At 61.0% G+C, this 55,620-nt stretch carries 55 protein-coding genes, 2 tRNA genes and 1 pseudogene (2 of these 58 cut by a window edge); 32 read left to right on the top strand and 26 right to left on the bottom strand.

Annotated elements, in window-relative coordinates; genetic code table 11:
• The 3 genes from AC2CQI_RS24520 to AC2CQI_RS24510 all read right to left on the bottom strand — a co-directional run.
• Window positions 1-290: the 5' portion of a hypothetical protein gene (locus AC2CQI_RS24520; RefSeq protein WP_484578148.1), read on the bottom strand. It extends 178 nt beyond the left edge of the window; only the first 290 of its 468 coding nucleotides appear in the window; its start codon is at window positions 288-290; the stop codon falls past the left edge of the window.
• A 67-nt stretch (window positions 291-357) separates the two neighbouring features.
• Complete coding sequence (locus AC2CQI_RS24515; RefSeq protein WP_484578147.1) at window positions 358-855, bottom strand: WbuC family cupin fold metalloprotein; 498 nt, start codon at window positions 853-855, stop codon at window positions 358-360.
• A complete protein-coding gene (locus AC2CQI_RS24510; RefSeq protein WP_075801265.1) occupies window positions 836-1,393 on the bottom strand; it encodes a hypoxanthine-guanine phosphoribosyltransferase in 558 nt (185 codons plus the stop codon). The genes AC2CQI_RS24515 and AC2CQI_RS24510 overlap by 20 nt, the downstream gene beginning before the upstream one ends.
• A 165-nt stretch (window positions 1,394-1,558) precedes the next feature.
• On the opposite strand from AC2CQI_RS24510, the gene upp reads away from it, so the two are divergent.
• Window positions 1,559-2,197, top strand: coding sequence for a uracil phosphoribosyltransferase (gene upp, locus AC2CQI_RS24505; protein WP_075801266.1), 639 nt, complete (start codon window positions 1,559-1,561; stop codon window positions 2,195-2,197).
• A gap of 2 nt (window positions 2,198-2,199) precedes the next feature.
• Window positions 2,200-3,474, top strand: coding sequence for a uracil-xanthine permease family protein (locus tag AC2CQI_RS24500; protein WP_484578146.1), 1,275 nt, complete (start codon window positions 2,200-2,202; stop codon window positions 3,472-3,474).
• A gap of 68 nt (window positions 3,475-3,542) precedes the next feature.
• Here the strand turns inward: AC2CQI_RS24500 and hemH are convergent, their stop codons facing one another.
• The gene (gene hemH / locus AC2CQI_RS24495; protein WP_075801268.1) at window positions 3,543-4,556 is read right to left on the bottom strand and encodes a ferrochelatase; all 1,014 of its coding nucleotides are present in this window, start codon (window positions 4,554-4,556) and stop codon (window positions 3,543-3,545) included.
• Between the two features lie 12 nt (window positions 4,557-4,568).
• Window positions 4,569-5,471 (bottom strand): TIGR01777 family oxidoreductase, encoded by a 903-nt coding sequence (locus AC2CQI_RS24490; protein WP_484578145.1) that lies wholly within the window; start codon window positions 5,469-5,471, stop codon window positions 4,569-4,571.
• A gap of 192 nt (window positions 5,472-5,663) precedes the next feature.
• On the opposite strand from AC2CQI_RS24490, the gene AC2CQI_RS24485 reads away from it, so the two are divergent.
• The 5 genes from AC2CQI_RS24485 to AC2CQI_RS24465 all read left to right on the top strand — a co-directional run bounded on the left by AC2CQI_RS24485 (window position 5,664) and on the right by AC2CQI_RS24465 (window position 10,739).
• Complete coding sequence (locus AC2CQI_RS24485) at window positions 5,664-6,650, top strand: NAD(P)/FAD-dependent oxidoreductase (RefSeq protein WP_075801270.1); 987 nt, start codon at window positions 5,664-5,666, stop codon at window positions 6,648-6,650.
• Between the two features lie 110 nt (window positions 6,651-6,760).
• Window positions 6,761-7,717, top strand: a complete 957-nt coding sequence (locus AC2CQI_RS24480) for a YbgA family protein (RefSeq protein WP_075801271.1) — start codon at window positions 6,761-6,763, stop codon at window positions 7,715-7,717.
• Entirely contained in the window at window positions 7,707-8,618 is a 912-nt protein-coding gene (locus tag AC2CQI_RS24475; protein ID WP_484578144.1) for a MerR family transcriptional regulator, read from the top strand. The genes AC2CQI_RS24480 and AC2CQI_RS24475 overlap by 11 nt, the downstream gene beginning before the upstream one ends.
• The gene (gene phrB / locus AC2CQI_RS24470) at window positions 8,609-10,048 is read left to right on the top strand and encodes a deoxyribodipyrimidine photo-lyase (RefSeq protein ID WP_484578143.1); all 1,440 of its coding nucleotides are present in this window, start codon (window positions 8,609-8,611) and stop codon (window positions 10,046-10,048) included. The genes AC2CQI_RS24475 and phrB overlap by 10 nt, the downstream gene beginning before the upstream one ends.
• Entirely contained in the window at window positions 10,038-10,739 is a 702-nt protein-coding gene (locus tag AC2CQI_RS24465; RefSeq protein WP_484578142.1) for an SDR family NAD(P)-dependent oxidoreductase, read from the top strand. Before phrB ends, AC2CQI_RS24465 begins: the two co-directional genes overlap by 11 nt.
• Window positions 10,740-10,887: 148 nt before the next feature.
• Here the strand turns inward: AC2CQI_RS24465 and AC2CQI_RS24460 are convergent, their stop codons facing one another.
• The 6 genes from AC2CQI_RS24460 to hemA form a co-directional block, all read right to left on the bottom strand.
• Window positions 10,888-11,406 (bottom strand): acyloxyacyl hydrolase, encoded by a 519-nt coding sequence (locus AC2CQI_RS24460; RefSeq protein WP_075801275.1) that lies wholly within the window; start codon window positions 11,404-11,406, stop codon window positions 10,888-10,890.
• A gap of 122 nt (window positions 11,407-11,528) precedes the next feature.
• The gene (murI, locus tag AC2CQI_RS24455; protein ID WP_484578141.1) at window positions 11,529-12,326 is read right to left on the bottom strand and encodes a glutamate racemase; all 798 of its coding nucleotides are present in this window, start codon (window positions 12,324-12,326) and stop codon (window positions 11,529-11,531) included.
• Window positions 12,319-13,074 carry a molybdopterin-synthase adenylyltransferase MoeB gene (locus AC2CQI_RS24450; RefSeq protein ID WP_484578140.1) on the bottom strand — a complete coding sequence of 252 codons (756 nt, stop codon included), beginning with the start codon at window positions 13,072-13,074 and terminating at the stop codon, window positions 12,319-12,321. The genes murI and AC2CQI_RS24450 overlap by 8 nt, the downstream gene beginning before the upstream one ends.
• The gene (gene prmC / locus AC2CQI_RS24445) at window positions 13,068-13,898 is read right to left on the bottom strand and encodes a peptide chain release factor N(5)-glutamine methyltransferase (protein ID WP_484578139.1); all 831 of its coding nucleotides are present in this window, start codon (window positions 13,896-13,898) and stop codon (window positions 13,068-13,070) included. The genes AC2CQI_RS24450 and prmC overlap by 7 nt, the downstream gene beginning before the upstream one ends.
• Complete coding sequence (gene prfA / locus AC2CQI_RS24440) at window positions 13,899-14,981, bottom strand: peptide chain release factor 1 (RefSeq protein ID WP_484578138.1); 1,083 nt, start codon at window positions 14,979-14,981, stop codon at window positions 13,899-13,901.
• A complete protein-coding gene (gene hemA / locus AC2CQI_RS24435; protein WP_075801280.1) occupies window positions 14,978-16,255 on the bottom strand; it encodes a glutamyl-tRNA reductase in 1,278 nt (425 codons plus the stop codon). Before hemA ends, prfA begins: the two co-directional genes overlap by 4 nt.
• 303 nt (window positions 16,256-16,558) lie before the next feature.
• Here hemA and AC2CQI_RS24430 point away from each other — a divergent pair.
• The 8 genes and pseudogenes from AC2CQI_RS24430 to ychF form a co-directional block, all read left to right on the top strand.
• Window positions 16,559-18,166: pseudogene (locus AC2CQI_RS24430) on the top strand (tetratricopeptide repeat protein); the annotation flags it as partial.
• Between the two features lie 4 nt (window positions 18,167-18,170).
• Window positions 18,171-18,788 (top strand): lipoprotein insertase outer membrane protein LolB, encoded by a 618-nt coding sequence (gene lolB / locus AC2CQI_RS24425; protein WP_075801282.1) that lies wholly within the window; start codon window positions 18,171-18,173, stop codon window positions 18,786-18,788.
• A 1-nt stretch (window position 18,789) separates the two neighbouring features.
• On the top strand, window positions 18,790-19,635 hold the full coding sequence (gene ispE / locus AC2CQI_RS24420; protein ID WP_484578137.1) for a 4-(cytidine 5'-diphospho)-2-C-methyl-D-erythritol kinase: 846 nt from the start codon (window positions 18,790-18,792) through the stop codon (window positions 19,633-19,635).
• A 34-nt stretch (window positions 19,636-19,669) separates the two neighbouring features.
• A tRNA-Gln gene (locus AC2CQI_RS24415) sits at window positions 19,670-19,744 on the top strand.
• 48 nt (window positions 19,745-19,792) lie between these two features.
• Window positions 19,793-20,734, top strand: a complete 942-nt coding sequence (locus AC2CQI_RS24410) for a ribose-phosphate pyrophosphokinase (RefSeq protein WP_009405962.1) — start codon at window positions 19,793-19,795, stop codon at window positions 20,732-20,734.
• Between the two features lie 140 nt (window positions 20,735-20,874).
• Window positions 20,875-21,471, top strand: coding sequence for a 50S ribosomal protein L25/general stress protein Ctc (locus AC2CQI_RS24405; protein WP_075801284.1), 597 nt, complete (start codon window positions 20,875-20,877; stop codon window positions 21,469-21,471).
• A gap of 76 nt (window positions 21,472-21,547) precedes the next feature.
• Window positions 21,548-22,132, top strand: a complete 585-nt coding sequence (gene pth, locus AC2CQI_RS24400) for an aminoacyl-tRNA hydrolase (RefSeq protein WP_009405966.1) — start codon at window positions 21,548-21,550, stop codon at window positions 22,130-22,132.
• A gap of 21 nt (window positions 22,133-22,153) precedes the next feature.
• Window positions 22,154-23,254, top strand: coding sequence for a redox-regulated ATPase YchF (ychF, locus tag AC2CQI_RS24395; RefSeq protein WP_075801286.1), 1,101 nt, complete (start codon window positions 22,154-22,156; stop codon window positions 23,252-23,254).
• Window positions 23,255-23,311: 57 nt separating this feature from the next.
• Here the strand turns inward: ychF and AC2CQI_RS24390 are convergent, their stop codons facing one another.
• The 5 genes from AC2CQI_RS24390 to AC2CQI_RS24370 all read right to left on the bottom strand — a co-directional run bounded on the left by AC2CQI_RS24390 (window position 23,312) and on the right by AC2CQI_RS24370 (window position 29,056).
• Window positions 23,312-23,944 (bottom strand): glutathione S-transferase family protein, encoded by a 633-nt coding sequence (locus tag AC2CQI_RS24390; RefSeq protein ID WP_484578136.1) that lies wholly within the window; start codon window positions 23,942-23,944, stop codon window positions 23,312-23,314.
• Window positions 23,945-24,050: 106 nt separating this feature from the next.
• Window positions 24,051-25,394: an SPFH domain-containing protein gene (locus AC2CQI_RS24385; protein ID WP_484578135.1), complete on the bottom strand. Its 1,344-nt coding sequence runs from the start codon at window positions 25,392-25,394 to the stop codon at window positions 24,051-24,053.
• A gap of 232 nt (window positions 25,395-25,626) precedes the next feature.
• Window positions 25,627-26,529: a LysR family transcriptional regulator gene (locus AC2CQI_RS24380; RefSeq protein ID WP_484578134.1), complete on the bottom strand. Its 903-nt coding sequence runs from the start codon at window positions 26,527-26,529 to the stop codon at window positions 25,627-25,629.
• Between the two features lie 80 nt (window positions 26,530-26,609).
• Complete coding sequence (locus AC2CQI_RS24375; RefSeq protein WP_075801451.1) at window positions 26,610-27,812, bottom strand: MFS transporter; 1,203 nt, start codon at window positions 27,810-27,812, stop codon at window positions 26,610-26,612.
• A gap of 152 nt (window positions 27,813-27,964) precedes the next feature.
• Window positions 27,965-29,056 carry an NADH:flavin oxidoreductase/NADH oxidase gene (locus tag AC2CQI_RS24370; protein WP_075801452.1) on the bottom strand — a complete coding sequence of 364 codons (1,092 nt, stop codon included), beginning with the start codon at window positions 29,054-29,056 and terminating at the stop codon, window positions 27,965-27,967.
• 73 nt (window positions 29,057-29,129) lie between these two features.
• Between AC2CQI_RS24370 and AC2CQI_RS24365 the strand changes: the two genes are divergently transcribed.
• The 3 genes from AC2CQI_RS24365 (at window position 29,130) to AC2CQI_RS24355 (ending at window position 30,755) form a co-directional block, all read left to right on the top strand.
• Window positions 29,130-29,441, top strand: coding sequence for an ArsR/SmtB family transcription factor (locus AC2CQI_RS24365; protein ID WP_372239089.1), 312 nt, complete (start codon window positions 29,130-29,132; stop codon window positions 29,439-29,441).
• Window positions 29,442-29,763: 322 nt separating this feature from the next.
• Window positions 29,764-29,949 (top strand): hypothetical protein, encoded by a 186-nt coding sequence (locus tag AC2CQI_RS24360; protein WP_075801454.1) that lies wholly within the window; start codon window positions 29,764-29,766, stop codon window positions 29,947-29,949.
• A 545-nt stretch (window positions 29,950-30,494) separates the two neighbouring features.
• On the top strand, window positions 30,495-30,755 hold the full coding sequence (locus tag AC2CQI_RS24355; protein ID WP_484578133.1) for a hypothetical protein: 261 nt from the start codon (window positions 30,495-30,497) through the stop codon (window positions 30,753-30,755).
• A gap of 78 nt (window positions 30,756-30,833) precedes the next feature.
• Here the strand turns inward: AC2CQI_RS24355 and AC2CQI_RS24350 are convergent, their stop codons facing one another.
• Together AC2CQI_RS24350 and AC2CQI_RS24345 are read right to left on the bottom strand one after the other, a co-directional pair.
• The gene (locus tag AC2CQI_RS24350) at window positions 30,834-31,991 is read right to left on the bottom strand and encodes an MFS transporter (protein ID WP_484578132.1); all 1,158 of its coding nucleotides are present in this window, start codon (window positions 31,989-31,991) and stop codon (window positions 30,834-30,836) included.
• Window positions 31,992-32,093: 102 nt separating this feature from the next.
• The gene (locus AC2CQI_RS24345; RefSeq protein WP_484578131.1) at window positions 32,094-32,237 is read right to left on the bottom strand and encodes a hypothetical protein; all 144 of its coding nucleotides are present in this window, start codon (window positions 32,235-32,237) and stop codon (window positions 32,094-32,096) included.
• Window positions 32,238-32,414: 177 nt separating this feature from the next.
• Here AC2CQI_RS24345 and AC2CQI_RS24340 point away from each other — a divergent pair, with 177 nt between their 5' ends.
• From AC2CQI_RS24340 to AC2CQI_RS24330, 3 genes are all read left to right on the top strand, one after another.
• Window positions 32,415-33,188, top strand: a complete 774-nt coding sequence (locus AC2CQI_RS24340) for an NHL repeat-containing protein (protein WP_484578130.1) — start codon at window positions 32,415-32,417, stop codon at window positions 33,186-33,188.
• On the top strand, window positions 33,185-33,613 hold the full coding sequence (locus tag AC2CQI_RS24335) for a delta-60 repeat domain-containing protein (RefSeq protein WP_484578129.1): 429 nt from the start codon (window positions 33,185-33,187) through the stop codon (window positions 33,611-33,613). Before AC2CQI_RS24340 ends, AC2CQI_RS24335 begins: the two co-directional genes overlap by 4 nt.
• Before the next feature lie 138 nt (window positions 33,614-33,751).
• On the top strand, window positions 33,752-34,216 hold the full coding sequence (locus AC2CQI_RS24330; RefSeq protein ID WP_484578128.1) for an NHL repeat-containing protein: 465 nt from the start codon (window positions 33,752-33,754) through the stop codon (window positions 34,214-34,216).
• On the opposite strand, the gene AC2CQI_RS24325 is transcribed toward AC2CQI_RS24330, so the two are convergent.
• Complete coding sequence (locus AC2CQI_RS24325) at window positions 34,210-35,550, bottom strand: sensor domain-containing diguanylate cyclase (protein WP_484578127.1); 1,341 nt, start codon at window positions 35,548-35,550, stop codon at window positions 34,210-34,212. The genes AC2CQI_RS24330 and AC2CQI_RS24325 overlap by 7 nt on opposite strands.
• A gap of 208 nt (window positions 35,551-35,758) precedes the next feature.
• On the opposite strand from AC2CQI_RS24325, the gene AC2CQI_RS24320 reads away from it, so the two are divergent.
• The 3 genes from AC2CQI_RS24320 to AC2CQI_RS24310 all read left to right on the top strand — a co-directional run bounded on the left by AC2CQI_RS24320 (window position 35,759) and on the right by AC2CQI_RS24310 (window position 38,365).
• Window positions 35,759-35,835: transfer RNA gene (locus tag AC2CQI_RS24320), tRNA-Met, on the top strand.
• A 166-nt stretch (window positions 35,836-36,001) separates the two neighbouring features.
• The gene (locus tag AC2CQI_RS24315) at window positions 36,002-37,243 is read left to right on the top strand and encodes a tyrosine-type recombinase/integrase (protein WP_484578126.1); all 1,242 of its coding nucleotides are present in this window, start codon (window positions 36,002-36,004) and stop codon (window positions 37,241-37,243) included.
• 282 nt (window positions 37,244-37,525) lie between these two features.
• Complete coding sequence (locus AC2CQI_RS24310) at window positions 37,526-38,365, top strand: hypothetical protein (protein WP_484578125.1); 840 nt, start codon at window positions 37,526-37,528, stop codon at window positions 38,363-38,365.
• Between the two features lie 73 nt (window positions 38,366-38,438).
• Here the strand turns inward: AC2CQI_RS24310 and AC2CQI_RS24305 are convergent, their stop codons facing one another.
• Window positions 38,439-38,570 carry a hypothetical protein gene (locus tag AC2CQI_RS24305; RefSeq protein WP_484580687.1) on the bottom strand — a complete coding sequence of 44 codons (132 nt, stop codon included), beginning with the start codon at window positions 38,568-38,570 and terminating at the stop codon, window positions 38,439-38,441.
• On the opposite strand from AC2CQI_RS24305, the gene AC2CQI_RS24300 reads away from it, so the two are divergent.
• From AC2CQI_RS24300 to AC2CQI_RS24275, 6 genes are all read left to right on the top strand, one after another.
• On the top strand, window positions 38,542-38,739 hold the full coding sequence (locus AC2CQI_RS24300; protein WP_484580662.1) for a helix-turn-helix transcriptional regulator: 198 nt from the start codon (window positions 38,542-38,544) through the stop codon (window positions 38,737-38,739). The genes AC2CQI_RS24305 and AC2CQI_RS24300 overlap by 29 nt on opposite strands.
• Window positions 38,736-39,329, top strand: a complete 594-nt coding sequence (locus tag AC2CQI_RS24295; RefSeq protein ID WP_484578124.1) for a hypothetical protein — start codon at window positions 38,736-38,738, stop codon at window positions 39,327-39,329. The genes AC2CQI_RS24300 and AC2CQI_RS24295 overlap by 4 nt, the downstream gene beginning before the upstream one ends.
• A 547-nt stretch (window positions 39,330-39,876) precedes the next feature.
• Window positions 39,877-40,161: a hypothetical protein gene (locus tag AC2CQI_RS24290; RefSeq protein ID WP_476744334.1), complete on the top strand. Its 285-nt coding sequence runs from the start codon at window positions 39,877-39,879 to the stop codon at window positions 40,159-40,161.
• Complete coding sequence (locus AC2CQI_RS24285) at window positions 40,158-40,427, top strand: DUF3077 domain-containing protein (protein WP_484578123.1); 270 nt, start codon at window positions 40,158-40,160, stop codon at window positions 40,425-40,427. Before AC2CQI_RS24290 ends, AC2CQI_RS24285 begins: the two co-directional genes overlap by 4 nt.
• Entirely contained in the window at window positions 40,424-43,318 is a 2,895-nt protein-coding gene (locus AC2CQI_RS24280; RefSeq protein WP_484578122.1) for a DUF927 domain-containing protein, read from the top strand. The genes AC2CQI_RS24285 and AC2CQI_RS24280 overlap by 4 nt, the downstream gene beginning before the upstream one ends.
• An 81-nt stretch (window positions 43,319-43,399) precedes the next feature.
• Window positions 43,400-44,290, top strand: coding sequence for a chromosome segregation protein SMC (locus AC2CQI_RS24275; RefSeq protein WP_484578121.1), 891 nt, complete (start codon window positions 43,400-43,402; stop codon window positions 44,288-44,290).
• Between the two features lie 1,297 nt (window positions 44,291-45,587).
• Here AC2CQI_RS24275 and AC2CQI_RS24270 read toward each other — a convergent pair.
• Window positions 45,588-47,849, bottom strand: a complete 2,262-nt coding sequence (locus AC2CQI_RS24270) for a hypothetical protein (RefSeq protein ID WP_484578120.1) — start codon at window positions 47,847-47,849, stop codon at window positions 45,588-45,590.
• 2 nt (window positions 47,850-47,851) lie between these two features.
• On the bottom strand, window positions 47,852-48,565 hold the full coding sequence (locus AC2CQI_RS24265) for an NYN domain-containing protein (protein ID WP_484578119.1): 714 nt from the start codon (window positions 48,563-48,565) through the stop codon (window positions 47,852-47,854).
• Window positions 48,566-49,781: 1,216 nt separating this feature from the next.
• On the opposite strand from AC2CQI_RS24265, the gene AC2CQI_RS24260 reads away from it, so the two are divergent.
• Both AC2CQI_RS24260 and AC2CQI_RS24255 read left to right on the top strand, forming a co-directional pair.
• Entirely contained in the window at window positions 49,782-50,555 is a 774-nt protein-coding gene (locus tag AC2CQI_RS24260; RefSeq protein WP_484578118.1) for a hypothetical protein, read from the top strand.
• Window positions 50,556-50,895: 340 nt separating this feature from the next.
• On the top strand, window positions 50,896-52,371 hold the full coding sequence (locus AC2CQI_RS24255) for a methylenetetrahydrofolate reductase C-terminal domain-containing protein (protein ID WP_484578117.1): 1,476 nt from the start codon (window positions 50,896-50,898) through the stop codon (window positions 52,369-52,371).
• 4 nt (window positions 52,372-52,375) lie between these two features.
• Here the strand turns inward: AC2CQI_RS24255 and AC2CQI_RS24250 are convergent, their stop codons facing one another.
• From AC2CQI_RS24250 to AC2CQI_RS24235, 4 genes are all read right to left on the bottom strand, one after another.
• A complete protein-coding gene (locus AC2CQI_RS24250; protein ID WP_484578116.1) occupies window positions 52,376-53,677 on the bottom strand; it encodes a type II toxin-antitoxin system HipA family toxin in 1,302 nt (433 codons plus the stop codon).
• Entirely contained in the window at window positions 53,671-54,033 is a 363-nt protein-coding gene (locus AC2CQI_RS24245) for a helix-turn-helix domain-containing protein (protein ID WP_484578115.1), read from the bottom strand. Before AC2CQI_RS24245 ends, AC2CQI_RS24250 begins: the two co-directional genes overlap by 7 nt.
• 318 nt (window positions 54,034-54,351) lie before the next feature.
• Window positions 54,352-54,684 (bottom strand): DUF3325 domain-containing protein, encoded by a 333-nt coding sequence (locus tag AC2CQI_RS24240; RefSeq protein ID WP_484578114.1) that lies wholly within the window; start codon window positions 54,682-54,684, stop codon window positions 54,352-54,354.
• A gap of 1 nt (window position 54,685) precedes the next feature.
• Window positions 54,686-55,620, bottom strand: the 3' portion of a protein-coding gene (locus AC2CQI_RS24235) for a PepSY-associated TM helix domain-containing protein (RefSeq protein WP_484578113.1). 598 nt of this gene lie beyond the right edge of the window; only the last 935 of its 1,533 coding nucleotides appear in the window; its start codon lies off the right edge, out of view; it ends in the stop codon at window positions 54,686-54,688.

The raw sequence follows: 55,620 nt of genomic DNA, 5'->3' as shown, positions 1-55,620 counted from the left end.
CTCTTGCCCTCGCCATCGAAACTGATCAGCACCTGGCTGATGCTCGCGCCCTGGCTCAAGGGCTTGCCCTTGAGGCGCATGGTCAGGGTCGAGGTGATCGGCAGCGGCTGCTGGTTGGACTGGCGCTGGTTGCCCACCACCACCGAATAGTTGGTGACCTGCAGCAGTTGCTGGCTTTCCGGGGCGTCCTGGCGCACGGCCAGTTCATCCGGCGGCAGGAACTGGCTGTGCATCGGTGCGGCAGCCACGGGGAGACTGATAAACAGGAGAAGCGGGAGAATCGCACGCATGACAGGCTCCTTTGAGGCGGCCTGGCACTCTAGCATGGCAAAAGGGCCCCGACGGGGCCCTTGCGAATCAATCGAACTGCGAACGCATCCAGGCCTGGTAGGTCGCCACTTCCGGCTCGCCTTCGCGCGGCGCCCAGGACGCCATATCGCCATCGGCCACCGGCCGGTAGGGCCCGGCCTTGCACTCGAACATCGCGCTGTCAGGTTCCAGCACCACCAGACCATGGAAGGTACCAGGCGGCAGGTCGACGCCGAGGCAGTCGCCACCCAGTTCCAGCACACGCTTGTCGGTGACCGCGCCGGTCTCGTCGAAAATCAGCAGACCCAGCTTGCCCTTGAGCACGATCAGGGTTTCCGCCTTGTCCAGCGCCTGGTGACGATGCGGCGGGATGTAGGTCTCCGGCTGCAGACCGACCGCCATGCGATGGCACGGGTCGTCCATCTCGTGGAAATTGTGGTGCTGGCGGCCGCGCGGGCTCTGGGCGGCCTTCTGCGCGACGCTGGCAAACAGCGCTTGATCGAGGAACTGGGTCTTGCTCACGGTTTCAGAGTCCTTTGACGGCATAGATGCCATTGGCGTTGCGCCAATAGCCCTTGTAATCCATACCATATCCGAACACGTAGCGGTCAACGCAGCTCAGCCCGGTGAAATCGGCCTTGAGGTCCGGGCTGGCCTTGCGCTCGTGGTCCTTGTCGATCAGCACGGCGGTATAGACGTTGCGCGCACCGGCGTGGCGGCAGAAGTCGAGGATGGCGCTGAGGGTGTGACCTTCATCGAGGATGTCGTCGATGATCAGCACGTCGCGGTCGATGAACGAGACTTCCGGCTTGGCCTTCCAGAACAGGTCGCCGCCGCTGGTCTGGTTGCGGTAGCGGGTGGCGTGCAGGTACGAGGCTTCCAGCGGGAACTGCAACTGGGTCAGCAGCTTGCCGGCGAAGATCAGGCCGCCGTTCATCACGCAGAACACCACCGGGTTGCTCTCGGCGAGCTTTTCGCTGATTTCCACGCCGACGCGGACAATCGCCGCCTCGACTTCGGCTTCGCTGTGCAGGCAGTCGGCTTCTCGCATGACTTGGCGGATGTGCTCGAGATCAGCGGACATGATGCTCTCCAGGTGGTCAGGTTTTGGAAAAGCGGGCAAAGGTACGCATCCACACGCACCAGATCAAGCATTTATGGACTAACGTCCTGTATGCCTATAGGACCGCGCGAACGAATAGATTAATCTAGCGCGGTTTTTTTGCCCGCATTCCGGAGCCCTCCCCCTATGCCCATCCGTGAGATCCGCCATCCGCTGATCCGTCACAAGCTCGGCCTGATGCGCCGCGCCGATATCAGCACCAAGAATTTTCGCGAACTCGCCCAGGAAGTCGGCGCGCTCCTGACCTATGAGGCCACCCAGGACCTCCCGCTGGAAAACTACGAAATCGACGGCTGGTGCGGGAAAGTCCAGGTCGAGAAGATCGCCGGCAAGAAGATCACCGTGGTGCCGATCCTGCGCGCCGGTATCGGCATGCTCGACGGCGTCCTCAGCCTGATCCCGGGCGCCAAGGTCAGCGCCGTGGGCGTGGCGCGCAACGAGGAAACCCTCGAAGCGCACACCTACCTGGAAAAGCTCGCCCCGGAAATCGACCAGCGCCTGGCCCTGATCATCGACCCGATGCTGGCCACCGGCGGCTCCATGGTCGCCACCATCGACCTGCTCAAGCGTGCCGGCTGCAAGGACATCCGCGCGATGGTCCTGGTCGCCGCGCCGGAAGGCATCGCCGTGGTGGAAAAAGCCCACCCCGACGTACAGCTCTTCACCGCGTCGATCGACCAGCGCCTGAACGAAGACGGCTACATCATCCCTGGCCTGGGCGATGCCGGCGACAAGATCTTCGGCACCAAGCAGAAGGACGCCTGAGCATGCAGGACGAGTTCAACGACCCGCTCTGGCGGCAGATCGTCTCTGGCGCACAGATGCTCTTCGTGGCCTTCGGCGCCCTGGTGCTGATGCCGTTGATCACCGGCCTGGACCCTAACGTCGCGCTGTTCACCGCAGGCCTGGGGACCATCCTGTTCCAGATCGTCACCGGCCGTCAGGTCCCGGTGTTCCTGGCCTCCAGCTTCGCCTTCATCACCCCGATCATCCTCGCCAAGGGCCAGTTCGGCCTGGCCGAGACCATGGGCGGCGTGATGGCCGCAGGCTTCGTCTACACCTTCCTGGGCCTGGCGGTGAAGATCAAGGGCACCGGCTTCATCGACCGCCTGCTGCCACCCGTGGTGATCGGCCCGGTGATCATCGCCATCGGCCTGGCCATGGCGCCGATCGCCGCCAACATGGCCATGGGCAAGGGCGGTGACGGCACGGTCCTGATGCCGTACAGCACGGCCATGATGATCTCCATGCCGGCGCTGCTGACCACCCTGATCGTCGCCGTGTTCGGCAAGGGCATCTTCCGCCTGGTGCCGATCATCGCCGGCGTGCTGGTGGGCTTCGGCCTGTCGTTCGCCTTTGGCGTGGTCGACGTGGCCAAGATCGCCGCGGCGCCGTGGCTGGAGCTGCCGAAGTTCACCGCCCCGGCGTTCAACTGGCAGGCCATCCTGTTCATCGTTCCGGTGGCCCTGGCCCCGGCCATCGAACACATCGGCGGGGTGATCGCGGTGGGCAGCGTGACCGGTCGCGACTACCTGAAGAAACCCGGCCTGCACCGTACCCTGCTGGGTGACGGTATCGCCACCACCACCGCCGGCCTGTTCGGCGGCCCGCCCAACACCACCTACGCCGAAGTGACCGGCGCGGTGATGCTGACCAAGAACTACAACCCGAAGATCATGACCTGGGCGGCGATCTTCGCCATCGTCCTGGCCTTCATCGGCAAGTTCGGCGCGCTGCTGCAAAGCATCCCGGTCCCGGTGATGGGCGGCATTCTCTGCCTGCTGTTCGGCTCGATCGCGGCGGTTGGCATGAACACCCTGATCCGCCACAAGATCGACCTGAGCGAAGCGCGCAACCTGGTGATCGTCTCGGTGACCCTGGTGTTCGGTATCGGCGGCGTGCTGGTCGGTAGCGGTGACGGCCCGGATGACTGGGGCCTGAAGGGCATCGCCCTGTGCGCCATCGTCGCCATCGGCCTGAACCTGCTGCTGCCGGGCAACGACGGCTGGAAAAACAAAGTGATGGACGATCACCTGCCGTAAGGCCGGCGATCCTGCGTTGCAATGAAGAAGGGGCTGCGTTTGCAGCCCCTTCTTCATTTCTGGTCAGATCAGGCCCGCTCGCAGAGCGTGGTCAGGGCCTTGGTCCACTCCGGGTGATCGTTGAGACACGGCACCAGGGTCAGCTCCTCGCCACCCGCCTCGATGAACTGCTCGCGACCACGATCACCGATCTCTTCCAGGGTCTCGATGCAGTCGGCGACGAAGGCCGGGCACATCACCAGCAGCTTCTTCACCCCGGCCTTGGCCAGCTCATCCAGGCGTGCCTCGGTGTAAGGCTCGATCCACTTGGCCTTGCCCAGGCGCGACTGGAATGACACCGACCATTTGCCTTCCGGCAGGCCCATCTGCCTGGCAAACGCCTGGGCGGTGCGCAGGCATTGGCCGCGGTAGCAGACCGCAAGCATCTCGGCGGAGGCGTCGCGGCAGCAGTCGGCTGCCTGGAAGTTGTGCTTGCCGGTCGGGTCGAGCTTTTTCAGATGACGCTCCGGCAGACCGTGGAAGCTCAGCAGCAGGTGATCGAAATCCTGCTCCAGCCAGGGCTTGGCGCTGGCCACCAGGGCGTCGATGTACTCGGGCTGGTCATAGAACGGACGCAGCACGCGCATGTCCAGCGGCAGCTTGTGCTCGGCGATGGTCGCCTTCGCCTGCTCCACCACCGTGGTCACCGTGCTATCGGCAAACTGTGGATACAGCGGCGCCAGGGTCACCTTGCGCACGCCCTGGGCGGCGAGACGCTGCAACACGGCGGGCAGCGCCGGCTCGCCGTAGCGCATGGCGATTTCCACCGGGCCATGGGTCCAGTGCGGGCGCATGGCCTCCTGCAGGCGCCGGGTCAGCACCACCAGCGGCGAGCCTTCCGGCCACCAGATCGAGGCGTAGGCATGGGCCGACTGCTCAGGGCGCTTGATCAGGATCAGCGACACCAGCAGCCGCCGCACCGGCCACGGCAGGTCGATGACATAGGGGTCCATCAGGAACTGATTGAGATAACGGCGCACGTCGGCGACGGAAGTGGACGCCGGCGAACCCAGGTTGACCAGCAGCAGAGCATGATCGGTCATGCAACATCCTTTTCAGAGGCGCGGGGACAAGGCATCCAGCGCCGATTGCACATCGTTGAAACGGAAGGTGAAGCCTGCCGCCAGGGCCCGTACGGGCCGGGCGCGCTGGCCACCGAGCAGCAGCGTCGACAGCTCGCCCAGGCCGGCCTTGAGCACCAGCGCCGGCAGCGGCATGAACGCCGGGCGATGCAGGGCACGACCCAGGCGCCGGGCGAACTCGCGGTTGCGCACCGGCTCCGGCGCGCAGGCATTATAAGGACCGCTGGCCTCGTCGCGCTGCAAGAGAAAATCGATCAGGGCGATTTCGTCCTCGATATGGATCCACGGCATCCACTGCCGACCATCGCCGATAGGCCCGCCCAGCCCGAGCTTGAACGGCAGGCGCAGGCGCGACAAAAAGCCGCCCTCGGCGGACAGCACCAGACCGGTACGTACCAGGACCACGCGGACGCCCAACTGCTCGGCACGCAACGCGGTTTCCTCCCAGGCAATACACAACTGGCTGGCGAAATCTTCCTTTACCGGGCGCGAGGCCTCGGTCAGCTCACGCTCGCCGCCGTCGCCGTACCAGCCCACCGCAGAGCCGGAGATCAGTACCGACGGGCGCTGCTGGCGCTGCTCCAGCCAGGTCAGCAGGTGTTCGGTCAGGGTGATCCGGCTTCCCCACAACTGCGCCCGGCGCGAAGCGGTCCAGGGTCGATCGGCAATCGGCGCGCCAGCCAGGTTGACCACGGCGTCCAGCGGGCCGTCACCGTAGTCCTGCAACTGCGCAATAGCGCGAACTCCTGCGCCGCAGAGCTTTCCAACCTGTTCGGGACGCCGGCTCCAGACCGTCAGGCTGTGCCCCTGGTCCAACCAATGGCGACACAGTTGCTGTCCGATAAGACCTGTACCGCCGGTCAGCAATATATTCATGGCCGTGTCCTCTCAGTGGCGTGGGCTGGTCTATTTTTAAGAGCAAGGCACTTTTTTGACCGTTCACTCTGGGATAAACAGTAGGCCAACCCGTTGTAACGAGCCGAACAATCTTATACAGAACATCAGAGTTGTACAGGTTTGTCGACAGCCAAGGCTGTCTGTACCGCATAAAGGTTCAAAGAGGCCATCATGACCGTACCTATCGCCATCATCGGTGCCGGCATCGCCGGACTCTCCGCCGCCCAGGCATTGCAAAAGGAAGGCTTGCCCGTCCACCTGTTCGACAAGGGCCACGGCAGTGGCGGCCGCATGGCCAGCAAGCGCAGCGATGCCGGCGCGCTTGACCTCGGCGCGCAGTACTTCACCGCCCGCGACCGGCGCTTCGTCGAGCAGGTCCAGCAGTGGGAGGACAAGGGCTGGGTCGCCGAATGGAAACCCCAGTTGTACAACTACCGCGAAGGCCAGTTGACCCCGTCGCCGGACGAGCAGACCCGCTGGGTCGGCACGCCGCGCATGAGCGCGATCACCCGTGGCCTGCTCAAGGATGTCACGGTGAATTTCAGCTGCCGCATCAGTGAAGTATTCCGCGGCAAGCAGTACTGGCACCTGCAGGACACCGACGGCTGCACCCACGGCCCGTTCAGCCGGGTCATCGTTGCCGTACCCGCGCCGCAGGCCACGCCGTTGCTGGCCGCCACCCCGAAACTCGCCGCCGCCGCCGCCGGCGTACAGATGGAGCCGACCTGGGCCATCGCCCTCGGTTTCGACACCCCGCTCGACACCCCCATGCAAGGCTGCTTCGTCCAGGGCTGTGCCCTCGACTGGCTGGCGCGCAACCGCAGCAAGCCGGGCCGCGACGAGCAGCTCGACACCTGGGTGCTGCATGCCACCTCGGCCTGGAGCAAGCAGCACATCGACCTGCAGAAGGAAGCGGTGATCGAGCAACTGCTGGGCGACTTCGCCGAACTGGTGGGCTGCGCCGTACCTGCGCCAAGCTTTACCCTCGCCCACCGCTGGCTTTACGCCCGCCCCGCCGGCAGCCACGAATGGGGCGTGCTCGCCGATGCCGACCTGGGCCTGTATGCCTGCGGCGACTGGTGCCTGTCGGGCCGGGTCGAAGGTGCCTGGCTCAGCGGCCAGGAGGCAGCTCGTCGGCTGATCGAACACCTGGAGTAACCCCTGCGGACACTGCGGCCTCTACAGGGATATTGACTTGTACAACCTTGAGCCTATGCTGAGCAAAGTTGTACAGGTTTTTGTCTTTGTACAAGAAAGGTTGCCGCCGCATGTCCGATACCAAGCCGAAAATCGCCCTCAGCGCCTGTCTTGCCGGTGAAGAAGTCCGCTTCAATGGCGGCCACAAACAGTCCCGTTTGTGCACCGACGTCCTGGCCGAACACTTCGAACTGGTGCCCGTCTGTCCGGAAGTGGCCATTGGCCTGGGCACACCGCGACCCGCCATCCACTTGACCGGTGATCCGCAGAATCCCCGCGCCACCGGCAGCCGCGATCCATCCCTGGACGTTTCCGACGCCCTGCGCGCCTACGCCGAGCACACGGCTGTCGAGCTCGATGACATCTGCGGCTACATCTTCATGCAGAAATCCCCGTCCTGCGGGCTGGAGCGGATCAAGGTCTACCAGGCCAACGGCTATCCTGCCCAGGAGCGCGCCAGTGGCCTTTATGCCGCACGCTTCCGCGACCTGCGCCCGGACCTGCCGATGGAAGAGGAAGGCCGCCTGTGTGACCCGGTCCTGCGGGAAAACTTCATCACCCGGGTGCTCGCCTATGCCGACTGGCAGCGCCTGCGCAGCGAGGGCCTGAGCCGGCATGCGCTGATCGCCTTCCACTCGCGCTACAAGTACCAGCTGATGGCGCACAACCCCGAGCAGTACAAGGTGCTGGGCAAACTGCTCGGCAGCATGAGCCGCCAGGACGATCCCGAGGCGCTGGGTACGCGCTACTTCAGCCAGTTGATGAGCGCCCTGTCGCGCTGCGCCAGCCGGGGCACCCACGGCAATGTGCTGATGCACCTCAGCGGCTATCTGCGGCGCTTCCTCGGCCCGCAGGACAAGCAGGAAATCCGCCAGTTGATCGACCAGTACGTGGCCGGCGTGGTGCCGCTGGTAGTGCCGCTGACCCTGCTCAAGCACCACCTGCGCCATCACCCCGATCCCTACCTGCTGGCCCAGGTCTACCTGCAGCCACACCCGGAAAACCTGAGCCTGCGCAATGCCATCTGAACCCCTGCTGCCGATCCGCGAGATTGCCCGGCTGACCGGCGTCAATCCGGTCACCTTGCGCGCCTGGGAGCGCCGTTACGGCCTGGTGGTGCCACAGCGCACCAGCAAGGGTCACCGGCTGTACAGCAGCGACCAGGTGCAGCGGATCCAGGCGATCGTGTCCTGGCTTAACCGTGGCGTGGCGGTCAGCCAGGTCCTGCCGCTGCTGGACAGCGATCCTTCGCCCGCCACGCAGAACAGCGGCGATGACTGGAATGTGCTGTCTACCCAACTGACCAACAGCATCGCCCACCTCGGCGAGCGCCAACTCGACCAGCAATTCAACCAAGCCATGGCGCTGTACCCGGCCTCGACCCTTTGCGAGCAATTGCTGCTGCCGTTGTTCGCACAGCTGGAGGTGCGCTGGCAGGTCCACCCGTGTGCAGCGGTGGAGCGGGCGTTTTTCCACAGCTGGCTGCGCAGCAAGCTGGGCTTGCGGGTGTATCACAACAACCGCCAGCTCAGTGGCGTGCCGGCCTTGTTGCTGAGCGCCGGCAACCAGCCTTTCGATCCTCACCTGTGGCTATGCGCCTGGCTGGTCAGCGACGGCGGTTGCCCGGTGGAAGTCTTCGACCTGCCCCTGCACGGCCGCGACCTCGCACTGGCGGTGGATCGGCTCAAGGCCGGGGCCCTGCTCCTTAGCCTCAACAAGGTCGCGGACAGCGAACAGCTGCAACGCGACCTGAATCCGCTCAAGGTGCCGAAACTCCTGTTCGGCGCCGCGGTCACCTTACATAAGCAAGCATTGGGGATGGATCCCGGCTGGCACCTGCTCGACTCGCCACTGGCCGCCCAGCGCTGCCTCCAGGGACTGGGAACGCTTGCCCCGCACCCTCCTGACGGAACGACTTCATGCAACTGATCTGGCTGCGCAACGACCTGCGCATTCACGACAACACCGCGCTCGCCGCCGCCAGCGAGCGCGGGCCGACCCTGGCCCTGTGGCTGGTCAGCCCCGGCCAATGGCAAGACCATGACGATGCCGCCTGCAAGGTGGACTTCTGGCTGCGCAACCTGCGCGAACTGAAGGAGGCCCTGGCCCACTACAACATTCCCCTGTTGATCCGCCATGCCGAGCACTGGAAAAGCGCACCCCGGGTGCTGCACCAGGTCTGCCAGGAACACGGCGTGCAGAACGTGCATGTCAACGAGGAGTACGGCATCAACGAGGAACATCGGGATCGCCAGGTCGGCGAACTGCTGCAGCGCCACGATATCCGCCTGCACAGCTACCTCGATCAGTTGCTGTTCAAGCCCGGCACGGTGCTGACCAAGAGCGACGGCTACTTCAAGGTCTTCACCCAGTTCCGCAAGGTTTGCTACCAGCGCCTGCACCACGCCCTGCCCGCCTTGCAGCGGCTGCCGCGCAAGCAGGACAGGCTGGACATCGCCAGCGATGACATTCCCGACACCATCAAGGGCTTCGCCGCACCGCCAGACGCGCTGCGCGAGCACTGGCCCGCCGGCGAGAGCCACGCCCGCAAGCGTCTCAAGGACTTCGCCGACGACGCCATGGCCGAATATCCCGAACAACGTGACATCCCCTCGGTGGACGGCACCAGCCAGCTCTCGCCCTACCTTGCGGCGGGGGTGATCTCGGTGCGCCAGTGCCTGCATGCTGCACTGGCCAGCAACCACGGCGAGTTCGAAAGCGGCAACCCCGGCGCAGTCACCTGGATCAACGAGCTGCTCTGGCGCGAGTTCTACAAGCATGTGCTGACGGGTTATCCCCGTGTTTCCCGGCACCGCGCCTTCCGCCCGGCCACCGAGGCGGTGAAATGGCGTGACGCGCCGCAGGATCTCAAGGCCTGGCAGCAAGGCCGCACCGGCATCCCCATCGTCGATGCCGCCATGCGCCAGTTGCTCGCCACCGGCTGGATGCATAACCGTTTGCGTATGGTGGTGGCCATGTTCCTCAGCAAGAACCTGCTGATCGACTGGCGCGAGGGCGAAGCGTTTTTCATGCGTCACCTGATCGACGGCGACCTCGCCGCAAACAACGGTGGCTGGCAGTGGAGCGCCTCCACCGGAACCGATTCCGTACCCTATTTCAGGGTGTTCAACCCGGTCAGCCAGTCGGAACGCTTCGACAAGAAGGGACGCTTCCTGCGACACTGGCTGCCGGAGCTGAAAGACCTCGACGATAGGGAAATCCACAGCCCCGGCGGCCTGTTTTCGGTGAACGGTTATCCACAACCCATTGTCGATCTGGGCATGAGCCGCCGCAGAGCCATCGAGGCATTCAAACAACTCCCCAAAGAACAAGACGTCGAGCAAGACCGTGACTATTGAGCATACGAAACGAATCTGGGTCACCGGCGCCAGCAATGGTCTCGGTCATGCATTGGCCTTGCACCTGCTCAGCCTCGGTCATCATGTGGCGATCAGTGGGCGGGCGCCCTTCGATGCCCTGCCGGACAACCTGATGGCGCGCTGCCTGGTACTGGATGGCGATCTCAGCGTGACGGCGGATGCCGAGGCCATGAGCCAGCGCATCCAGGACAGCTGGGGCGCGCTGGACCTGCTGATCCTCAACGCCGGCTCCTGCGATTACCTCGATGAGCATTCCACCGGCACGGCGATGTTCGAAGCACTGATCACCAGCAATGTGGCGGCCAGTTCGTCTTGCCTGGGCAGCGCCCTGCCCCTGTTGCTGGCAGGCAAGAAAGCGCAGGTGGTGGGCATTCTCAGCAGCATCACCGCGCTGCAGCAGCATGAAAGCAGCCGATGGCCGGACGCACAGAACAGCCTGGCGCACTGGTTCAGCGAGACCCGCAGCGTGCTTTCGCCGCAGGAAATCGACCTGACCCTGATCGCGCCGCAAACCTTGAAGAAGCCGGTGACCCTGAGCATCGCCCTGCCGCAGCAGTGGACGGCGGAGACGGCGGCGCTGGCGATCATCGATCGGTTGCCGCAGAGGATGCCGGAGATGGTGTTGGAGGCGTTGTCGGTGAGCAGCCTGTGGCCTTTGCGGCGCCCCTGAGGGCCCTATCGCTGGCAAGCCAGCTCCCACAGGTCCGGCGGTGCACGCGGCCCCTGTGGGAGCTGGCTTGCCAGCGATGAGGCCCGAAAGAACAACACAAAAAGAAACCCCGCCATCTCCGGCGGGGTTTCCTTTAATCCGTCAAACCTCAGAGCGCCATGCGGTAATGCAGGGCATAACTCTCGGCGCCATCGTTCGGCTGGCTGATCCCGGCGTTGGAATAATGGATCGCCCGAACCCCGATCTCATGCCCACCGGCGAAGCGCAGGCCGAAACCGATGCGGTCCTCGAACTGGAAAGACCCACCCAGGTTGTTGCTTTCCAGCTTGGTGTGGGCGAACGCCGCGACACCGATCCCCGCCTCGATATAGGGTTTGACCGAACCGCCACCGAATTCATAAACGAACACCGGGGCGAACGACAGGCTGTGGTTGCTCGACGTCTCGTCGCCATCCCAATAGGTGTAGCCGGCGTCCCAGTAACCGGTCAGCCGGCCCACGCTGGTTTGCCACCAACTGGCATCCCAATCGGATTCCAGGCCGAGACGGTAGGTCATGGTGGAGTCGCTGGTCTGGCCGACTGCAAAGGTCAAGCCGGCAGCCTGCGCGGTAAATGCTTGCCCCAGGGTTGCAACTGCAAGTGCAGCTGCGCAAATCAGTTTCTTCATGAGAAACGTCCTTTAAAGGAAATCCTGTTGTTGGTTTTTTGTCTCATCAGACAACGTAGTAGAAATCTGCGCTTACAAAGGAGTTCACTGGATCTTCGACTTTTTGTGAAAATTTTGTCGAATCACCGGCTGAAGCTTCTCACAAGGTCAGAATTATTCCACAACAAAGGCAGGATTTTTCTCAGATGTTCTGGATCCGCGCTGGTCCAGAACTGCGCAGGAAGGGCCGGGCCGGGCGCCAGCAGGTCGCGCTCGGCCAGCAGGCGCTGGAGTTGCCGGGCCACGGCGGCGCCGGTATCGATGATCGCCACGGTCGCCGGAACCATCTGGCTCAACAGCGGACGCAGGAAGGGATAGTGGGTGCAGCCGAGGATGATGGTGTCGCAACCGGCGGCCAGCAGCGGTTCGACATAGCCCTGAAGCAGTTGGCGCAGGGCCGGGCTGTCCAGGTCACCCGACTCGATCAGTTCCACCAGGCCAGGACAGGGCTGGGTCACCACTCGTACATCAGTGGCGAAGCGATCGAGCAAGGCCGCGAACTTGGCACTCTGCAAGGTGCCGGTGGTAGCGAGCACGCCGACCACACCACTGCGCGTCGCAGCGGCCGCCGGCTTGACCGCCGGCTCCATGCCCACCAGCGGCCATTGCGGAAACTGCTCGCGCAGGTCGGCAGCAGCGGCCACGGTGGCAGTGTTGCAAGCCAGGACCACGGCCTTCACGCCCTGCTCCTGGAAGAACCCGGCAACGCTGCGGCAGCGCTGGCGAATGAATTCGGGGGATTTTTCGCCGTAGGGGATATTGCCGCAGTCAGCCACATAGAGCAGCGACTCGTTGGGCAGCAGGCGAGAAATCTCGGCCAGTACCGACAGGCCGCCGACACCGGAGTCGAACACGCCGACCGGCGCCGACGCCTCAGCCATGGGTGCGCCCGCACACCGCGCAGCCCGGGTCGCGCTTGACCCGCAGCTCGCGGAAGCGCGTGCCCAGGGCATCCACCAGCAGCAGGCGCCCCACCAGCGGTTCACCGAAGCCGGCCAGCAGCTTCAGGGCTTCCAGCGCTTGCAGGCTACCGACCAGACCGACCAAAGGCCCGACCACGCCGGCCTCGCTGCAGGTCAGTTCGGCCTCGCTGCCGTGACCATACAGGCAGTGGTAGCAAGGACTCTCCGCGCGCCGCGGATCGAACACCGACAACTGCCCTTCCAGGCGAATCGCCGCGCCGCTCACCAGCGGCTTGCCGGCCTTGACGCAGGCTGCGTTGACCGCCTCGCGGGTACCGAAGTTGTCCGAGCAATCCAGCACCAGGTCAACCGCATCGACGGCGGCAGCGAGGGAGTCCTCGTCCAGCGCACGACGATGGGCGACCAGCTGGATATCCGGGTTCAGCGCCCGCAGCCGCGCCAGCGCCGAGTCAACCTTGGGCTGCCCGACGCTGCTGCCGTCATGGATGATCTGCCGCTGCAGATTGGTCAGGTCGACCGTGTCGAAGTCCGCCAGATGCAGGGTGCCAACACCCGCCGCCGCCAGGTACAGCGCGACCGGCGACCCCAAGCCGCCAAGCCCGACGATCAGCGCGCTGGCGTTCTTCAGGCGCAACTGGCCGTCGATATCGATCTGCGCCAGCAGGATCTGCCGGCTGTAACGCAGCAGCTCCTCGTCGGTCAGCACGGCAGGCGTCCCAGGGTGATGCGTTCGTGGGCATTCAGGTCGAGGCGGCTTTCGATCTGCTCGAAGCCGTGGCGCGCGAGCAGTTCACGCACTGCCGCCGCCTGGTCGTAACCGTGCTCCAGCAGCAGCCAGCCACCTTCGACCAGGTGCGCAGGGGCGTCGGCGATGATCTGGCGCAGGTCGTCCAGGCCATCGGCACCGGCCACCAGGGCGCTGCTCGGCTCGAAGCGCACGTCGCCAGCGACCAGGTGCGGATCTTCGGCAGCGATATACGGCGGGTTGCTGATGATCAGCTCGAAACGCTGGCCTTCCAGGGCACTGAACCAGTGGCTTTGCAGGACCGTGACATTGTCCAGTTGCAGGCGCTCTCGGTTGCGGTTTGCCAGGGCCACGGCCTCGGCCACCCGGTCCACGGCGGTGACCTGCCATTCGCGGCGCTCGCTGGCCAGGGCCAGGGCGATGGCGCCGGTGCCGGTGCCGAGGTCGAGCACCCGCGCCGTGGCGGTGGGCTGCACGGCCATGGCGGTTTCCACCAGCAGCTCGGTTTCCGGACGCGGGATCAGGGTGTGCGGGGCAACCTCCAGATCGAGATTCCAGAAGCCTTGCTGGCCAAGAATGTAGGCCACCGGTTCACCGGCACGGCGCCGCTGCACATACTCGGCGAAGGTCTGCGCGGCCTCGCTGCTGACGATGCGCTCCGGCCAGGTGTGCAGGTAGCTGCGGCTCTTGCCGATGGCCGCGGCCAGGAGCAGTTCGATGTCCAGGCGCGCGGTCGGCGAGTCGGGAAGCTCCGCGCCGCGGAGCAGGCTGGCGATAATGGTCATTCAGTCACCCAATGCGGCCAGTTGATCGGCCTGGTATTCCGCCAGCAGCGGTTCGATTACGGCGTCCACGCCACCCGCCAGCACTTCGTCCAGCGAATACAGGGTCAGGTTGATGCGGTGATCGGTGACCCGGCCCTGTGGATAGTTATAGGTGCGAATCCGCTCGGAGCGGTCGCCCGAACCCACCAGCAGCTTGCGCTCGGAGGCCATGGCGTTCTGCGCAGCGCTGGTCTGCATGTCGTTGAGCTTGGCCGACAGCCAGGACAGCGCCCGGGCGCGGTTCTTGTGCTGGGAGCGCTCTTCCTGGCACTCGACCACGATGCCGGTGGGCAAGTGGGTGATCCGCACTGCCGAGTCGGTCTTGTTGATGTGCTGACCGCCCGCGCCGGAAGCGCGGTAGGTATCGACCCGCAGATCGGCCGGGTTGATCTCGATCGCCACCTGCTCGTCCGGCTCCGGCAACACCGCCACGGTGCAGGCGGACGTATGGATACGGCCCTGGGACTCGGTCTCGGGGACGCGCTGCACACGGTGCGCGCCGGACTCGAACTTGAGCTTGGCGTAGACGTTCTCGCCTTCGATGCGGGCGATGATTTCCTTGTAGCCGCCGTGCTCACCCTCGTTTTCCGAGAGGATTTCCAGGCGCCAGCCACGCCGCTCGGCGTAGCGCGAGTACATGCGGAACAGGTCGCCGGAGAAGATCGCCGCCTCGTCGCCGCCGGTGCCGGCGCGGATTTCCAGGAACACGTTGCGGCCGTCGTTGGGGTCCTTCGGCAGCAGCAGGCGTTGCAACTGGTCTTCAAGCGCCAGCAACTGCTCCTTGGCTTCGCGGACTTCCTCCACGGCCATCTCGCGCAGGTCAGGGTCGCTGTCCTTGAGCAGGGCCTGGGCCCCTTCGAGGTCATCCTGCAACTTGCGCCACTGCACATAGCCGGCGGCCACCGGCTCCACTTCGGCGTATTCGCGGGAATAGGCGCGGAAGCGGGTCTGGTCGGAAATGACCTCGGCATCACCGAGCAGGGCGGTCAGTTCCTCGAAGCGATCCTGGAGAATCTCCAGTTTTTTCAGCAGCGACGCTTTCATTGCGGGGATTTATCCGTGGAGCCCTCGTTGAGGGCAAAGAGTTCCTGGGCCATGGCCAGCGCATCGACGCGGCCTTCGGCGGAGAGCTTTTTCAGTTGCACGCTGGGCGCGTGCAGCAACTTGTTGGTCAGGCCGCGGGCCAGTTGCACCAGCACGTCCTCGGCGCTGGCGCCGTTGGCCAGCAGGCGCTGGGCCTTTTGCAGTTCTTCGTCACGCAGCCGTTCGCTTTGCTGGCGGTAGGCGCGCAGCACATCAACGGCTGCCAGGCCGCGCAGGCGCGACATGAAGTCTTCGACGCCGACGGTCACCAGCTCTTCGGCGGCCTGGGCAGCACCCTGGCGGCTCTTGAGGTTTTCCGCGACCACGTCGTGCAGGTCGTCGACGGTATAGAGGTAGACGTCGTCCAGCTCACCGACTTCCGGCTCGATATCCCGCGGTACGGCGATATCGACCATGAAGATCGGCTTGTGCCGGCGCAGCTTCAGCGCGCTTTCCACTGCACCCTTGCCGAGGATCGGCAACTGGCTGGCGGTGGAGCTGATGACGATATCGCTGTTGACCAGTTCCTGCGGGATATCCGCCAGCAGCACCGCACGCGCACCGAACTGCTCGGCCAGGGTGCTGGCCCGCTCCAGGGTGCGGTTGGCGACCACGATACGGCGCACACCCTGCTCGTGCAGGTGACGGGCAACCAGGGTGATGGTCTCGCCGGCACCGATCAGCAGCGCCTGGCTGCGCCCGAGGTCACTGAAGATCTGCCGGGCCAGGCTTACCGCGGCGAACGCCACCGACACCGGGTTCTCGCCGATGGCGGTATCGGTGCGCACCTGCTTGGCCGCGCTGAAGGTGGCCTGGAACAGCCGACCGAGCAGCGGACCGATGGTCCCGGCCTCGCGGGCCACGGCGTAGGCGGACTTCATCTGCCCGAGGATCTGCGGCTCTCCGAGCACCAGCGAGTCGAGCCCGGAGGCGACCCGCATCATGTGCCGGACCGCGTCGTGCTCCTCGTGGATGTAGGCGCTCGCCCGCAGCTCGTCGATGCTAAGGTGGTGATAATCGGCCAGCCAGCGCAGGACGCTGTCCGCCGCCAGGTGGTCCTGCTCGATGTACAGTTCACTGCGGTTGCAGGTCGAAAGGATCGCGGCTTCGCGGCTGGCGGTCAGTCGGCAGAGCTGCTGCAAGGCTTCGACCAGCTGCTCAGGGGTAAACGCCACGCGCTCGCGTACGTCTACCGAGGCAGTCTTATGGTTGATACCGAGGGCAAGGAAGGCCATTCAAAGTCGCTGGTTGTGACGTGAAGCCGATAATTGTCCTACTTCGCTGGATCGAGAACAACCACCGCTCGCGATTGTCCCTATAGTCTGTATCCATAACGCCATCGTGAAGTGGGTTTGCCCTGATGCTTGTGTCATGATGGCCCGACCGCAGGTTAGTCGCTCAAAATCCTCATTATGAATAGATCTTCCGCGTTGCTGCTCGCTCTCGCCCTGCTCCAGGGCTGCCAGGTCATGCCGGGTTCCGGGGAGGCCTCGGCGCCTGCCGTCGGACAATCCGTCGCACCGGCGGCCAAGCCGGAGCCGACGGTCTACGGCTCGTTCACCCAGGACACCCTGTATAGCCTGCTGGTCGCGGAATTGGCCGGGCAGCGCAACCGCTTCGACATCGCCCTGGACAACTACATGATCCAGGCCGAGAAGACCCGGGACGCGGCGGTTTCCGAGCGGGCCTACCGCATCGCCGAGTACCTCGGTGCCGACCAGTCGACGCTGGAGGCCTCGCTGCTGTGGGCACAGAACGACCCGGAAAACATCGACGCCCAGCGCGCTGCGGCCATCCAGTTGGCCCGGGCCGGACGCTACGACGATTCCATGGTCTATATGGAGAAGGTTCTCCAGGGCCAGGGCGATACCCATTTCGACTTCCTCGCCCTGTCCGCTGCGGAAACCGACCAGGACACCCGCGACGGCCTGCTGAAAAGTTTCGACCGCCTGCTGCAGAAGTACCCCGACAACAGCCAGCTGGTGTTCGGCAAGGCCTTGCTCCTGCAACAGGACGGCAAGTCCGAAGAAGCCCTGGCCCTGCTCGAAGCCCACCCGCCGCAGCAGGACAGCGAAATCGCCCCGATCCTCCTGCGGGCACGCCTGCTGCAAAGCCTCGACCGTGGCGACGAAGCCCTGCCGCTGCTGCGCAAGAGCATCGCCCGTAACCCGGACGACAAGCGCCTGCGCCTGACCTACGCGCGCATGCTGGTGGAGCAGGACCGCATCGACGACGCCAAGATCGAGTTCGCCAGCCTGCTCCAGCAATACCCGGACGATGACGAACTGCGCTATTCCCTGGCCCTGGTCAGCCTCGAAGCCAAGGCCTACGACGAGGCTGCCGGTTACCTGCAGGACCTGATCGACCGCGACAGCCATGTCGACGCCGCACATCTCAACCTCGGGCGCATCCGCGAAGAGCGCAACGACCTTGAAGGCGCCCTCTCCGAGTACGCCCAGGTCGGCGCCGGCAACGACTACCTGGCCGCGCAATTGCGCCAGGCCGATATCCTCATTGCCAATGGCCGTACCGACGAAGCCGTGCGCCGCCTCGACCAGGCCCGCGACAGCCAGCCCGACTACGCCATCCAGCTGTACCTGATCGAAGCCGAGACCCTCGGCAACAACGGCAAGGAAGAACAGGCCCAGCGCGTCCTCGACAACGCCATCAAGCAGTACCCGGACGACCTCAACCTGCTCTACACCCGGGCCATGCTGGCCGAGAAGCGCAACAACCTGGTGCAGATGGAAACCGACCTGCGTGCCATCATTACCCGCGAGCCGGAAAACGCCATGGCCCTCAACGCCCTGGGCTACACCCTTGCCGACCGCACCACGCGCTATGCCGAAGCCAAGCAACTGATCGAAAAAGCCCACCAGCTGACCCCGGACGACCCTGCCGTGCTAGACAGCCTTGGCTGGGTCAACTACCGCCTGGGCAACCTGGACGAGGCCGAACGCCTGCTGCGCCAGGCCCTGGCGCGCTTCCCCGACCATGAAGTTGCCGCCCACCTGGGCGAAGTGCTGTGGGCCAACGGCAAGCAGCGCGAAGCCCGCCAGGTCTGGGCCAAGGCCTTCGAAGGCCAGCCCGACAGCCCCATCCTGCGCAAGACCGTCCTGCGCCTGACCGGATCCGAGACCCTTTAAGCCTATGTTCCTGCGCCACGTCATCACCTTCAGCCTGATCGCCCTGCTCGCCGGTTGTGCCGGCTTCGGCCCCAAAGAAGCCGTCCAGGGCCAGGGCAGCCCGCAACTGTGGAAAGAACACAAGGCTCAGTTGAGTACCCTCGACGGCTGGCAGATCAACGGCAAGGTCGGTATCCGTGCACCGAAGGACTCCGGCAGCGGCACGCTGTTCTGGCTGCAACGCCAGGATTACTACGACATTCGCCTGTCCGGCCCGCTGGGTCGTGGCGCTGCACGCCTGACCGGTCGCCCGGGCCAGGTCACGCTGGAAGTCGCCAACCAGGGCCGCTTCGAAGCGCCGACCCCGGAAACCCTGCTGGCCGAGCAACTGGGCTGGGAGTTGCCGGTGTCGCACCTGGTCTGGTGGGTCCGCGGCCTGCCCGCCCCGGACAGCAAGAGCAAGCTGACCCTCGACGGCGACAGCCGCCTGGCCAGCCTGGAGCAGGACGGCTGGCAGGTGGAATACACCAGCTACACCGAGCAGAACGGCTACTGGCTGCCCGAGCGAATCAAGATGCACGGCCAGAACCTGGACGTGACCGTGGTCCTCAAGGAATGGCAACCGCGCCAGTTGGGGCATTGAGATGAGCGAGCGCCTGACCCTGCCGGCCCCGGCCAAGCTCAACCTGATGCTGCATATCCTCGGCCGCCGCGCCGATGGCTATCACGAGCTGCAGACCCTGTTTCAATTCCTCGATCATGGCGACGAACTGAGCTTCGCCCTGCGTGAAGACGGTGAAATCCGCCTGAACACCGAGATCGCCGACGTACCCCACGACAGCAACCTGATCGTCCGCGCCGCGCGCAAGCTGCAACAACTGACCGGCACCCAACTGGGCGCCGACATCTGGCTGAACAAGGTACTGCCCATGGGCGGCGGCATCGGCGGCGGCAGCTCGGATGCCGCAACCACCCTGCTCGCCCTCGACCACCTGTGGAAAACCGCCTGCAGCGAAGACCAGCTCGCCGAACTGGGCCTGGGCCTGGGCGCCGACGTGCCGGTGTTCGTCCGTGGCCACGCGGCGTTCGCCGAGGGTGTGGGCGAGAAGCTCACCCCGGTCGACCCGCACGAGCCCTGGTACGTCGTGCTGGTCCCGCAAGTGTCTGTAAGTACGGCGGAAATTTTTTCGCATCCTTTGTTGACACGTAATTCAAAGCCCATTAAAGTGCGCCCCGTTCCCGAGGGAAACAGTCGAAATGACTGTCAAGCGGTAGTTGAGCAATGTTACCCGGATGTACGTAACGCCTTGAATTTGTTAAACAAATTCACTGAAGCAAGACTCACCGGAACTGGAAGTTGTGTGTTTGGGGCCTTCCCAGACAAAGCTGAAGCTGATAGAGTTTTGGCCCTTCTTGCAGAGACCCAGTCAGGGTTCGTGGCTAAGGGAAGCAACGTTTCGATGTTGCATCGCAAGCTACGAGGTCTGTAGGAACCGAGTATCAGGTACTCGCAGCAGCAGATACAGGGGCGTCGCCAAGCGGTAAGGCAGCAGGTTTTGATCCTGCCATGCGTTGGTTCGAATCCAGCCGCCCCTGCCATTTTCCTTATACTCATCCAGGTATACCCTCAGCCTTCAGGTACTGCGCGTGTCCAAGATGATGGTCTTTACGGGGAACGCCAACCCCGATCTGGCTCGGCGTGTCGTACGTCAGCTGCATATCCCACTGGGTGATGTTTCTGTCGGCAAGTTCTCCGACGGCGAAATCAGCACTGAGATTAATGAAAACGTCCGCGGTAAGGACGTCTTTATCATTCAGCCGACTTGCGCGCCAACCAACGATAACCTGATGGAACTGGTAGTGATGGCCGACGCCTTCCGCCGCTCCTCAGCGTCCCGAATCACCGCTGTGATTCCTTACTTCGGATATGCCCGCCAGGATCGCCGTCCGCGTTCGGCGCGTGTTGCCATCAGCGCCAAAGTCGTCGCTGACATGCTCACCGTCGTCGGTATCGACCGTGTTCTCACCGTCGATCTGCACGCAGACCAGATTCAAGGCTTCTTCGATATTCCGGTAGATAACATCTACGGCTCCCCTGTATTGGTGGATGACATCGAAGACCAGCGTTTCGAGAATCTCATGATCGTTTCCCCGGACATCGGTGGTGTCGTGCGTGCACGTGCCGTCGCCAAGTCCCTGGGTGTCGACCTCGGGATCATCGACAAACGCCGCGAAAAGGCCAACCACTCGGAAGTAATGCACATCATCGGTGACGTCGAAGGACGTACGTGCATTCTGGTCGACGACATGGTCGATACCGCCGGCACCCTGTGCCACGCGGCCAAGGCCCTGAAAGAACACGGCGCTGCCAAGGTTTACGCCTACTGCACGCACCCTGTACTCTCCGGTCGCGCGATCGAGAACATCGAGAATTCCGTGCTCGACGAGCTGGTGGTGACCAACACCATCCCGCTGTCTGCCGCAGCACAAGCCTGTGACCGTATCCGTCAACTGGATATCGCACCGGTCGTCGCCGAAGCGGTTCGCCGCATCAGCAACGAAGAATCGATCAGCGCGATGTTCCGCTAAGGCATCTGCCTGGCGAACATCCGTTGACGTAAAGCGCCCCGCCCCAACACCCGTTGTTGGGGCGGGGCTTTTTTGCCCTCTCCGCTTTGGTGCTGGTCGCAAGCACCACCCGGAGCCGAGGCTAATTTTGGAGATACAAAATGACTGATTTCATCCTGAACGCCCAAGCGCGTACTGACCTGGGGAAAGGTGCGAGCCGCCGCCTGCGTCACGCCGCCAGCATCCCAGCCGTTGTCTACGGTGGTAACAAGGACGCCGAGTCCGTAACCATCCTGGCCAAGGAAATCGCCAAGCTGTTCGAAAACGAAGCTGCCTTCAGCCACGTTATCGAACTGAACGTCGATGGCAAAAAGCAGAACGTCATTGTCAAGGCAATGCAACGTCACCCAGCCAAGCAGTTCATCATGCACGCCGACTTCGTTCGCGTCGTTGCTGGCCAGAAACTGACCGCCAAGGTTCCGGTTCACTTCATCAACGAAGAAGCTCCGGTCAAGAAAGGCGGCGAGATCTCCCACGTAGAAAACGAGATCGAAGTTTCCTGCGAAGCCAAGGACCTGCCTGAGTTCATCAACGTTGACCTGGCCAACGCTGAAATCGGCACCATCATCCACCTGTCGGACCTGAAAGCTCCGAAAGGCGTAGAGTTCGTCGCTCTGGCCCACGGTGATGACAAAGCTGTTGCCAACGTTCACGCTCCGCGCGTTGCTCCGGAAGCTGAAGAAGGCGCTGCCGAGTAATCCACTCGGTTCGCCGGTGTTGCCCGGGTTGCGGCGCTGACGCCGCAACCCCCAACTCCAAGGAAGAGCCCCTGACGTGACCGCCATCCAGTTGATCGTCGGCCTGGGAAACCCAGGCCCCGAATACGAACAGACCCGGCATAACGCAGGGGCTCTTTTCGTTGAACGCATCGCCAGCGCCCAGCGTGTCAACCTGACCGCTGACCGCAAGTATTTCGGCCTGACGGCAAAATTCAGCCATCAGGGCCACGACGTTCGTCTGTTGATCCCCACCACCTACATGAACCGCAGCGGCCAGTCCGTTGCTGCTCTGGCCAATTTCTTCCGCATCGAGCCAGATGCCATCCTGGTGGCCCACGACGAACTCGACCTGCCCCCCGGCGTCGCCAAGCTCAAGAAGGGCGGCGGCCATGGCGGGCACAACGGCCTGCGCGACATCATCGCGCAGCTCGGCAACAAGAACGACTTTCACCGTCTGCGGCTTGGCATCGGCCACCCGGGTGATGCCAAGCTGGTGTCCAACTTCGTCCTCGGCAAGGCGCCCCGCGCCGAACAGGACAAGCTCGACGCCAGTATCGATTTTGCCCTCGGCGTGCTGCCGGACATCCTCGCCGGCGAATGGGCGCGTGCGATGAGAGAGCTGCACAGCCAGAAGGCCTGACTTCACGAAGAGGGATTCACCATGGGATTCAATTGCGGCATCGTCGGCCTGCCCAACGTCGGCAAGTCCACCCTGTTCAACGCCTTGACCAAATCCGGTATCGCGGCGGAGAACTTCCCCTTCTGCACCATCGAGCCGAACAGCGGCATCGTGCCGATGCCGGACGCCCGCCTGGACGCCCTGGCGGCCATCGTCAAGCCGCAGCGCATCCTGCCGACCACCATGGAATTCGTCGACATCGCCGGCCTGGTAGCGGGCGCGTCCAAAGGTGAAGGCCTGGGCAACAAGTTCCTCGCCAACATCCGCGAGACCGACGCCATCGCCCACGTGGTGCGCTGCTTCGAAGACGAGAACGTGATCCACGTCTCCAACAGCGTCGACCCCAAGCGTGACATCGAGATCATCGACCTGGAACTGATCTTCGCCGACCTCGACAGCTGCGAGAAGCAACTGCAGAAGGTCGCGCGCAACGCCAAGGGCGGCGACAAGGAAGCCCTGGCGCAGAAAGCCATCCTCGAAAAACTCATCCCGCACTTCACCGAAGGCAAGCCGGCGCGCAGCCTGATGAAGAACATGGGTGACGACGAGAAGGCGGTGATCCGCGGCTTCCACCTGCTGACCAGCAAGCCGGTGATGTACATCGCCAACGTCGCCGAAGACGGCTTCGACAACAACCCGCACCTGGACGTGGTGCGTGCCATTGCCGAAGAAGAAGGCGCGGTCGTGGTGCCGGTGTGCAACAAGATCGAAGCGGAAATCGCCGAGCTCGACGAAGGTGAAGAGAAGGACATGTTCCTCGAGGCCCTGGGCCTGGAAGAGCCTGGCCTGAACCGAGTGATCCGTGCTGGCTACGCCCTGCTCAACCTGCAGACCTACTTCACTGCCGGCGTGCAGGAAGTCCGGGCCTGGACCGTCCGCGTCGGCGCCACCGCGCCACAGGCGGCCGGGGTGATCCATACCGACTTCGAAAAAGGCTTCATCCGCGCCGAAGTGGTCGCCTATGACGACTTCATCCAGTACAAGGGTGAAGGCGGTGCCAAGGAAGCCGGCAAATGGCGCCTGGAAGGCAAGGACTACATCGTCAAGGACGGTGACGTGATGCACTTCCGTTTCAACGTCTGATTCCGCGCTGAAACAAAAAGCCCCCTGTGAGCCTCGGCTCCAGGGGGCTTTTTGTTTTCAGGCCTGCAGTTCCCGGCCTGGCATCAGCGCGTAGGGTGATTTCCAGCCTTGCAGGTCGCGGATCCGGTCTTTCCACGCCTCGATATGACGGTATGCGGCGAGGTCCATGCCGGTATCTTCCGGCATGAAGACGTAGCCGGCCAGGGAGAAGTCGGCGATGGTCAGGCGTTCACCGAGCATGAACGGGCGATTGGCCAGGTGCCCATCGACGATCTCGTAGGCCGCCTTCGCGCGCTCGCGCAGGAAGGTGGTAACCGGCGTCTCGCCGCTGTTCTTCAGCCCGTAGATGAAGCGCAGGGTGGCGTAGTAGGAGGTGAACTTGTGGTTGTCGAAGAGCATCCAGCGCCAGATCTCGCGGCGCTCCTCTTCGTTGCGCGGTCCGAACTGACCGCTGTGCCCGGCCAGGTACTCGAGGATCAGGGCTGATTGGGTCAGCGTCTGCCCGGCATGTTCCAGCACCGGCACCTCGCCCTGCTCGTTGACCTCGCCGCGCCAATCGGCCTGGCGCGTCTGCCCATGAAAGAAATCGACGAACACCGGCTCCCAGTCCAGACCACTCAGCTCGAGCATCAGTGCAGCCTTGTAGGCGTTCCCGGACTCGGCAAAACAATGCAACTTGAACTCTGACATGACGCTCCTTCCTTGCCCTGTAAGACCGAGGCGGTCAGTTCCTGCACTGACCGCGTACGGAGCAAAGCATTTCTGCACGGGAAGGGTCAATTGCCAGTGCCGAGACTTACTCGGTTCGCAGGTCCACCGCCAGATCCCGCGCCGCCTTGGTCGCCAGCACGCTCATCAGCTTGCCCATCTCGTCCTGGCGTCCGGCACCGCCCTCCGTGGCCCCCATCATCACCGAAGGTACCGGTGCCTGGGCGGCGGCGGCGGCCCAGGCCCGGTTGATCTGCACCAGCGCATCGAGCTTCGCCTGCAACGCACCGTCCGCCTTGATCGCCGCAGCCCGCGCATAGGCCTCGGCATCGGCGGTGATCTTGGTCGCTTCACCGGTGACCCGGGCCTTGTCCCGCAGCAGTTCGGCGGTCTTCTTCTCGATCTCGGCGCGGCGCTGCTCACGTTCGGCATTGATCAGGGTGAGCTGTTTCTCGGTCTCGGCCTGGGTGGTGCGCTCGATCTGCTGGCGCAGGCTTTCCTGGCGCTTGGCTTCGACATCCTTGGCACCACGGGCGGAAACCAGTTGCTTCTCCTCCTCTTCCTTCAGGCGGTTCTGCCGGGCCACGGCCAGTTCGGCCAGGGCCTGCTGCACGCGAACCATGCGCTCCTGGTACTGCGGGTTGGGGTCGATATGGGTGACCCGGGCATCGTCCACGTCCACGCCAAACAGGCGGAACTGCTGTTGCTTGCGGATTTCCACGCCGTGCTCGTCACGCAGCTTCTCGATGACGAAGCGTGTGGAAATGCTGTCGCCGTATTGCCCCTGCTCGGTGCCGGCCTGGAGGATCGCCGTCTGCGCAGGCTGATGCTCACGCTGGACGCGCACCTCCTTGCGCTTGGTCAGGTACAGCCCGTCACGCAACTGGTTCTCGAACTCGGCGCCGAACTGGTTGCGGTCACCGGCGTAGTAGTCATCGGCGCTCATCAGCGAGGCGGTGGCCTGCAGGGTTTCCTTGACCGCCGGGAGCAGTGCGCGCTGCAGGAAGTTTTCCGGGGTGCGGTACTCATGGGCGATGGTCAGGAAGGTTTCGCCGGTTGGCATGCGGAACTGGGTGCTGAACTCGGCCTTGGCATCGACGTTGCCGAGGAACACGATCGGCAGGGTGCCAACCGTCACGGTCGGGTTGCCGCTGGCATGGGTATCGCCCTGCAACGCCGATTGAACGCCGATGGTGCGTTTCCATACGGTGGTGCGCCCGAACCACTGGGTGGCGTAGCCGACGTCCTCGACCACTTTCTCCTCGCCGAAGATCGTGCGCACATGAGCCATCTGGCCGGCTTCGTTGTAGAAGAACACCTGGTTGAACAAAGCGGCGCAGGCACCGATGGCGATCAGGGGGATGGCGACCAGGGCGACGGTCTTGCGGCTGACGCGGGGTAGATCGACGTTTGGCAGTGAGAGATTGGACATGGACGTCTCCTTGAATGAGGGACGTGCATGCTCTGTGGGGGGCATTTCCCCGGCAATGAGGGGATTCTGCTTGAGTCGTAGGAAGCGTCTGACTTAAACAAGCGATAAATGGCCGAACGCGGACCCTGTGGGAGCTGGCTTGCCAGCGATTGCTGTAGTGAATTCACCATCGCTATCGCTGGCAAGCCAGCTCCCACAGGGTCCGCGTTCGGCATTCAGGGTTCTTCTCGGCTCAAGCTGTTGCGAGGATCTCCTCCAGAAACCCCACAAACGCCCGAATCCGGCTCGAATCCCGATGACTCGGCAGATACAGCGCATTGATCGCACAACTGGCACTCCCCGGACTCGCCTCGAACCCTTCCAGCACCCGCAGCAACCTGCCCTGCCGCACATCCTCGGCCACCAGCCAGTCCGCCAGCAGCGCCAACCCGCCATCGGCAATCGCCGCCTCGCGCAGCACATCGGCGTTATTGCTGCGCAAGCGCCCCTGCACATTGATCGGAATACTGTCGCCTCCTTCGCGGAACACCCAGTTCTGCAGCGCCGGCCCGTAGTCGAACACCAGGCACTGGTGCTCCAGCAGGTCCAGCGGATGCCGCGGGATACTGGCCCGCTGCAGATACCCGGGACTCGCCAGCAGCCAGCGCTCGAAGCGGCCGATGGGCTTGCTGATCACGTCCTCGCTGTTCAGCGTCGAACCCAGGCGCACGCAGAGGTCGACCCGCTCGGTCAGCAGGTCGGTCATCTGGTCGCTGAGGGTCAGGCTGATATCCAGTTCCGGATGCCGCGCCAGCAGGCGCCCGAGATGCGGCGCGATCACCCGCCGGCCAAACTCCACCGGCACATTCACCCGCAACCGCCCGCGTGCTTCGCTGCCACGGTCGAACACCGCACCATCGGCCTCGGCCAACGCTTCGAGAATGGCCACGGCCTTGTCGTAGTAGTCCTGGCCGACCACCGTCGGGCTGCTGTGGCGAGTGGTGCGGTTGAGCAGCGTGGTGCCCAGTTCGGCTTCGAGGGCGGCGACCTGGCGGGTCACCGAAGAGGTTGCCACGCCGAGCTTGCGGGCGGCGGCCGAGTAGCCACCGCAGCGCACGGTTTCGACGAACATGCCCAACGCCTGCAATTTGTCCACGGCCCGGCTCCTGGCTTCGGCTGAGGTCTCTGGCCGGGCAGTGTGCAGCAAAGCGTCGCGCTGCGCTTGCATGAGCGTGCTCAGCCGCGCGGACGGAGGATGAACAGGATCAGCGCAGCCAGTGGGGGCAGCGCCGCCATGCAGGCGAACATTGGCCAGCCAACATGCTCGTAGAGCGGACTGGCGATCAGCGAACCGAGGGCGCCGCCGACGAAGATGCTGGTCATGTACACCGCATTGAGCCGCGCCCGACTGTGCGGATCGAGGGCGTACACCTCGCGCTGGCCAAGGACCATGTTCAGTTGCACGGCAAAGTCCAGGGCCACGGCCGTGACCACCATCCACAACCACCCTGCCCCCGAGAGCGCACCGGCGACCAGCGACAACGGCGCCAGCAGCAAGGCCGCCAGGGTGCCGCGCACACCGTGTCCGGCATCGGCGAGGCGCCCGGCGATCGGCGCGGCAACCGCGCCCACCGCACCGACCAGGGCGAAGATCGCCACCTCGGTCTGGCTGAAACCGTAGTGCCGCACCAGTTCGATCGGGGCGATGGTCCAGAAACTGCTGAACGCGGCGAACAGCAAACCCTGGTACAGCGAACGCTCGCGCAGCACCGCATAGCGCCGGGCCAGGGTGAACACCGAGCCGATCAGTTGTGCATAACTGGCCTTGTGCGCCGGCACCCGGCGCGGCAGCAACAAGCCCATGACCACGGCCATGAACGCCATCAGCCCGGCCGCGCCGAAGAACACCCCGCGCCAGCCGAAGGCTTCGGCCAGGGTGCTGGAGATCGGCCGCGACAGCAGGATGCCCAGCAACAGGCCACTCATGATGTTGCCCACCACCCGTCCGCGAGAGGCTTCCGGCGCCATATGCGCGGCCAGCGGCACAAGGATCTGCACCGCCACCGAGGTCAGGCCGATCAACAGCGAACTGACCAGGAACAGCGACGGCGTGCTGCTCAGCGCTGCGGCCGCCAGGCACACCGCCGCCGCCAGGGTGAAGCCCACCAGCAGGCGGCGGTTTTCCAGAAGGTCGGCCAGGGGCACGAGGAACAGCAGGCCAATCGCATAGCCGAACTGGGTCAGCGACACGATCAGGCTGGCATTGGCGCTGGACAGGCCGATGGACGGCGCGATCAGCTCGACGATGGGTTGCGCGTAATAAAGGTTGGCAACCACTGCACCGCAGCAGATCGCCAGGAAAATCACCAGCGAACTGGAGAGTACGGGAGTGGCATGGGCCGCCGCAGGCTGCGCGGTCGCGGAATTGCCAAGGGACATGATGAAACCTCATGGGCTGGGTAAATCGGATGACGCCAGACTAGAGAAGCCAGCGCCGTCACGGAATCCATCCGCAAGGCAATACAGCGATGCGTATTGCGCAAAAGCGAAACGGGCCGCGCAAGGCGGCCCGTTTCCGGTTGCAGTCGAACTCAGCGATAGCGTTCCAGCCAGTGCGCATACGGCGCAGGCAAGGTCCACGACGCTTTGTCCACACCCAGTTCCTTGGCCGCGAAATACGCCCAGTGCGGATCCGCCAGATGCGCACGCCCCACCGAAACGATATCCAGCTGCCGCGAGCTGACCGCTTCTTCCGCCAGTTGCGGCGTGCCGAAGCCCCAGGCCGAGGTCACCGGGATACCGGCTTCGTCACGCACGCGGCGCGAGACTTCACCGAGGAAGGCCGGGCCCCACGGGATATTGGTTTCGGCAATGGTGAAGCCGACGCTGACGCTCAGCAGGTCCAGGCCCCCGGCCTTGAAGCGGCGGGCCAGCTCGATGGATTCGGCGAGGGTCTGCTCGTCGCGGCCGTCGTACTCGATCACGCCGAAACGGGCGGTCAGCGGCAGGTGCTCAGGCCAGACTTCACGCACGGCGGCCAGGGTTTCCAGGAGGAAACGGCTGCGGTTGTCGAAGCTGCCACCGTAGGCGTCGGTACGCTGGTTGGAGTGCTCGGAGAAGAAGCTCTGGGCCAGGTAGCCATGGGCGAAGTGCAGCTCGATCCACTCGAAGCCGGCGTCGCGGGCACGGCGTGCGGCATCGACGAAGTCCTGGCGGACCCGGGCGATATCGTCGAGGGTCATTTCACGCGGGGTTTTCGGCAGATGATGACCAAAGGGAATGGCGGACGGGGCGATGGTCTGCCAGCCACGGGCGTCGGATTCGGCAATATGGTCATCGCCTTCCCACGGACGGTTGGCGCTGGCCTTGCGCCCGGCGTGGGCGATCTGGATGCCCGGTACCGAACCTGCGGCCTTGATCGCCTTGACCACCGGCACGAAGGCCTGGGCGTGGGCATCGCTCCAGATCCCGGCGCAGGCCGGGGTGATACGACCTTCAGGGGCAACCGCGGTGGCTTCCACCACCACCAGGCCAGCGCCGCCACGGGCCATGCTGGCGTAATGCACCTGGTGCCAATCGTTGATGACACCGTCCTCGGCCATGTACTGGCACATCGGCGGAATGGCGATGCGGTTGCGCAGGGTGACGTCCTTGAGGGTGAACGGCTGGAACAGTGCGGTCATGGAAAACTCCAGGGAGGGCTAGATACGATTGTTCGATAGTATTCGAACTTTGGCATTTAGTGAAGCCTCCGGTATGATTCGGCCCATGCGTGCCTACAAACACCCCGAACCTCAAGACTTCGTCCTCGAACGCGTGCTCTATGCGCTGAGCGACCCTGTGCGCATGGAAATCGTCCGCACCCTGGCCAACTGCCCCGAAGCCAGTTGCGGCGACCTGGACGGCGGGCGGCCGAAGTCGAGCATGTCCCATCACTTCCGCGTACTGCGCGATGCGGGGCTGGTGCAGACGCGGGCGATGGGCACGACCCATATGAACTCGCTGCGCATCGAGGCGCTGGACGGGCGGTTCCCAGGGTTGATCGGGGCGATTCTGCAGCACGTCTGAGCGTCGGGATTTGTGTTGGCTGAACGGGCCTCATCGCTGGCAAGCCAGCTCCCACAGTGTCTGCGGCGCTGCAAAACCCTGTGGGAGCTGGCTTGCCAGCGATGAGGCCCTCAAGATCAACCACCCAACCGCCTGAATCCCCACCCGCCCACCAGCACCAGAACACTCCAGGTCATGCCCTTGCTCAAGCGCTGCTCCGCTACCCGACGCTCGACCTGATATTTCTGCTAGTAGACATTCCTCACCATGAGCTCACCATGGAGACCTGACCGCACCACCAACTTCACCCGGTCAGCCGGTGTTCCAGAGCAAGGAGAACGAGATGACAACGTTCAAGTTCGCGGTTGAACCACTACTACTGAAAGACCGCAAACCTTTCGCTCCTCCTAACATAGTGGAGGTGGAAGCGGACAGCTTCGAAGAGGCTGCTGCGAAGGTCGTGGCCATGTATGACGACCAGGAAGTGTCGATCAGCCCAATCTTCTCATCCAGCTTAAAGCTGGATTGAGCTGCGCGTCTTCCGCCGCCTCGTAGGCGTTATCGATGGTTCTGTAAAGATGCTGGCGAGCGAGGTACAACGCCTCGTCGAGGGACAGTCCTTCGCGGATGCAGAGGACAGGGTGGCAACTGTGCGCGGGTTGACAGACCAGGGACTAAGAACCCGGCGCACCAATAAGGTGCCCGCACGCACAGCCGCCATAAGGACAACCAGCGTCTTAGATCCGCAGGGCCTGTCAAAGCCCATCGTCACTTTCGCAACGACCGCCGAAGACTAGGCAGTGATTTCCAAGAGCACAACGGCCAATCAGGCGCGGAAGTATGCTTGGGAAATTACCTACACAAAAGACGGAAATGTCCGGTTTTTCGTAGCTGAATACGACACCTTTCGTTCAAACAAAGCGGCGTTCGCCAGACAATCCCCAACGCACCGCCGGACGTCCAACTCGATATTTCTGCCAGTAGACAGCACGGCGCATGCGCTCATCATGGAAGCGTCGCGACAAGCTCCGAATGGACGCGATCAATACACTCACGGATGCAAGGAGAATCAAAATGCCTGAATACACTTTTTCTGCACGCGCAGAGAACACCGGACAACAGAAACATGGCACCTTTGCCGCTGCCAACGAGGAAGAGATGAGGAAGCTGATCAAAGCCAAGTTTCCTGCTGGCAGTGGTGAAATCACCATAATTGATCTCAAAATATATGACCCCGACGCAATGTATTCTGGAGGAACTGCAGCGCAGGGTAGACTTCAAGATACTGACTTTGCAGCCGAAACAGCCCAGATCGACAAGTCCTCGAAATCCTGATCTGGGGGTTTCCTTAATGGGATATCAGTCCCCATCTGCCAAGCAGTGTCCAAGCCGCTGATCCCGCCGTCCAGCGGCTCACTCCACCGCCGAAACCCGCCACACCCTCCGGCTCGCCGACTGCGCAAAGCACACGAACAACGCCGCCATCACCGCCAGTGCCATCGGCAGACCTTCCGGCGCTACGTCCATCGCCGCGCCACTGACCAGCGGCCCGACAAGGCTGCCCACGCCCCACAACAAGCCGACACTGGCATTGGCCGTGACCAGGTCCTGCCCCTTGAACTGCTGCCCAATCAGCACCAGCGCCAGGGTATACACCCCGCCCGCCACCGCGCCGAGCAGCACCAGCGCCGGCCAGAGCAGCCATTGCACCTGGATCAGCCACGGCAGGGCCAGGCCGATCAGCATCGCCAGCACGCCACACACCAGGTGCACCGTGGTTCGCTCGCAGCGGTCGGCGAGCCAGCCGATGGGCAGCTGGAAGAGCATGTCGCCGGTGAGGATCACCGTGACCATCAGCGCCGCGACGCCGACCGCGTAGGCGTGGTGGGTGGCGTAGACCGGCAGCAGCGAGAGGATTACCGCGTCGAAGAAAGAGAAGAACAGCACGCCCATGCACAACGCCGGCGCCACCCGGAAGAAGCCGGCCAGGGAGAAGCTCTTTGCGCCATCCTCGCCGTGTTCGACATGATCGTTCGGCACCGTCCAGAGGATGCAGGCCAGCGCCAGCACGTAACCCACCGAGACCATCACGATCAGCCACGGCCCCTGCGCACCCAGCAAGGACAGCATGGCCGGGCCGAGCATCTGGCAGCCGGTGAACGCGGTGGCGTACAGGGCCATGATCTTGCCGCGGTTGTGCTCTTCGCTCAGTTCGTTGACCCAGGACTCGCCAAGGATGATCGCCACGCCCATGCCCAGCCCAAGGGCTAGGCGCAAGCCGGCCAGCAGGTAGATCGAGGAGAACGCCCATTCGATCAGGCCAACGCTGAGGGCACAGAGGCTGAAGCTGAGCAGGTAGATATTACGGCGGGTCAGGTGCCGGCAGCAGGCGTCGACGAGAAAGGCCGAGAGCATCATCCCGGCCGCGGGCATGGCCGAGAGAATGCCGATCTGCAGACTGCTGGCACCGGCCTGCAGCAGGCGCAGGGAAACCAGGGGCAAGGTCGCGCCCAGGCTGAAACCGACCACGGAAACGACGAACAGCACACCGACGAGAAAACGCTTGTTCACAACTCACTCCACCACCGCCGACGCGCAGGCTCGATGCCTTGCGCGCGGGCGCACAGACGCTGAAATCGAAAGCAGACGGACGAGCCCGAAGGCCCGCAGGGGTCAGGCGAACAGGCGGTGTGGCGAGAAGGTGAAGGCGAACAGCACGCTGCGCCGGCGCTTGAGCACGGTGTCCTGCGGCCAGGCACGGCGAAGGGCCCGGAAAAGGGGCAGCCTGGCAGTGACGGGACGGACAACGGCGTTCATGTTCGGCAATAGCAAGGACGGAAAAGAGGGACGGCACTCTAGGCCATGGCTGACACACCCGTCAATCGCCCTCCCCAGCGCGGCAATCACCGGGTACCTGATATTTCTGTCAGTAGCTGGCGCTGCAAGCTGAGCGTAGAAACTGGATTTCAATCCACCTCTACCGAGGAAGCGCTTATGAACGTCCCCCAGAACACCCGCAAACCTGGTGATCTCGATCTGCATTTCGGCACCCAGGGCCAGCTGTTCTTCCCGCTGGACACGGACAACGGCCAGTCGAAGCGGCTCAGCGACGGCAGGATCCTCAGCGTCTGCAATGGCCTCGAAGCCGATCTCATCACTGTGCTGCGCTACCTGCAGGACGGGGCGCCTGACACGTCGTTCGGCGATGAGGGCGTCGTGCGGATCCGCCTGCAGGAATGGGACATGTTCGAGCTGCTGCAATTGCGCGTGCTGCCTGATGACAGTGCGCTTGTCTACGGCGCGCTAGGCGTGCTGGGCACCCACAACACCTTCGTGTGCAAGTTGCTGCCCAACGGGGAACTGGACCGGAGTTTCGGCGTGAACGGGTTCAACATCTTCGGCCTGGGCGACCGCAGCAACCTCATCACCGCGCTGGAGCCACTGGATAACGGCAAGGTCATCGCCTGCGTGGTGTCGGAACGCAACGACCCGTACTTCTATGGCACCTACCTCGCCCTGCTGGATAACGGGATCCTGGACCCCGAGTTCGGGGACAATGGCCTGGGCTACGTCGAGGCCAGCAGCCATCCGCTGCGTCAACTGGCCGTGACCGCCAACGGCGGCTACCTGCTGGCTGGCCATTCGGCGGACTTCAGCAAGGCGGTGGTTCGTCAATACCACGCCGACGGCAACCCCGACCTCGCTTTCGGACAAAACGGCGAAGCCGCCCTGCCCTCCCGCCTGGCCAGGCGGAAATCTTCCAGGTGAAGGTTCGTGCGGACGGCAAGATCATCGGCGTCGGCGGCGCAAGCGTTGGCCTGGGCGCACATACCCTGGTCGCCCGCCTGAATGCCGATGGCAGCCTGGACAGCACCTTCAACAACGGCGAGCCGAAGATCATGGTCTTCCAGGGGCACGAAACCCTTGCGACCTGCGCCGCCCTGCTGCCTGACGACAAACTCCTGGTGGCTGGCCTCACCTACGATCAAAGCGACGTGATCCTGATGCGCATGGAAGCCAACGGCAATCTGGACATGGACTTCGGCATCCGCGGCCAGGTCGTCAGCAACCTTGGCGGCCAGGACAGATGCGAGGTCGTGGAGTTGCAGGACGACGGCAAGATCCTGGCCTCCGGGCAGCGCAACCGGGAAACGCCAACCAAGCAGATGTTCCTTGCCCGGTACCTGGGCTGACGGGATGCAGTCGCCGGTTATCCATCTGCGCTTGCAGCGATGGATAACCGGCAACACCTGATATTTTTGCCAGTAGACGGCCATCACCGCCAAGGCTTAAAAAACAGTCTCCGTCTCCCTCGTTCCGCAGGCCCGACCATGGCAACCCAATACAACAACCAAGCCGCGTTCGCTTCCGCCGATTTCCTGCCGCTGCCGTCCACCACGCACTGGGAGCAGTCGGTGCTGCTGCCGGACGGCAAGATCCTCATGGCCGGCATCGACCGCGACGCCGGGGCCTTCGTGCTGGCTCGCCATCTGAAGAATGGCGCATTGGACGAGACCTTCGGCGACGCCGGTATCCAGCGCATCGCTGCCGAGGTCGCCAGCGATGTGACCCGCCTGGCGCTGGAACTGGAAGCCGACGGCCGCCTGATGCTCGAAGGCACCCTGGGCGACCGCTTCAGCGCCCGTAACGGCTCGTGCCTGCTGTGGGTGCGGCCGACGACGGCCGCCTGGGTGCAACTGGGGGTGGATGCCTTCCTGAGCATTTCCCGCTCGCCATTGGCCAGCGAGTTGCTGGTACGCGCCAGCACGGACTGCCCGGCCGCGATGACTCAGTGAGACGCCGCGGGCTCTTCCTGCCCGCCCTGCACCAGCCGGTTGCGTCCGCCCTGCTTGGCCCGGTACAGGGCCAGGTCGGCGACGCGCAGCAAGGCGCCGAGGGCGATGCTGTCGTCGGAGCGGTCGGGGTCGTGGCTGGCACTGCCGATGCTCAGGGTCACCCGCTGCAGCGGGCTCGCCACATGCGGCAGATGGGCGTCGAAGACCTGCCGGCAGAGATCGCGGGCGACGCTGCGGGCACCGTGGACATCGGTGTCCGGGAGGATCACCGCGAACTCCTCGCCGCCATAGCGACAGACCTGGTCCCCGGGCCGTTGCAGGGACTGGGCGAGCAGCATGGCGATACGCCGCAGACACTCGTCACCCGCCTGGTGGCCGTAGTGATCGTTGAACACCTTGAAGTGATCCACATCCACCATCAGCAGCGACAGCGGCCGGCCTTCGCGGCGGGCGCGGGCCTTTTCCTGCAATAGCGCTTCGTCGAAACGGCGGCGGTTGGGCAGGCCGGTCAGGAAGTCTTCACTGGCCAGGGCCTGCAAGCGCGCATTGGCCTCGGCCAGTTGCGCATTGCTCTGCGCCAGGGCTTCACGCATCAGGCGCTGCTCGGTGATATCGCTGAAGGCCAGGGTCATGCCGAGGATTTCGTGGTCAAGATCCCGCACCGCGCCGATGCGCAGCAGGTAGGTTCGCGCGCACCAGTCCAGCTCGCGGTCGGCCACGGCCTGCTCCTGTTCCAGCTCGGCAAGGCAGCGGGCCAGGTCGAGGCCGGGCAGCGCCAATGGGCGTCCGACCAACTGGGTGGCATCGCCACCAAGCAACTGGCCGAGGGCATGGTTGACGTTGACCAGCACACCCTGGCGATCCACCAGGCCCAGCGCCACCGAGGCGGCGGCGTACAGCGCTTCGAGCTGCACTTCACGGCGGTCCAGCGGGCCGATGGCCGGGGTCACGTCGCGGTCGATGCCGCGATAGCCGCAGAAGGTGCCCTGCCCGTCGAAGATCGGCACGCCGCTGGTCTCCAGCACGACCAGGCGGCCATCGGAGCGCAGGTTGCGGTTGATCAGGCCGGCGAAAGGCCGCTGCTCGGCGACGATCCCGGCGAAGATCGCCCCGACCCGCGCCGCTTCCTCGGCCGGCATGAAATCGAAGGGGGTCTTGCCCAGCACTTCGTCAGGCGCGAAACCGAGCATCTGCCGGCTGTGCTCGGAACAGAAGGTGTAGCGGCCCTGGCTGTCGACTTCCCAGAGCCAGTCGGAGTTGTGCGCGATGATTTCCCGCAGGCGAAGGACTTCCTGTCCCTCGGGGAGCGGCTCGGGTTCGGAGGCGTTGGGCATGGGAGCGACTTTGGCGAACGACCAGGCGATTGCAAAGCGCCACGTTACTGGATAGGGACCCTTGCGGGCAAATCCGGCGTGGCCTGGCTGAACTGCCTTGTTCAAGGCTGCAAAAGCGTGAATCCGGCTAAGCGGTTGAAAGCGCGTAAAATTTTTTGAAAAAGATTGTTGACAGATATCCGTTTCGAGCGAATAATGCGCGCCACTTGGCTACATAGCTCAGTTGGTTAGAGCATAGCATTCATAATGCTGGGGTCCGGGGTTCAAGTCCCTGTGTAGCCACCAAGTACCGATCCATAGATGTCTACAGCGGTCTATGAATCACCTCAAGAAGCCCGCCTAGTGCGGGCTTTCTTGTTTCTGGCTGTCCCTCTCTGTCCATCCCTATCCTTCCCCACCGTGTATGCCCACGTGTATGCTCCAGAAGTAATTGAACTGGAGGCATACAAGGATGAAGCGCTCAGATATCAAGCGACGCCCGCTCGCTGATACTACCCTTTCCAGCCTAGAGGCCGAGGCCGGGGCATACCGCGAACTAGACAGTCCGGGGCTGTATTTCAGGGTCAAGCCAAACGGCCAAAAGTCCTGGGAGTTGCGCTACAAGAAGCCGGACGGCAAGTGGTCATGGCTTGGGCTCGGCGGCTACCCAGAAGTGAGCGGCGCCTTTGCTCGGCAGAAAGCAGCCGATCTACGCGCGGACGCCTCGGAAGGGAAAAACCCGATCATTTCCAAGAAGGCCCGCCAAGCTGCAGATATCGACGCCGCCAACGACACCTTTGAAGCCCTGGCAAGGGAATGGCACACGTCTCGCCTGACGGGTTGGGATGCGGGCACCGCCAAGCGAATTCTTGGGGCGCTCGAACGCCATGTGTTCCCGACGCTCGGTAAACGCCCCTATACCTCGATCATGTCCATGGAGTGGATGGATCTGTTGCGGGGACTTGAGCGCCAGGGGATTTTGGAGCAGATGAGTCGAGTGAGGGCTTACTGCAAAGATATCTATGACCTGGCTCGCGTAACTGGCAGAGCCGTCAACAACCCCCTGGAGGGAGTGCACAAATTCCTGTCATCGGGCAAGGCGGAGAACTATGCCCATGTATCTCCTGACGAGCTTCCCGGGTTGCTCCGTGCAATACGGTCCTACCCACATGCCAAAGATGTTCAGCTTGGCCTTCGGCTGTTGACCCTGATGGCCGTCCGCCCCAGTGAACTCCGAGAAGCACATTGGGCAGAGTTCGATTTCGACAAGAAGCTATGGACCGTTCCCGTTGAGCGCAAGGGACGTAAAAAAGGTCGTGAACACCTGGTGCCGCTATGCACTCAAGCCGTACAAGCCCTGGTAGAACTCCGGCAACTTACCGGTGCATATCCCCTTCTGTTTCCAGGTCGGAGCGACCGCACCAAACCTAGAAGTGACACCGTATTCCTGATGGCCCTCCGACGTCTTGGTTACGAAGGCCGCCAGACAGGCCATGGCTTCCGCCACATCGCCAGCACAATCCTCAACGAGCATGGGTTTTCTGCTGACCATATCGAGGCCCAGCTTAGTCACAAAGCGCAAGGCGTCAGAGGGATCTACAACAAGGCTCAATATCTAGAGCAGCGCTCGGTGATGATGCAATGGTACGCAGATCACCTCGATGCCCTAGAGGCCGGCAATGTGGTCCAAGGCCAGTTTGGAAAAGCAGTATGAGAGCACATACCCTGCCTCTCTCTGGAGTCGGTGAAACGGGTGTTACTCGTGTAACGACTTTAGCCAATCACTTGGTTTTATTGGCTTTCTCGCCAGTTACATGCTTAAGCGCCATGGCATATATCCGGTGTAACGTGGCGCTTGCATGTAACACTGAGCCCAGCACTCGGCTGCTGCGGGCAACCGTTCCACGCCGGTACTGGCAACTTGATGGTCGCGGGCTTCACGCTCCCGTCATAGGGCGTGGGACGGGCCGAAACATCATGCCAGAGGCATTGGGCGATGATTGATCGTCAGGGTGTTTTGCAATCCGCGTTAGGCGGCGACCTGCTCAAGTATCTCTTGGCACAACCACTCTACGAGCTTTGCTGCGAACAAATCGAAGACGCGTGCCATTTGATCGACCAATGCTGCCTTCGCATTCACCTAGACGCTATCGATAGCGATCTCCGCAGCCTGCTTACCCGCACGACGAGGAGCGAAGAGACCATTTTTCAATACGCCTCCACAGACAGCGAAGTTCCGCTGGCAGATTGGGTTCGTATGTACAGCAACTGCGATTCAGCATCTGATCGCGAGGCTCACACCGCCTACATACTGGCATGTGCTGTGAAGGCGCTGGAGGTACTCGCCGAATGGATGCAGGCAACCGAGCAAAAAGCTCAAGCTCTTGCCGTTAACGCCTCGACTAGTTGGCCGCGTGATGTCTACTGCGAATTCGTAAAAATGCAGGTCGATAAGTATGAGTGCATTGAAGCAATCGATCAGTACGCCCTCTATCTGGACCCCATCACATCCCTCCCATGCTTAGCTGATGACGAACTTAGACCCGCCGCCAACCAAGCGCTTAAGCATGCCATCCGCAGAAAAGGCGGCATCCTGAGTGGCATTGACCGTAACGAGGAGAGCAGCGCTCGGGACACAGCGATAGTTAAACTTGGACACCAATATCGGGCAGTAGGAATGCCTCCGCGACACATCGCAACGGCGGTCCATGCTTGGCTGGAGCGGGAAATCGCCAAACCGACCAATGAACGCCTTGAGTGGATCGCGCTCGACACCGATAAGGCTCTCACGCGCAAAAGTGTGGAAGCCATTCTCAAGCGCGGTCACGTCCTGTAAACCTGAGATTTCAATTGGAAGTGAACTGCTCACCGCCGATCCATTTCTAGAACATTCCTCTCGCCTGTCCAAATCAAGCGAGAGCAATACCTATGAAAACCGCTGCGACCGTTTCCTCGCGCAAGACATCTAGCTCCTCCCCATCGCTTTTTGATGCTTCTTCGACCTTGATCCGCATGCGCGAGGTAGAAAGCATCGTCGGCATGAAGCGCTCCACCATCTACAAGCTCATGCAGCGTCCCAACTCCGCTTTTCCCCAGCCGGTCAAATTGAGCAACAGCGTCGCACGTGGAGCCCCCGTCGCGTGGGTTCTATCGGAAGTTCAAGCATGGGCACTCAGCCGAATTCAGGCACGTGATCGGGTGGCTGTATGAGCGTGCGCCGCCACCATTTCGCCGGCCCATTCCACGATCCGTATGGCGCAGCGTTCTGTTTGTACAAGAAGGACGAAATCAACTGGCGTCACCGAATCATTGCCGGTGTGAGCTGGAACGGCCAAACCCAAGAGGCGTTCTTTTTCAATCCAGATGGACTGACCATTCCGCTCCGTGCGAACCCATGGGAAATGCCCGACTTCGTGCGCAAGCACGGCATTCGCCGCGAGTTCTCCACCATTCACGGCGACGGCCCGTTTGCCATGGAGAAGCAGCGGCGCTTGGCGTTGACGCCGAACCAGATAGCCGAGTGGGTCACCTACTGGTTCGTCGATGAAAGTTGCACCTACTCCAACGACCCAGAAGTCTGGGACACCTGGGTAGCGAAAGACCTGGAAGCGGAGCGAGCCACCAGTGAACAGAGCCACGCATTTGGACGGGAAAAGGTCGAGCTGGAAATCTTCGTCGCAGAGTGCGTGGCGGATCGAGAGACATGGCTCGCAGAAGAGTACCGGCGCCGTTGTCGTGAAGACGCACGGATCTATGCCTGGCTGAAAGGCGAGCCTCACCCGCCGGAGTCCGGCAACTGACCCTCTCAGCTGTTTCTACAAATGAAAACGCCCTAGGCGGCTACCAAGGGCGTTTGGGTGAATCTGTATGCACGCTCAATCTATTTCGCTTCGGATTAATCCGCAAGCCCTCGTTACAGTTGCGCTTTCAGAAGAGCACAGTTACTCTCATCCCGTCGCTGCAAATTCAGCGACCGGGCGTAGGAACCCGGAAACTAGTAGGCGCATCAGCGCCCAGATCACAACTGTTGGCGTTTTTTTACGTCCGCAGTTTCGTGTTATGGCGGCTGTGTGTGGGCAGGCTTCGGCCTGGCCGGGTGCCTACTATCCCGGTATTCCTACCCTGCACACAGCTGCCACCCAATCCCGTAGGAAGGACGGTGGCGGCTCCAGCCAAAGTAGGAGCTACGCCGATGCACGCCCTCAGTCCGTCCAAAATTCGCGCCGCTGCACACCGTGCAATGGCTCTCGCCGCTCTACACGCCAACTCCAGCCTCGCTACACGTCTCTCCCGCTACAACGCCCACATGGCAAAAGCTCGCGCCCTGGAAACCACCGGGGGTGTCCTATGAGCACCCTGCACGGATCCGACCTGCCTGAGCAGTTGCTCACCGTCGGTAATCAAGCCGAAGCCGGCATACCTATCGATGCGATCACCTGCGCGATCAACCGCGCTGACTCCGTGCTGACCTTGCTTGAGTACCACTTCGAGAATGATCAACCCTGCCTCTCCGGCGATGTCATCGCATCAATCATTTGGGATGTTCGTGGCACCCTGGGTCTGATCAAAACACTTGCGCTCCATGGTGATGCGACCTCTGTTCCTGTTGAGCAGAAAGGCGGTGCCCAATGACCGCTCCAACTACGCTGGGCCGGGCATCTTTCCTTGAAAGCCCAAATGGGGAGCGCCTGTTTCGAGTGAACGCCGGAGCGTCAATCTCTGATGCTCTCGAAACGGTTTCCCTTCTGCAGTTCTACGCAAATCAACTGACCCTCGAAGCCGCAATGAACGATGGCAGCGAGCGCTTCAGTTGGCCGGCCTTCTACCTCGGCCAGATGGCCAAGGCCCTCCTTGATGACGTGAGCGATTCAATGTTTGCGGCGAGGGCAGAGCCATGACTCAGAGCACTGGCAGCACTCAAAAACGACCAAGCTTCGCTGACGTGAAAAGCGCCGCCCTGCAGAACATTGATCGTGTGCTGGAGCATTGGCTGCCACACGGCAAGCGTGTCGATGGCGGCAAGGAATACACGGCCCCCAACCCAACCCGTACAGACAAGCACGCGGGCTCGCTCAAGGTGAGTTTGAGCAAGGGCACCTGGGCGGACTTCGCCACCGGTGACAAAGGCGGGGATCTGATTGACCTCGTGCGCTACCTCGATGGAGGCACTGACGTTGAAGCCTGCAACAAGCTGGCGGACCTGCTTGGAGTTTCTGCCGGCACAACCCAAGCCAAGAGCTCGCCTGCAAAAAGTAAGGCACCTGAATGGATCGCTGTTCAGCCGATCCCTGTCGAGGCCATGAGCAAGTGTCCGGCCAAACATCGGCAGCACGGCGAGCCATCCAAGGTATGGATCTACCGGGACGCCCAGGGTGAACCTGTCATGGTCCTGTATCGCTTCGATCTTGGACCGGACGAGGGCGGCAAGCCAAAGAAAGTGTTTGCACCGTTGACCTGGTGTAACCGGTCTGACGGTCAAGCCACTCAGTGGCGTTGGCAAGGGCTATCCGAGCCACGCCCACTGCTGCGATTGAATGAGCTGGCCCAGCGAGCCGATGCACCGGTAGTCCTGTGCGAAGGTGAAAAGGCTGCTGACGCTGCGGCTCAGTTGATGCCAGAGCATGTGGGGACCTGCTGGCCGAATGGCTCGAACTCCTGGCATAAGGCGGACCTCTCTCCACTCAAGGAGCGCGACGTGTTGCTCTGGCCGGACAACGACGCCAGTGGAAAAGCTTGCATGGATGCCGTCGAGTCGAAGTTGCTTGAGCTCGGCGCGAAATCAGTCCAGCGACTGACGCTTGAGGTGTTCAAGCGTAAGCCCACCAGCAAAAGCGGAAAGCCCGCATTTGCCAAAGGCGGTAAGTGGGAAGACGGCGATGACGCTGCCGACGCGCTGGCGAAAGGCTGGACAGCTGACCACGTCGCGGAGCTGATGCGAACTGGCGAACTTCTTTCGTCCGCGGCCGGCAAGAAACCTGAAGAGCCTGCACCGGCAAAGCCAGTGGCCAAACGGTCTGCAAAATCAAAAAACGATCTGATGCCCGGGGGCTTTCGGTTGACCCCCGACGGGGTCTTCTACGCCGGCGATGATGGCGAGGCGCGTCCGGTGTGTTCGCCCTTGGAAATCATTGCCCGAACTCGCGATGAGAAGGGCCACAACTGGGGCTTGCTGGTCGAGTTCGACGACCCGGACGGCGTGAAAAAACGCTGGAACATTCCGGCGCGGACCATGACCGGGGACTTCGGCAAGGACGTGTTAGGCCCTCTGGTGGATATGGGGTTACGACTTGCCGGGAGCCGCTCCGGACGCAATGCCCGAAACGACCTCCAGAGCTATCTGGGTGGGTTCGATAGTGCGCAGCGAGCCCGACTGGTTACGCGCCTGGGCTGGCACGGTAATGCCTTTCTCCTACCAGAGCAGCAGATCGGATCAAACGACGAGCATCTGTACTTCTACGAGGCTGGGGCGCAACTGCCTCCCATCAGCGAGGCTGGTTCCCTGGAGCAGTGGCAACAGCAGATCGGCGCGCTGTGCATAGGCAACCACCGTTTGGCATTTGTCGTCAGCGTGGCCTTTGCGGGGCCCTTGTTGAATCTGTTGGGCCATGAATCCGGTGGTTTCCACTTCTACGGCGATAGTTCGGGCGGCAAGACCACACACCTGCAGGTGGCCGCATCCGTCTATGGTGGTCCCCGCCTGGTGCGTTCGTGGCGGTCGACGGATAACGCCTTGGAGTCCATCGCCGCCGCGCATTCGGATGGACTCCTGGTACTGGATGAAATCGGCATGTGCGATGCCCGCATCATCGGTGAGACGGTGTACATGCTCGGCAACGGGACCGGTAAGGCCAGGGCCAATGATCGAGGTCAAGCAGGCCGACAGGTGCAGGAGTGGCGTCTGCTGTTCCTCTCGACCGGCGAGAAAACATTGGCGCAGCACATGGCCGATGCCAACAAGGATCTGAAGGCCGGTATGGAAGTGCGAATGCTTGCCGTGCCGGCAGACGCGAGCAAGGGCCTCGGCATGTTCGATGCGCTCAACGGTTTTGAGGACGCCGCTGCGCTCTCTGACGCCCTCAAGGCGCGGGTAGCCAAGTATTACGGCACGCCGCTCACTTCCTTTCTGAGGGCTCTGAGTGAGCCTGGCGACATGCTGCGGTGGTCGGTGATCGTGCGGCGTACCGTGGAGCAGTTCATTGCCCAGAACCTTCCTGCCACGGCCAGCGGCCAGGCCCAGCGGGCGGCGTTGCGTTTTGCCTTGGCAGCAGCGGCGGGAGAGCTGGCAACCGCCTTTGGTGTGACGGGCTGGCCGGATGGAACGGCCACGACCGCAGCCCGGGTTTGTCTGCATGGATGGCTGGCGGAGCGTGGCGGCGCAGGCAACCTGGAAGGCGAAGCGATCATGACTCGATTGCGCCAGGTGATTGAGCGCTTCGGCGAGAGTCGGTTCACACGCTGGGAATCCACCGCCGCCAAGATCGATGAGCACGGACCGCGAACCATTGATCGACTGGGCTTCCGAAAAACCATGGAGCACGGTGTAGGCGACAACCTGCATACCACCATCACCTATTACGTGCTGCCCGAGGCCTGGCGCTTTGAAGTGTTTGGAGGTTTTAACCTCACCGCCGTCAATCGGGAGCTTGTCCTGCGGGGGGTACTGCAGCCAGGTAAAGACGGAAAAGCGTCTAGCTCGGTACGCCTTCCTGGCATGGGTGTGCAGCGCTGCTATGTGGTCTTGAGCGAGCCAGGGGCAGAGGTGGCATTGGCGGAAACGGAAGCGGCTTAACGGCAGCTCATCACGACGAGATCTAGCCGGGCGCTTCCGGCCTCGCCAGCCATCCAACCCCAACGACTTTAAGGAAACCCTATGAGAACTTTCGACGCATTATCTGTAGAACGCGCAAGCCTTGAATCTGAAATCCAGCAGCACCAGGAGGACGTAGCGAGGCATGAAGCTCTGCTACGCGAGCCTGCAACAGAGCATTCGGGAGAAAGAGGCAGCATCGAAACAGAGCTGAATATCAGCCAGGGTCGTATCAGTAGCCTTCAGCACAGAATTGAAATGATCGATCGCGACATCGACTGGCACCAGCGCAAACAAAATACCCCGAGCCTGATGGCCGACTATCACGAACACTTGCGTTCCTGGGCGGCGGATAAGTCGGAACTGTTGGAGAAACGCAAAGCGCTGACCACTCGCCTCGGAGAAATGAAAACCCAGACGGGCAAGCAAACCTCAGAGGCGCGTGCTGCCGAAGAGGAAGCAGCACGAAACTATGCGCAAGCCGTGGCGTGGGGGGATATCGATGCTGAAAAAACTGCATCAGCCGCAGCTCAGAACGCGGCCAAAGCTCTGGAAACTGCTCAGGAGCATGAACGCCGTCAGGGCCTGATCGTCACCGCATTGGAACGAGAGATTCAGGTTGTCGATGAGCATATAGAGGAGGCTGACCGAGAGTATTCAAAGCTTGAACGGAATGCGGTTGTGCTTGCCACTGAACGTCTGGAGGAAGAGTGGGATGTTGCAGCCCAGGCGCTGATCGATCTCGGGGGTAAGCTCTACGCCGGCATGCAGTACCTGGGGCGCGAGCAAATGGCTTTTCATGAGCTCAGGATCCCGAGTCGCATGGACCTGTATCGCCAATGGAGTCAGAGCAGCTTGATGGTTGGGGCCAGGCAGTTCCGTCCTCAGGAGATCATCGGGTTGAGTGACGATACAGAGAATCAGGCTGAAGTCGCGGCTGAGGACCTTGATTGAACCCTAGCCTCAATGAGCCTAGGGAGCGAGCAGTCTGCAACAGCAGACTGCTATGCCTTTGAACCGCAGACAGAGAAAGGACCATGTTTGGATTAACGGAAAACTCGCCCTCTATTCGCGATGCGCTAACAGAGCGCAGGATTTACCTGTTGAGCCTGGTGAAGCTAATCAAGGATAATCATCAAGGACTCACTCTCGTTGAAAGGAAGTCGGTAGATGTCATACACGCGGCAGTGAAGCTAATCGACAATCGTCTTCGGTCTTTACAGAAAGATCAACCTTGAGAAAGCCTGAAAAACAAATTAGAGGGCGAGGGCCCTCTCTTGCCGGCTGTGGCTCGCTATATTTTTAATTAATTAAACTTTAGAGTTGAAGTGGGGTATGACCCTCGGCTATAAAGCTTCAGCGGGACACTTTCGAGTGGGATTAATGAGCTAGTCCGATAGCTTACCCATTTCGATGTTTTCGGGTTCGCGCTGCCAAGCCAAAGTTCTAATTAGGGCGCAGTTGAATAGAGCCCGTGCCTCAGAGGGCGGGGCGGCGTGGTCTTGGTTGATCCGAAGTGCTGCAACCATCTCCTCCCGCTTCTGCCTCACCACCACCAGTGGTGTTGAAGTTGAGACGACTTGCGCAACTCCAGCCGCGAGTTCCTAAAGTGGCGACAACTTCCCTTCGAGGGTGACGAGGCCCGAGCCGCGCACGGCGGCGACCGGATCAGTCGGCGCCGCCTCGGTGGGGTTTCTTAAGAGCTCCTATAAGTCGCTAACGCCTACTTTCGAAGCGCTCGTGCGCCTAAGGTCGCTGCTTGAATGCCGATCACTCCAGAATTAAAGCATTTGAAACCTTGAATGGTCCTGCTGGACCGCATCCGAAATTGCGTGGCGGAGAATGGCTTTTACTCACCCGTTGGTGGTGTGGGTGAAGTTTGAGCGTCTGGCCGAGTAGCAGACGAGCAATTATCGCTCGATGATCATCGCTGCTTCGAGCCATACATTCTCACCAAGGTTATGCTCCAGTCTTACAAGTCTAAGTGCAAGCGTGGCTTAAGCTATTGCTTCTCCTGCGCGGTCGGTGAGCCAAATGTTCACGAGACGCGGATCGTTCGGAATCACGTGTATTGAATACTCGAACGCGGCTTGTGTAATGGCACGAGCGTCATCAGTTGTTAGAACTGATCGGCGACTGCCAATTTTTCTGGTGGAGCTAATATCGCTGATAGGGCCGTAAGGCCCCACCAGACGCTGTGAGAAATAAACTATCAAAGATGTAGGTGTGGGTGCGACTGTAAAAGTCTCTGCTAATTGAATTTGCTTAAAAAACTATCGTAAGACCCTTGTGCTGCTGCGAGGTGCATGCTCAGAGTCTGCAGAGGCTTGTTTAACCGAAATCGTCGTTGGTTCCCTGAGCCGCGATTGTCGATCTCCTCTAAGATTTCGCTACCAATTAGATCTGGTAGGACATAGTCGATAAAGTGTTGCCCACGGTCGCCTAATTTGATTTTGATCACGGACTCGCTGATGTGCGTGCTGCGCATAAAGTAACGCAAAAGTTTTTCTACGAGTCCAAGTTTTTCATCAAACACAATAGGCGTTTCATCTGGGATTTGTTCAGGTTCGTGCTCGAATTCGCAGCCATGTTTAATTAGGCGGACTTCAATTTGAGACGGCTCCCAGATTTCAATGCCAGCTTGCTCAAGGCGTAATGAATCAAAGGAACAGTTTTCGAAGTGGACGCCGTCGAATTCCGTTGATTCGTGAATTACAATTTTTCCGAAATTGCAACTTTCAAAATTGCATTGGAAGATCTTTGTGTTTTCGTAACTTCCAGGCGCGAAGTAGCAATCTTTGAATTGAATGTTATGGAGCTTGCAGTCACGAAGACAATCGATGCCGAAAGAGATTTCCTCAAGTAAAAGTCCGTTCGCCAAGATGCCACTTAGCAGGCGAGAGATAAGGTTGCCACAGTTTTCTCTCGTATATGAAGCTTGCCCATCCATCTTGCTGATTCTTGAAAGGAGAGCGGCAGCAGAAAGTCTCGACTCAGCACCATGGCGAGTAATAGACCGTACGAGCGCGATCTGAGTGTGCTCTGGCAAAATTCCTCGACGAAGAATGTTCAGCGTTTCTGACGCGGATGTTTTATTGTCGGGGCTCATTATTGCGCCCAAGCCATCGCCCAAAAAGAATTGTCTGAACTCGTCATGGTCGAATTCTACAGAGCGGTTGTTGTCGGGTGAAGAAACTAAAAGTGCGTGTCCCTTTATCCGGTCTCGAATTTGCTGGAACTGAAGTGACGACTTTTTCTTGGATTCGCAGAAGTACTCTGCGACCATGTCCAAATGGTCTTGCTTTAGGTAATCGGTTCGCGCTTCCCACATACCAACAGCAATTAGCGAAAGAAGTTCGCAGTGCTCTTCTACGGTAAGCAAGTTAGAGCCGATGTCTCCTGAGCGGTCAATCCACTTCTCCATGGCTTCGCGCTCAATGATACTTTTTACAAAGACTGAGAAAAAATCGGACCCCGATGACTGAATTTTATCAAGAAACTCTTCTAGGGGGTGTGCCTCTGCAATATCTACTAGCCGGCGCACGAGTACAGGCCTCGTAATCAAAGAGTGATCCACACCCAAGCGCTCAGATACCTTCTCATAAATACTATGGGAGTTTTCAATTGACCGGTTCTGGCAGTATTGTAGGAACTGCTTTTTGCTCCATCTGTTGATCTCTATTTTTGAAAATCCGACAGAGTAATTAGAGATTGTGTCGTAGAGTCTTTCCTGTGATTTTAAATTTTCAAACTCAAAGTATGCTTTTCGTGCTGCAACAACTACAGAGCCGGTTGAGTTCAAAGCCCCTACCAAAATACCCATTGCAGAAAGAGCTTCGCCCGAGCTGTTTTCTACAAACATTTCCTCGAAACCGTCAAATGCCGGAACAATTACACCCATTCTAACTAGAGCGAGAAAAGAGTTATAGTAGAGAAAGGGAAATCTGTACTTGTTCTGTAAGGCGCCTACAGTAATGTCATCAAAACGAAGAAAGTGTCTGCCCCCTAACACAATAGGTACTAAAAGCCAATCTGACTTACCAGACGAGAAATTCTTGGCTTGCTCACGAGCTGCGCGATTAATGAGAGATGTTTTACCCTCTCCCGCATCGCTCGTAATATAGAGAACATTTGTCTCAAAGGGTGAGCGTTCATTTAGCGCGTCGAGAGTTGCCTTCAACGCATCGTCTACTTTGGTCGTAGCTTCATCAGGCTGCGACTCAAGGGAAGGAAGAAAATCCGCAGCGGGGGATACGAAATTTTTATGTTCCTGAATTTGCTCCAGAATTCGATTGCAAAGTAGTGGGAGATTAGCAAGCCTTTGGACGATCCATTTACTTGCAGGCAATCGGAGACCTGATTCTTCAATATAAATATCTCCCGAATCGGATACAATTATTGCGTCAACCAAGTTCCCATTCATCGAGAAAATAATTCTTTGCTTGTCGTAAAGAACCTCTTCTCCCGGATCGGCAAAGGTCTTAATAATTGATTTGAAAGTATCGATCTGCATTTTTATAGTACCATTTCTAAAAGTGTCTTGCCCGCCGCGATGATCGGCTGATTGGCCGCACTCTGCTTTGGATGCATACGGATTACTTTAGATCCGCGTAATAGTAGCGTCCTCAAGGGAGGTAAGAAATCATCATCCGCACTTATGAGGATCACGTGGTGATAACCCTGAGTACCCAAGTACATGAGATCGCAAGCGAGCATTGTGTCCACAATTTTTTGCTCGTGCCTGTAGACTAAGGAGTTATCTTCAGTACTACATCCTGCTGCAGGGCAGCTACCCTTCTGCAAAAGTCTTCGAGCTAACGGGAGTAGACACGTTTCCGATTTACATCCTGCGTCATCTTTGGATGTAACCCGTATATTACTTGGCCTGCCTTTTTTTCTGTAAGTATTGAAAAGATAGTGCGCGGGCTCTTCTAATAGGGAGAAAGCAAGCTCGGCGGTGGTGACGATTTTACATACTTCTCCGTTCCTTAGAGTGGCGCCGATTATCGCGGGGAAATTAGCATCAATATTAGCTGCCAAATCTTCAGATAGTTTGCTTCGAGACTCTCCCTCATACCATCCACCATAGATACGAATCTCGCAATTGCGAATGGGTGAGTCGATTTGCTCTGCTAACTTCATTAAGGTTTTGGTGGCAACGGAAAGGATACCTTCCACCTTATGTGTTTTTTCAAGATTGTCGTAATCGATGCAGATTGCAATCTTCATTGTTTTGATGCTCTAAGTTCTTCCTGGTCGAAAGCTTCGTGAAAAAGTGATGCGTTAACTGTGGGTGCTTTTGAATTTCCTAAAGGTCCATCCATAGGTGTGCATCCATCAAAATTGGTAATGTATTTAAATATTAGATTTATTTTTAGTTTGTTTTTTCTGCATGTGATTATTTTTTCGATAATTATGTAAGGCGTTAATTTCTTCCATGTCAACCTCCAGAGCTGTTAATGGCAGCATAGTCTATCTCGGAGGTCTAGGGCTGATTTCGAGAGGCTGTCTGATAGGGGAACGATGCTACTGTCCATCCTTGGATCAGTCTAGATGTATCCCTTTTCTATTCCTTATCCTAAAGCTCAGGGGCTTTCAGAGCCGGAACAGAACTTTCACTTTCATGTGACGCCATTGACTGAATCCATGCTCTCCGTGCGATAGGGGGGCTCGACAGAGGGGCGCCTAGCTCCGTCAGTACTTCCAGCCCCGTGATACTGGTTGACCATAGCAGAAGCGGCTTCAAGGTTTCTGGTGGGCAGGTGAGGAGCCATAGTGCCCGGGTCTCAAATGGATGTCGATCTGTCGAGCCGCCTAGTCCATTTGATGGGAAAAGCGAAATCTGCCCTCTATCATTTTGGTCTGCTAAGCAGAGTGCAATGCGCCGACATCAGAAGGAAATGTAACACTGTTACACGAAATAGCCGTCGTTACACTAAGATTGAGATCGCCTTTTTCTGTGAATTTACTAATTAAATCAATAGGTTGAATTAATTGTTGCACGCGAAACACGCGAAACACGACGAATGCGCACATACCCTCGCCCAGTTCTCTGCATAGCCTACAGCGGCGACGGTCGCTCAGCAGTCTGTGAGCGACGTATGTGGAAGCCGAGCGGGGGACCCTAGAGAAAGTCATGAGATACGGGGTGGGGAACCCGCGGCTCTTTGTTAGCGGCAGGGCGCCCAGCTTAGTGAACTGGTGAATCAGGTGAACCGGGGTGAATTGTGCAGCTTCTTGAACACCGAGCCTTATCCTTACCGCACTGGCAAGAATCAGCTCTTCATGCAGCCGTTCGATAGATTTCAATGACTGAAATTTCAGTAACCTGGTGGCCAGCCCGCTAGCGCGATGGCGCGGGTTTCCGCCCCCGTACCGTGAGCAAAACGTCAGGGTCCCTAGCTATCCTCGCGAATGCCCTAGCTGCCACCATGGCGCTGAATGTATGTTCGTTGCCTCATGGATCTCGCAGGGAAGCGAAATGTTCTGGAACAGAGATAAAACTGTCAAAGTGAAACTGGTGACGCCTGTGACCTTTGATGTTCAGCAGCCCCCCAGCCAACCATCCACAGCTCAAGACACCGCCGTATCTCAAGGCTCAACAACCAATACGGATTTGGCGCTCAAGCTGCTGGCTTTAGGGGGCATAGCACTGCCACCTGCTCTGGTGGCCTATGGGTATTCTCGTATGGTGGGGTACTACGAGCAATTTGGCATAGACATCAATGAAATTACCCTCAACACGCCTACTCTGCTGCTGTGGGGCTACGTCAACATACTGGATAGCGTACTCGGAGCAGCAACCTCCTATCCCATCATAGTCCCAAGCCTGACGGCTCTTTTGTTCGTCATCCTCGCAGCAGCTTTCATGAAAGTGATCAACAATCGACTGAAGACAAACGTCATCGTCGGGGCCGCCACCTGGATCGGGATGTCGATGTTCTTAGCCTTCGTCATCCCAGCGATTAGCCTGAATAGCGGCGCAGATGCAGGCCGAAGAGACTTCAAAAAATTTACCTCTGTGGATGCGTCCTATGGCTTGGATAGCGTCCAGACCGTCATTACTGAAAAAGGCCTAAGTCTCACCGGCCATCTCATCCTCGCCGACAGCAATAGCACCTTTCTCTTGGTCGATCAGACTGTATTTAAGATCGACGATAAATCGGGGCGGATTATTCGCCAAGCGGCCCTGCAAACGAGAAAACGGCCCAATAAGTAGACCTAGGTCCCAAGCTCGGGAGCTGACAACAGGATTGCTGATGTATGCCAGCGTGTATGCCACAATTAATAGATCCAAATAAAATCTATAAAAATCAATAGATTGAATCTCAGGTTCAAATGACTGTGTACCACCATACCCCGCCTGAGAGTCTTCGGACTTGATGGCAAACAGAAAAGCCCGCCTAGCGCGGGCTTTTTTGTGCCTGTCGTTTGGCCATTTCGTCACCACGGACACGGCCATGTCTTTTTCAAGGCATTTTCGTGCGCTGGCGGACATGAGCGGCCCGGCGCCCTCGTCCAGAATCGACGGATCCAGGACCCGAGCCCATGGCGCAATCATGAATCTGTTGAAACAGGCGCTCCACGACCGCCAGTTCGTCTGCGTGATGGAGTTCGTCCCCAAGCCGCAACGTCTTGCGGGCTTCGAGCAATTGATGCAGCGCGGTCACTTGAGTGGCTGGCCGATGCTGGCCGGTATCGCCGACCGGGTGGGCAGCAATCTGGATACGTCGCCGCTGGATACCTTCGCCAGCCTGTCCACGCCCGTGCCGGTGATCCCGCATTTCTCCGGCAAGGACCGCGAACGCCAGGACCTGCTGGCACAGCTCGAACGCATGGATTCACTCGGCCTCGAACAACTCCTGCTGCTCACCGGCGATCGCCTGCACGGCCATGAGCCGGGGCAGCGACCGGTGCGCTACCTGGAATCGGTGGCCGCCCTCGGCATCGTCCGCCAGGCCCGCCCGGACTGGCTGCTCGGCGCCGCACTCAATCCTTTCAAATACTGCGAGGAAGAAGGCGGCGCGCAGTACTTCAAGGCGCAGAAAAAGCTCAAGGCCGGGGCGGACTTCCTGATCCTGCAGCTCGGCTTCGACATGACCAAGTACCGCGAGGCCATGGACTGGATGCAGCGCCAGCCAACACCGCGGCCGATGCTCGCCTGCATCATGGGCCTGACCCATGGCCGGGCGAAAATGCTGGAGCATGTCGCGGGCGTCACGGTATCGCCGTCGATGAAGGCGCTGGTGGCGGCAGAAGAGGCCGTGTCGAAAGCCCATGCCCAGGCGCGCAGCGTGAGCCGCCTGGCCTTGCAGGTGATCGGCCTGCAACTGATGGGCTATGCCGGGATCAACCTGTCCGGCGTGCACGAGATGGAACAGTTGCTGGCCCTGGAGCGAGCGCTGGACGAGTGGCAGGGCAAGATCCGCACCGAGGAAGAATGGGCCCTGGCCTGGGCCGAGAGCTGGCGCATGCCGGGAGTGCCGGCGGTGACCTTCCATCCGCCAGGTTCGGACTGGGAAGCCGGGGAGTCACGGGTCGAAGCCACGACCCGGGAGAGGCTGCGCTATCACCTGCTGTCTACCTTCCACTCGGCGCTGTTCAGCCGCAGCAATGCGTTGAGCAAGGCGTTCGGCTGGGCGGTTCGCCGGCCCTTGTGGTCGACGGCGCCCGGCGCGCGCTTGCTGCATCGCCTGGAACGCGGGGTGAAACGGCCCTTGGTAGGCTGCGATACCTGCGGCAGTTGCCGCCTTGAAGACACCCTCTACATCTGCCCGGAAACCTGCCCCAAGGGTCTGGCCAACGGCCCCTGCGGCGGCACCCGGCTGAACCGCTGCGAGTTCGGCGACCGCGAATGTATCCACAGCATCAAGTACCGCACCGCGAAGTCGGTGGGGCAGACGGCGGTGCTGACGGAGCGGTTGATTCCGTGTGTGGAGGTGGGAGGACGACAGAGGAGTTCGTGGCCGGGGTGGTTTGATGTCGGGGCGAAGGAAAAGACCTCGGAGCAAGTCGGCAGCGCGGCGCTGCCATAAACCTTCACCCCGCCAGATACAAGCGATGGGAGCGCGCTATCGCTTCGACCGTCGCCTCCGCTACCCCGACACTCCGTGCCAGTTCAGGCCAGCGCGCCACAGCGTCCGCAACCTCGCGCACTATCTGTTGCGCATCCATGCCCCTGACCTGAGCGCCGACCGCAAGCAGATCGTCCAGGCTGAAACCGTCGCGCTTGCCGTTGATCGTCATCTGATGGCTGTCCACCCAGAAGTTGCCAGGCAGATACGACCAGGTCACATCGTAGGCCGGCGACAGGTACCAGGTGCCATCAGTGTCCATCAGGAAGCCGATGTTCTTGGTGTGGTCGTCCTGATTGCGCGCAATGACGTTGAAGACCATCCGCCGGAAGAACTGCACGGCTTCGTCACGCCCGAGCCTGAGCATGCGCATCACCGCGAACGCCTCGGCATAGGAGTAGTCACCCGGCTTCTTGTAGTCGGCATGATCGAGGGCACACAAGGTCGCCATATGGATCTTCTCGCCGGCATCGTTGCGATCGAAGCGCCGGGTCATGAAGTGCGCACGCCCTCCCTCCTCCAGGAGCCGGCATTCGCTCATCTGCACCCCTGCGGCCCTGGCCATCAGGTAGTAGGCGTATTCGATGCGTCCGTAGCCCTGGCTGTCGGCCAACAGATCGGTGTGCTTGGCGACGTCGAACTTCAGCAACCAATAGCTGTAGCCAGGAGGCGCCTGGATCTGACCGGAGCGGATATCCCCGGCATCATTGATGGCGATGATCGCCTTGGCCCGCGCCCCGCCCGCACTGGTGCCTACCTGGATCAGGCGTTGCAGCGCCGACTCGTCGACGCTGGGGTCATTGGCCGTCAGCCGGTCCTCGAGACTGGCGCGGTTGGATAACACCTCGCTGGCCAACTGGACCAATGCGTGGATCTCGATACGCTGCGCCTGATCCATTTCAGCGTTCAGCGCCGGGTGGTACTCCAGTGCACCCATCCCACGGTTGCCCTGGTACAGCAATCTCTCGACCGGCGAAAAGCCTTGTCGATCACGCCCGCGCTGGGCCAGCCAAGCGTTGATCAGGGCATTGCCGAAATCGTCGGGCAGGGAGTCGGCGAAGATCGCCGGCAAGGCACGGAAGGTTTCCCGGTTCAGCCCCGGGAACACATAGGTGTAGTCGGCGCACAGCGGCATATGGATCGGTGAGATCTCCAGCCCGGCACGCACGAACTCGGCAGCGTATTCGAATTCACCGGTCTGGCTGGCCTCATCCCAGTTCAGGGCCCCAACGTACAGATCCCACAGGTAGATTTTCGCGATCACCATTCAGTGTCCTTTGTTCCTGCCGGCGCCAGCAATGGTTTTCTGCCGCTGGCCGGCATGGGCTCGTTATCCCTTTTCCGGGGGCTGGAGGCGCGAACCCTTTGCTTGCCCGCCATCCTTGCCATCTGGATCGGACTGGGGCGCACCTCTTCGGTCAGAGAGCCTAGTCGGTCCAGTTCATCGATCACCCGCAGCACTGCGATCAGGTTCAGAAGCGTTCCCTTGCCGTTGAGCAGATTTCTTAGGGTCTGACGGGAAATGCCTGCCTCATGGGCAACCAGCTCCAGATGGATGTTCTTCTTGAGCCTGAGGGCTTCGACACGGGACCCGATCAGTTCGGCAATGGCCTGATCGCTCATAGAGAGCATTCTCATAACGGACTGTTTCCTGATCACAAAGACGCCTTTTGGCTTCTATTGATCAGAATACTAGCCGCAATAAAAGAATCAGCAACAGAATAAATAATGGATGACTATTTAGCCGTAAATCGCTAAAAACACGAAATACGGCTATATTTTTAGCCATTAAATGATATCTCAGGATGTTCTCTCTTCCGGAGTTGGCAAGCCATCGAGTCGCACAACCTCCTCGGCAGAATCCTGTTCCGTCAGGTAGCAGTCTTCAGAGGTGCACTAGAAAAAGCCTTCTACCCAACCAGAACACCTCTGACGCTCAACTCATAACATCCCTACCACACCAATCACCAACCATCCGGCCAGTGCCAGCACCACCGCCCCCTTTGCCCGATACGGCAACAACATCACCAACCCCAGCCCCGCCAGCGAAAGCAGCCCGAGCCAGCCAATCGGCCCCATCGCCCAGCCCCAGCAGGCAACACTTGCGGCAAAGCTGGCCCCCAGTGCCAGCCATCCACCCAGACGCAACCCGCGGCGCATCCAGGGCCCCGGCACCCGCTGCCAGACCTGCTTGTAATGCCGCTCCAGCCCAAGGCACAACCCAAGCATCCCGCTGTACGCCAGCAACAGCCCTGTGGATAACATCACGCCCATCTCAACTGACCTCCACGACGGCTGCAGCCCCGCGCCGCGCCGGACGCTCCTTCGGCGGCTGGCCGACCTTCCAGCAACACCAGCCCAGCAGGAGGCCGATCGATACGCTGGTGATTTCCAGAGAGATGAACTCCCCCCGGTTGACGGTGAATACATTGAACAGCGGCAACAGCAGGCACATGAGCGCCGCCAGCCCCAGTTGCTCGCGCCAGGCCTTCAACCGCGGGCGAACAAGGGCATGGCCGAGGGTCGCCAGCCAGACCAGGAAGAACACCCGCACCTCCCAGCCACCACGTTGCGCCAGCTCCACCGGTAACAAGCGGTTGGCCCACAACAGCCCGATGCAAGCCACCGACAACCCGGCGACCACCGTGACATTCAGCCGCTCCGCCACGTGGTACAGCAGCGCACCAAGTGCCCCTTCGCCATCGTGCCGACGCCGCCGCTTGACGGTGAACAGCACCAGCCCGGTGGCGATCATCGCGCAGCTGGCCAGCCCGCAGAGGAAGTACAGCCAGCGCATCGGATAGCCGCCGAACTGGGCGAAGTGCATGCCCGCCATGACCCGCTGGGTCAGCAGGCTCGGGCGGCTTTCGGCCGGTGCACGCAGCACCCGGCCACTGGCGCCATCGAAGACCATGCTCTGGCCCTTGGTCAGTTCGATGCGATTGCCCAGTACCGGGCGTACTTCGATTCGCGCGTTGCTGCTGCCCGGGTTCTGGATCGACAGACCGGACAACGGCCCCATGGCCTGCTCCGCCGCCGCCAGTACCGGCCCGAGATCGGTCAGGCGTGCCGACTCGACCGGTTCGCCCCTCGCCTGCCCATGCTGTTGCATCGGCGCGCCGCGCATGGCCCGGTTCAGCGCATCGCGGTCGCCATCGAACAGCGCATCAGACGCCGCCGGCATATAGATCAGGTAGAAAATCACCAGCC

This window comes from Pseudomonas sp. P2S-1 (genome assembly GCF_057197725.1).
Note: the sequence above shows the minus strand (reverse complement) of the source record. Positions and strands in the feature narration are given on the sequence as shown.

Coding starts and splice junctions, on each gene's coding strand:
- AC2CQI_RS24375 (WP_075801451.1), bottom strand. CDS start 27,812: ATGTCCCTTGGCAATTCCGCGACCGCGCAGCCTGCGGCGGCCCATGCC.
- AC2CQI_RS24290 (WP_476744334.1), top strand. CDS start 39,877: ATGAGCACCCTGCACGGATCCGACCTGCCTGAGCAGTTGCTCACCGTC.
- hemH (WP_075801268.1), bottom strand. CDS start 4,556: ATGACCGATCATGCTCTGCTGCTGGTCAACCTGGGTTCGCCGGCGTCC.
- lolB (WP_075801282.1), top strand. CDS start 18,171: ATGTTCCTGCGCCACGTCATCACCTTCAGCCTGATCGCCCTGCTCGCC.
- AC2CQI_RS24305 (WP_484580687.1), bottom strand. CDS start 38,570: ATGCCGACGATGCTTTCTACCTCGCGCATGCGGATCAAGGTCGAAGAA.
- AC2CQI_RS24345 (WP_484578131.1), bottom strand. CDS start 32,237: ATGAACGCCGTTGTCCGTCCCGTCACTGCCAGGCTGCCCCTTTTCCGG.
- AC2CQI_RS24365 (WP_372239089.1), top strand. CDS start 29,130: ATGATTCGGCCCATGCGTGCCTACAAACACCCCGAACCTCAAGACTTC.
- AC2CQI_RS24475 (WP_484578144.1), top strand. CDS start 7,707: ATGCCATCTGAACCCCTGCTGCCGATCCGCGAGATTGCCCGGCTGACC.
- AC2CQI_RS24385 (WP_484578135.1), bottom strand. CDS start 25,394: ATGTCCAATCTCTCACTGCCAAACGTCGATCTACCCCGCGTCAGCCGC.
- AC2CQI_RS24405 (WP_075801284.1), top strand. CDS start 20,875: ATGACTGATTTCATCCTGAACGCCCAAGCGCGTACTGACCTGGGGAAA.
- AC2CQI_RS24240 (WP_484578114.1), bottom strand. CDS start 54,684: ATGGGCGTGATGTTATCCACAGGGCTGTTGCTGGCGTACAGCGGGATG.
- AC2CQI_RS24480 (WP_075801271.1), top strand. CDS start 6,761: ATGTCCGATACCAAGCCGAAAATCGCCCTCAGCGCCTGTCTTGCCGGT.
- ychF (WP_075801286.1), top strand. CDS start 22,154: ATGGGATTCAATTGCGGCATCGTCGGCCTGCCCAACGTCGGCAAGTCC.
- AC2CQI_RS24370 (WP_075801452.1), bottom strand. CDS start 29,056: ATGACCGCACTGTTCCAGCCGTTCACCCTCAAGGACGTCACCCTGCGC.
- AC2CQI_RS24355 (WP_484578133.1), top strand. CDS start 30,495: ATGCCTGAATACACTTTTTCTGCACGCGCAGAGAACACCGGACAACAG.
- AC2CQI_RS24310 (WP_484578125.1), top strand. CDS start 37,526: ATGATTGATCGTCAGGGTGTTTTGCAATCCGCGTTAGGCGGCGACCTG.
- AC2CQI_RS24295 (WP_484578124.1), top strand. CDS start 38,736: ATGAGCGTGCGCCGCCACCATTTCGCCGGCCCATTCCACGATCCGTAT.
- AC2CQI_RS24340 (WP_484578130.1), top strand. CDS start 32,415: ATGAACGTCCCCCAGAACACCCGCAAACCTGGTGATCTCGATCTGCAT.
- AC2CQI_RS24260 (WP_484578118.1), top strand. CDS start 49,782: ATGTTCGTTGCCTCATGGATCTCGCAGGGAAGCGAAATGTTCTGGAAC.
- AC2CQI_RS24325 (WP_484578127.1), bottom strand. CDS start 35,550: ATGCCCAACGCCTCCGAACCCGAGCCGCTCCCCGAGGGACAGGAAGTC.
- AC2CQI_RS24330 (WP_484578128.1), top strand. CDS start 33,752: ATGGCAACCCAATACAACAACCAAGCCGCGTTCGCTTCCGCCGATTTC.
- prfA (WP_484578138.1), bottom strand. CDS start 14,981: ATGAAAGCGTCGCTGCTGAAAAAACTGGAGATTCTCCAGGATCGCTTC.
- AC2CQI_RS24270 (WP_484578120.1), bottom strand. CDS start 47,849: ATGCAGATCGATACTTTCAAATCAATTATTAAGACCTTTGCCGATCCG.
- AC2CQI_RS24285 (WP_484578123.1), top strand. CDS start 40,158: ATGACCGCTCCAACTACGCTGGGCCGGGCATCTTTCCTTGAAAGCCCA.
- upp (WP_075801266.1), top strand. CDS start 1,559: ATGCCCATCCGTGAGATCCGCCATCCGCTGATCCGTCACAAGCTCGGC.
- phrB (WP_484578143.1), top strand. CDS start 8,609: ATGCAACTGATCTGGCTGCGCAACGACCTGCGCATTCACGACAACACC.
- AC2CQI_RS24265 (WP_484578119.1), bottom strand. CDS start 48,565: ATGAAGATTGCAATCTGCATCGATTACGACAATCTTGAAAAAACACAT.
- AC2CQI_RS24245 (WP_484578115.1), bottom strand. CDS start 54,033: ATGAGCGATCAGGCCATTGCCGAACTGATCGGGTCCCGTGTCGAAGCC.
- AC2CQI_RS24500 (WP_484578146.1), top strand. CDS start 2,200: ATGCAGGACGAGTTCAACGACCCGCTCTGGCGGCAGATCGTCTCTGGC.
- AC2CQI_RS24300 (WP_484580662.1), top strand. CDS start 38,542: ATGCGCGAGGTAGAAAGCATCGTCGGCATGAAGCGCTCCACCATCTAC.
- ispE (WP_484578137.1), top strand. CDS start 18,790: ATGAGCGAGCGCCTGACCCTGCCGGCCCCGGCCAAGCTCAACCTGATG.
- AC2CQI_RS24490 (WP_484578145.1), bottom strand. CDS start 5,471: ATGAATATATTGCTGACCGGCGGTACAGGTCTTATCGGACAGCAACTG.
- AC2CQI_RS24275 (WP_484578121.1), top strand. CDS start 43,400: ATGAGAACTTTCGACGCATTATCTGTAGAACGCGCAAGCCTTGAATCT.
- hemA (WP_075801280.1), bottom strand. CDS start 16,255: ATGGCCTTCCTTGCCCTCGGTATCAACCATAAGACTGCCTCGGTAGAC.
- AC2CQI_RS24510 (WP_075801265.1), bottom strand. CDS start 1,393: ATGTCCGCTGATCTCGAGCACATCCGCCAAGTCATGCGAGAAGCCGAC.
- AC2CQI_RS24390 (WP_484578136.1), bottom strand. CDS start 23,944: ATGTCAGAGTTCAAGTTGCATTGTTTTGCCGAGTCCGGGAACGCCTAC.
- AC2CQI_RS24515 (WP_484578147.1), bottom strand. CDS start 855: ATGCCGTCAAAGGACTCTGAAACCGTGAGCAAGACCCAGTTCCTCGAT.
- AC2CQI_RS24315 (WP_484578126.1), top strand. CDS start 36,002: ATGAAGCGCTCAGATATCAAGCGACGCCCGCTCGCTGATACTACCCTT.
- AC2CQI_RS24280 (WP_484578122.1), top strand. CDS start 40,424: ATGACTCAGAGCACTGGCAGCACTCAAAAACGACCAAGCTTCGCTGAC.
- prmC (WP_484578139.1), bottom strand. CDS start 13,898: ATGACCATTATCGCCAGCCTGCTCCGCGGCGCGGAGCTTCCCGACTCG.
- AC2CQI_RS24485 (WP_075801270.1), top strand. CDS start 5,664: ATGACCGTACCTATCGCCATCATCGGTGCCGGCATCGCCGGACTCTCC.
- murI (WP_484578141.1), bottom strand. CDS start 12,326: ATGGCTGAGGCGTCGGCGCCGGTCGGCGTGTTCGACTCCGGTGTCGGC.
- AC2CQI_RS24255 (WP_484578117.1), top strand. CDS start 50,896: ATGAATCTGTTGAAACAGGCGCTCCACGACCGCCAGTTCGTCTGCGTG.
- AC2CQI_RS24460 (WP_075801275.1), bottom strand. CDS start 11,406: ATGAAGAAACTGATTTGCGCAGCTGCACTTGCAGTTGCAACCCTGGGG.
- AC2CQI_RS24250 (WP_484578116.1), bottom strand. CDS start 53,677: ATGGTGATCGCGAAAATCTACCTGTGGGATCTGTACGTTGGGGCCCTG.
- AC2CQI_RS24360 (WP_075801454.1), top strand. CDS start 29,764: ATGACAACGTTCAAGTTCGCGGTTGAACCACTACTACTGAAAGACCGC.